Origin of the sequence: Streptomyces sp. NBC_01275, assembly GCF_026340655.1 — a bacterium.
In the GTDB taxonomy this organism is placed as follows: domain Bacteria; phylum Actinomycetota; class Actinomycetes; order Streptomycetales; family Streptomycetaceae; genus Streptomyces.
In genome coordinates this window covers 7,265,918-7,323,588 of record NZ_JAPEOZ010000001.1, presented here as the reverse complement: position 1 = coordinate 7,323,588, position 57,671 = coordinate 7,265,918, and the positions used below count along the sequence as shown (strand labels likewise).

The 57,671-nt window shown below is 70.9% G+C and carries 45 protein-coding genes (2 of these 45 running past the window's edge); 17 read left to right on the top strand and 28 right to left on the bottom strand.

Going from position 1 to position 57,671, the window contains the following annotated elements; translation table 11 throughout:
- The 3 genes in view from OG562_RS32480 to OG562_RS32470 are tightly spaced (at most 29 nt apart) and all read right to left on the bottom strand, a layout consistent with a single transcriptional unit that may run on beyond the window.
- Positions 1-1,242 carry the 5' portion of an extracellular solute-binding protein gene (locus OG562_RS32480; RefSeq protein ID WP_266404338.1) on the bottom strand. Its footprint begins 414 nt before the window's first position, so the window shows 1,242 of its 1,656 coding nt (coding positions 1-1,242); the start codon lies at positions 1,240-1,242; its stop codon lies beyond the left edge, outside the window.
- A 29-nt stretch (positions 1,243-1,271) separates the two neighbouring features.
- Entirely contained in the window at positions 1,272-2,186 is a 915-nt protein-coding gene (locus OG562_RS32475; protein ID WP_266404337.1) for a carbohydrate ABC transporter permease, read from the bottom strand.
- Positions 2,183-3,172: a sugar ABC transporter permease gene (locus tag OG562_RS32470; RefSeq protein ID WP_266404335.1), complete on the bottom strand. Its 990-nt coding sequence runs from the start codon at positions 3,170-3,172 to the stop codon at positions 2,183-2,185. The genes OG562_RS32475 and OG562_RS32470 overlap by 4 nt, the downstream gene beginning before the upstream one ends.
- A 268-nt stretch (positions 3,173-3,440) precedes the next feature.
- Between OG562_RS32470 and OG562_RS32465 the strand changes: the two genes are divergently transcribed.
- Positions 3,441-4,481 carry an acetylxylan esterase gene (locus OG562_RS32465; RefSeq protein ID WP_266404333.1) on the top strand — a complete coding sequence of 347 codons (1,041 nt, stop codon included), beginning with the start codon at positions 3,441-3,443 and terminating at the stop codon, positions 4,479-4,481.
- A gap of 278 nt (positions 4,482-4,759) precedes the next feature.
- Here OG562_RS32465 and OG562_RS32460 read toward each other — a convergent pair whose 3' ends face one another.
- Positions 4,760-5,848 (bottom strand): lytic polysaccharide monooxygenase, encoded by a 1,089-nt coding sequence (locus OG562_RS32460; protein WP_266404331.1) that lies wholly within the window; start codon positions 5,846-5,848, stop codon positions 4,760-4,762.
- Between the two features lie 360 nt (positions 5,849-6,208).
- Here OG562_RS32460 and OG562_RS32455 point away from each other — a divergent pair, with 360 nt between their 5' ends.
- Positions 6,209-6,916, top strand: coding sequence for an SMI1/KNR4 family protein (locus OG562_RS32455; RefSeq protein ID WP_266404330.1), 708 nt, complete (start codon positions 6,209-6,211; stop codon positions 6,914-6,916).
- A 69-nt stretch (positions 6,917-6,985) separates the two neighbouring features.
- On the opposite strand, the gene OG562_RS32450 is transcribed toward OG562_RS32455, so the two are convergent.
- A complete protein-coding gene (locus tag OG562_RS32450) occupies positions 6,986-8,521 on the bottom strand; it encodes an ATP-binding protein (protein ID WP_266404328.1) in 1,536 nt (511 codons plus the stop codon).
- Positions 8,518-9,243, bottom strand: a complete 726-nt coding sequence (locus tag OG562_RS32445; RefSeq protein ID WP_266404326.1) for a response regulator transcription factor — start codon at positions 9,241-9,243, stop codon at positions 8,518-8,520. Before OG562_RS32445 ends, OG562_RS32450 begins: the two co-directional genes overlap by 4 nt.
- Before the next feature lie 254 nt (positions 9,244-9,497).
- Here OG562_RS32445 and OG562_RS32440 point away from each other — a divergent pair, with 254 nt between their 5' ends.
- Positions 9,498-13,193, top strand: coding sequence for a S8 family serine peptidase (locus OG562_RS32440; RefSeq protein WP_266404325.1), 3,696 nt, complete (start codon positions 9,498-9,500; stop codon positions 13,191-13,193).
- A 150-nt stretch (positions 13,194-13,343) separates the two neighbouring features.
- Positions 13,344-14,345: a LuxR C-terminal-related transcriptional regulator gene (locus OG562_RS32435; protein WP_266404324.1), complete on the top strand. Its 1,002-nt coding sequence runs from the start codon at positions 13,344-13,346 to the stop codon at positions 14,343-14,345.
- A gap of 83 nt (positions 14,346-14,428) precedes the next feature.
- On the opposite strand, the gene acnA is transcribed toward OG562_RS32435, so the two are convergent.
- The gene (gene acnA, locus OG562_RS32430) at positions 14,429-17,143 is read right to left on the bottom strand and encodes an aconitate hydratase AcnA (protein WP_323187579.1); all 2,715 of its coding nucleotides are present in this window, start codon (positions 17,141-17,143) and stop codon (positions 14,429-14,431) included.
- A 150-nt stretch (positions 17,144-17,293) separates the two neighbouring features.
- Positions 17,294-17,872, bottom strand: a complete 579-nt coding sequence (locus OG562_RS32425; RefSeq protein WP_266404319.1) for a TetR/AcrR family transcriptional regulator — start codon at positions 17,870-17,872, stop codon at positions 17,294-17,296.
- A gap of 163 nt (positions 17,873-18,035) precedes the next feature.
- Here OG562_RS32425 and OG562_RS32420 point away from each other — a divergent pair, with 163 nt between their 5' ends.
- Positions 18,036-19,565: a UDP-N-acetylglucosamine 1-carboxyvinyltransferase gene (locus tag OG562_RS32420; RefSeq protein WP_266404316.1), complete on the top strand. Its 1,530-nt coding sequence runs from the start codon at positions 18,036-18,038 to the stop codon at positions 19,563-19,565.
- Between the two features lie 146 nt (positions 19,566-19,711).
- Here the strand turns inward: OG562_RS32420 and OG562_RS32415 are convergent, their stop codons facing one another.
- The 5 genes from OG562_RS32415 to OG562_RS32395 all read right to left on the bottom strand — a co-directional run bounded on the left by OG562_RS32415 (position 19,712) and on the right by OG562_RS32395 (position 27,153).
- The gene (locus tag OG562_RS32415; protein WP_266404313.1) at positions 19,712-21,481 is read right to left on the bottom strand and encodes an RICIN domain-containing protein; all 1,770 of its coding nucleotides are present in this window, start codon (positions 21,479-21,481) and stop codon (positions 19,712-19,714) included.
- Positions 21,482-21,750: 269 nt separating this feature from the next.
- Positions 21,751-22,584: a carbohydrate ABC transporter permease gene (locus OG562_RS32410; protein WP_266404312.1), complete on the bottom strand. Its 834-nt coding sequence runs from the start codon at positions 22,582-22,584 to the stop codon at positions 21,751-21,753.
- On the bottom strand, positions 22,581-23,561 hold the full coding sequence (locus tag OG562_RS32405; protein WP_266404310.1) for a carbohydrate ABC transporter permease: 981 nt from the start codon (positions 23,559-23,561) through the stop codon (positions 22,581-22,583). The genes OG562_RS32410 and OG562_RS32405 overlap by 4 nt, the downstream gene beginning before the upstream one ends.
- 211 nt (positions 23,562-23,772) lie before the next feature.
- Complete coding sequence (locus tag OG562_RS32400) at positions 23,773-25,026, bottom strand: extracellular solute-binding protein (protein ID WP_266404308.1); 1,254 nt, start codon at positions 25,024-25,026, stop codon at positions 23,773-23,775.
- Positions 25,027-25,116: 90 nt separating this feature from the next.
- Positions 25,117-27,153 (bottom strand): glycoside hydrolase family 127 protein, encoded by a 2,037-nt coding sequence (locus OG562_RS32395; protein ID WP_266404305.1) that lies wholly within the window; start codon positions 27,151-27,153, stop codon positions 25,117-25,119.
- 260 nt (positions 27,154-27,413) lie between these two features.
- Here OG562_RS32395 and OG562_RS32390 point away from each other — a divergent pair, with 260 nt between their 5' ends.
- Entirely contained in the window at positions 27,414-28,433 is a 1,020-nt protein-coding gene (locus tag OG562_RS32390; RefSeq protein WP_266404304.1) for a LacI family DNA-binding transcriptional regulator, read from the top strand.
- A gap of 66 nt (positions 28,434-28,499) precedes the next feature.
- Here OG562_RS32390 and araD read toward each other — a convergent pair whose 3' ends face one another.
- The 3 genes from araD to araB are packed head-to-tail and all read right to left on the bottom strand — an operon-like array spanning position 28,500 to position 32,520.
- Positions 28,500-29,243, bottom strand: a complete 744-nt coding sequence (gene araD / locus OG562_RS32385) for an L-ribulose-5-phosphate 4-epimerase AraD (RefSeq protein WP_266404303.1) — start codon at positions 29,241-29,243, stop codon at positions 28,500-28,502.
- A 41-nt stretch (positions 29,244-29,284) separates the two neighbouring features.
- Complete coding sequence (araA, locus tag OG562_RS32380; RefSeq protein ID WP_266404301.1) at positions 29,285-30,826, bottom strand: L-arabinose isomerase; 1,542 nt, start codon at positions 30,824-30,826, stop codon at positions 29,285-29,287.
- Between the two features lie 38 nt (positions 30,827-30,864).
- Positions 30,865-32,520: a ribulokinase gene (gene araB, locus OG562_RS32375; protein WP_266404299.1), complete on the bottom strand. Its 1,656-nt coding sequence runs from the start codon at positions 32,518-32,520 to the stop codon at positions 30,865-30,867.
- A 426-nt stretch (positions 32,521-32,946) separates the two neighbouring features.
- On the opposite strand from araB, the gene OG562_RS32370 reads away from it, so the two are divergent.
- Entirely contained in the window at positions 32,947-33,969 is a 1,023-nt protein-coding gene (locus OG562_RS32370) for a sporulation protein (RefSeq protein WP_266404297.1), read from the top strand.
- A 168-nt stretch (positions 33,970-34,137) separates the two neighbouring features.
- Here OG562_RS32370 and OG562_RS32365 read toward each other — a convergent pair whose 3' ends face one another.
- Positions 34,138-34,608 carry a BlaI/MecI/CopY family transcriptional regulator gene (locus OG562_RS32365; protein WP_266404294.1) on the bottom strand — a complete coding sequence of 157 codons (471 nt, stop codon included), beginning with the start codon at positions 34,606-34,608 and terminating at the stop codon, positions 34,138-34,140.
- A 168-nt stretch (positions 34,609-34,776) separates the two neighbouring features.
- Here OG562_RS32365 and OG562_RS32360 point away from each other — a divergent pair, with 168 nt between their 5' ends.
- Positions 34,777-35,352 (top strand): TerD family protein, encoded by a 576-nt coding sequence (locus OG562_RS32360; protein WP_266404292.1) that lies wholly within the window; start codon positions 34,777-34,779, stop codon positions 35,350-35,352.
- 331 nt (positions 35,353-35,683) lie between these two features.
- On the opposite strand, the gene OG562_RS32355 is transcribed toward OG562_RS32360, so the two are convergent.
- Positions 35,684-35,908, bottom strand: a complete 225-nt coding sequence (locus OG562_RS32355) for a twin-arginine translocase TatA/TatE family subunit (RefSeq protein ID WP_266404291.1) — start codon at positions 35,906-35,908, stop codon at positions 35,684-35,686.
- A 387-nt stretch (positions 35,909-36,295) separates the two neighbouring features.
- Positions 36,296-36,733 carry a DUF6299 family protein gene (locus OG562_RS32350; protein WP_266404290.1) on the bottom strand — a complete coding sequence of 146 codons (438 nt, stop codon included), beginning with the start codon at positions 36,731-36,733 and terminating at the stop codon, positions 36,296-36,298.
- 230 nt (positions 36,734-36,963) lie between these two features.
- Between OG562_RS32350 and OG562_RS32345 the strand changes: the two genes are divergently transcribed.
- Positions 36,964-37,155, top strand: coding sequence for a DUF5999 family protein (locus OG562_RS32345; RefSeq protein ID WP_266404289.1), 192 nt, complete (start codon positions 36,964-36,966; stop codon positions 37,153-37,155).
- Between the two features lie 292 nt (positions 37,156-37,447).
- On the opposite strand, the gene OG562_RS32340 is transcribed toward OG562_RS32345, so the two are convergent.
- Both OG562_RS32340 and OG562_RS32335 read right to left on the bottom strand, forming a co-directional pair.
- The gene (locus tag OG562_RS32340) at positions 37,448-37,846 is read right to left on the bottom strand and encodes a RidA family protein (protein WP_266404288.1); all 399 of its coding nucleotides are present in this window, start codon (positions 37,844-37,846) and stop codon (positions 37,448-37,450) included.
- Positions 37,843-39,120, bottom strand: a complete 1,278-nt coding sequence (locus OG562_RS32335) for an acyl-CoA dehydrogenase family protein (protein ID WP_266404287.1) — start codon at positions 39,118-39,120, stop codon at positions 37,843-37,845. Before OG562_RS32335 ends, OG562_RS32340 begins: the two co-directional genes overlap by 4 nt.
- Before the next feature lie 136 nt (positions 39,121-39,256).
- On the opposite strand from OG562_RS32335, the gene OG562_RS32330 reads away from it, so the two are divergent.
- The 5 genes from OG562_RS32330 (at position 39,257) to OG562_RS32310 (ending at position 44,710) form a co-directional block, all read left to right on the top strand.
- Entirely contained in the window at positions 39,257-40,987 is a 1,731-nt protein-coding gene (locus tag OG562_RS32330; RefSeq protein WP_266404285.1) for an AMP-binding protein, read from the top strand.
- Positions 40,988-41,002: 15 nt separating this feature from the next.
- Positions 41,003-41,815, top strand: a complete 813-nt coding sequence (locus OG562_RS32325; protein WP_266404284.1) for a PaaX family transcriptional regulator C-terminal domain-containing protein — start codon at positions 41,003-41,005, stop codon at positions 41,813-41,815.
- Positions 41,816-41,931: 116 nt separating this feature from the next.
- Entirely contained in the window at positions 41,932-42,498 is a 567-nt protein-coding gene (cysC, locus tag OG562_RS32320; protein ID WP_266404282.1) for an adenylyl-sulfate kinase, read from the top strand.
- A complete protein-coding gene (gene cysD, locus OG562_RS32315; RefSeq protein ID WP_266404280.1) occupies positions 42,495-43,397 on the top strand; it encodes a sulfate adenylyltransferase subunit CysD in 903 nt (300 codons plus the stop codon). Before cysC ends, cysD begins: the two co-directional genes overlap by 4 nt.
- A 2-nt stretch (positions 43,398-43,399) precedes the next feature.
- Complete coding sequence (locus tag OG562_RS32310; protein WP_266404277.1) at positions 43,400-44,710, top strand: sulfate adenylyltransferase subunit 1; 1,311 nt, start codon at positions 43,400-43,402, stop codon at positions 44,708-44,710.
- Between the two features lie 52 nt (positions 44,711-44,762).
- On the opposite strand, the gene OG562_RS32305 is transcribed toward OG562_RS32310, so the two are convergent.
- On the bottom strand, positions 44,763-47,084 hold the full coding sequence (locus OG562_RS32305; RefSeq protein ID WP_266404275.1) for a bifunctional salicylyl-CoA 5-hydroxylase/oxidoreductase: 2,322 nt from the start codon (positions 47,082-47,084) through the stop codon (positions 44,763-44,765).
- A 7-nt stretch (positions 47,085-47,091) separates the two neighbouring features.
- A complete protein-coding gene (locus OG562_RS32300) occupies positions 47,092-47,919 on the bottom strand; it encodes an enoyl-CoA hydratase family protein (protein WP_266404273.1) in 828 nt (275 codons plus the stop codon).
- A gap of 312 nt (positions 47,920-48,231) precedes the next feature.
- Between OG562_RS32300 and OG562_RS32295 the strand changes: the two genes are divergently transcribed.
- Entirely contained in the window at positions 48,232-48,702 is a 471-nt protein-coding gene (locus OG562_RS32295) for an ATP-binding protein (protein WP_266404271.1), read from the top strand.
- Positions 48,703-48,706: 4 nt separating this feature from the next.
- Here the strand turns inward: OG562_RS32295 and argF are convergent, their stop codons facing one another.
- Together argF and OG562_RS32285 are read right to left on the bottom strand one after the other, a co-directional pair.
- Complete coding sequence (argF, locus tag OG562_RS32290; RefSeq protein WP_266404268.1) at positions 48,707-49,714, bottom strand: ornithine carbamoyltransferase; 1,008 nt, start codon at positions 49,712-49,714, stop codon at positions 48,707-48,709.
- 61 nt (positions 49,715-49,775) lie between these two features.
- On the bottom strand, positions 49,776-50,999 hold the full coding sequence (locus tag OG562_RS32285) for an arginine deiminase (RefSeq protein WP_266404265.1): 1,224 nt from the start codon (positions 50,997-50,999) through the stop codon (positions 49,776-49,778).
- A 138-nt stretch (positions 51,000-51,137) separates the two neighbouring features.
- Here OG562_RS32285 and OG562_RS32280 point away from each other — a divergent pair, with 138 nt between their 5' ends.
- Both OG562_RS32280 and OG562_RS32275 read left to right on the top strand, forming a co-directional pair.
- Positions 51,138-52,340 carry an SPFH domain-containing protein gene (locus OG562_RS32280; RefSeq protein WP_266409638.1) on the top strand — a complete coding sequence of 401 codons (1,203 nt, stop codon included), beginning with the start codon at positions 51,138-51,140 and terminating at the stop codon, positions 52,338-52,340.
- The gene (locus OG562_RS32275) at positions 52,337-53,236 is read left to right on the top strand and encodes a hypothetical protein (protein WP_266404262.1); all 900 of its coding nucleotides are present in this window, start codon (positions 52,337-52,339) and stop codon (positions 53,234-53,236) included. Before OG562_RS32280 ends, OG562_RS32275 begins: the two co-directional genes overlap by 4 nt.
- A gap of 75 nt (positions 53,237-53,311) precedes the next feature.
- Here OG562_RS32275 and OG562_RS32270 read toward each other — a convergent pair whose 3' ends face one another.
- The 3 genes from OG562_RS32270 to OG562_RS32260 all read right to left on the bottom strand — a co-directional run.
- The gene (locus OG562_RS32270) at positions 53,312-55,864 is read right to left on the bottom strand and encodes a polynucleotide kinase-phosphatase (RefSeq protein ID WP_266404259.1); all 2,553 of its coding nucleotides are present in this window, start codon (positions 55,862-55,864) and stop codon (positions 53,312-53,314) included.
- Positions 55,861-57,330, bottom strand: a complete 1,470-nt coding sequence (locus OG562_RS32265) for a 3' terminal RNA ribose 2'-O-methyltransferase Hen1 (RefSeq protein ID WP_266404256.1) — start codon at positions 57,328-57,330, stop codon at positions 55,861-55,863. Before OG562_RS32265 ends, OG562_RS32270 begins: the two co-directional genes overlap by 4 nt.
- Positions 57,331-57,521: 191 nt before the next feature.
- Positions 57,522-57,671, bottom strand: the 3' portion of a protein-coding gene (locus OG562_RS32260; RefSeq protein ID WP_266404254.1) for a DUF4232 domain-containing protein. It continues 810 nt past the right edge of the window; the window shows 150 of its 960 coding nt (coding positions 811-960); its start codon lies off the right edge, out of view; the stop codon is at positions 57,522-57,524.

The following is a 57,671-nucleotide window of genomic DNA, read 5'->3' as shown; positions in this document are numbered from 1 at the left end:
CCCGCCGGTGTAGGTGTAGGTGACGCCCTGGACACCCCACTTGGAGAAGCGCTGGCCCTCGTCCGAGTACCACAGCCAGTCCACGAACTGCATCAGCGCGACGAAGGTGTCGCTCTTGAGCGCCTTGCTGGAGACCATGACGCCGTTCTCCAGGCGGGCCCCGCCCAGCACCACCGGTCCGGCCGGGCCGAGCGGCACGGGCACCATCTCGATCTTCGACCCCTTGACCTGCTTCTCCAGGTTGTAGCGGTAGTTCTGGACCAGCTCCTGCGGGTTGGCGCTGATCGCGAAGGACTTCTCGCCCAGCAGCTTCTGCACCGCGTCGTCGTCGGTCTGGGTGAAGCTCTCGGGGTCCATCAGCTTCTCGGCGACCAGTTTCCTCAGGTACTCCACCAGTTGCCGGTAGCCGTCCGTGGCGCCGGTGAAGACGAACTTCCCCGCCGTGGAGTCGTAGCTGACGTTGTCGTACGTCCAGCCGGCTCTGACGCCGTACGCCTGGCCGAGGTAGCTCATCAACGCGCCCACGGGATAGGGGGTGTTGGTGCTCCAGCGGTCGGAGAAGGGGTAGCGGTCGGGGTACTCGGCCCGGAGCGCCTTGAGGACGTCGTACACCTCGTCCCAGCTCGTGGGCAGGCTCAGGCCGTGCTTGTCCAGGACGTCGGTGCGCAGGGCCAGCGAGTAGCCGGACTTGACCTTCTCGTGCAGACCGGGGAGGAGGTAGTACTTCCCGTCGGACTGGCGGATGGAGTCGAGCTCCGGCTCCAGCTTCCACTTCCTCACCTTGGCCTGGAAGTTGGGCATCAGGTGCACATAGTCGCTGACCGGGAGGATCGCGCCCGAGGACACGAAGGCGACCTCCGACGGGTGGTACGTCTTGGGGATCAGGAGCGGGGCGTCGCCCGCGCCGATCAGGACGCTGCGCTTCTTCTCGTAGTCGCTCAGGGGGACGGCGATCGGTTTCAGGGTGACGCCGGTGCGCTTGGTCAGCTCCTTCCAGAACAGCCAGCTGTTCTTCATCGGGTAGACGGGGTTGTTGTTGTGCAGGACCGAGAAGGAGAGCGGTGGGGCGGCCTTGAACTGCTGGCCCGACCGGTACTCCTTCATCGCGCCGTTCTGCTTCTTGGAGAGGTCCTTGGAGTCCCCTCCGTCGTCGCCGCTGCCGCAGCCGGTGAGGCCGGCCAGGCCGATGAAGCCTGCGGCGGCGAGTATCTGACGTCGTGACAGCTGGCCTGCGTTCTTCACGGACACTCTCCCTTGTGGGGGTACGGTTCTCAGCCCTTGACCGCGCCGAGCATCACGCCCGAGACGAAGTAGCGCTGGACGAACGGGTACACGCAGAGGATCGGCAGCGCGGTCAGCACGATCGTGACCGCCTGGATGTTCGCCCCGACCTGGCTGAGCTGCTCGGCGCCGGCGCCCGCGTTGCCGCCCGTGGTGGCGCCCGAGATGAGGTTGCGCAGGTAGACGGTCACCGGCATCAGCTCGGTGCGGTCCATGTACAGGTACGCCGAGAACCAGGAGTTCCAGAAGGACACGGAGTAGAAGAGCACCATCGTGGCGATGACCGCCTTGGACAGCGGCAGCACGATCCGCAGCAGGATGCCGTACGTGCTCAGCCCGTCGATCTCCGCGGCCTCCTCCAGCTCGGTCGGCAGGCTCTCGAAGAATGCCTTCATCACCAGCAGGTTGAAGACGCTGATCGCGTTGGGCAGGGCGATCGCCCAGACGGAGTTCTTCAGACCGAGGCTGGTCACCAGGACGTAGTTCGGGATCAGCCCGCCGGTGAAGAACATGGTGAACACGGCGGCCCCGACGAGGACGCCCCGCCCCTTGAGGTTCCGCTTCGACAGCACGTAGGCGTAACAGGTCGTCAGCACCATGGCGACGACGGTGGAGACGACCGTGTAGAAGACGGTGTTGCCGTAGTTGCGCCAGAACATCGAGTCCTGGAAGACGATCTTGTAGGTGGTGAGGTTGAACCCCTTGGGCAGCAGGGTCACCTCACCGGCGCGGATCTGGCGTTCCCCGCTGAAGGACCGGGCGATGATGTTGAGGAAGGGATAGAGGGTCACCGCCACGACCAGGGTGAGGATCACGCCGTTGACGCCCTGGAAGACGCGGTAGCCGCGCGTGGGCTGGTCGACGGAGGTACGCGGACGGCCGGAGCGCGCGGTCGAGAGGCTCACCACAGGCTCGTCCCCACCGTGCGGCGCGACAACTGGTTCGCGCCGGTGATCAGCACCAGGCCGATGACCGCTTCGAACAGCCCGATCGCGGCGGCGTAGCTGAAACTGTTGGACTCGACGCCTGCGCGGTAGAGGTAGGTGGAGACCACGTCGGCGGTCGGGTAGGTCAGCGGGTTGTACAGCAGCAGGACCTTCTCGAAGCCGACCGCCATGAACGTGCCGATGTTCAGGATCAGCAACGTGATCATGGTGGGGCGGATGCCGGGCAGGGTGACGTGCCAGATCTGCCGCCAGCGGTTGGCGCCGTCGATCCGGGCGGCCTCGTAGAGGTCCTCGTCGATCGTGGTGAGCGCGGCGAGGTAGAGGATCGTGCCCCAGCCGGCGGTCTGCCAGATCTCCGAGCCGACGTAGATCGTGCGGAACCACTCGGGCTCCTGGATGAACCGGATCGGGTCGTGGCCGAACCGGTCCAGCATGCGGTTGACCGGGCCGTCGGTGGCGAGCATCTGCATCGTGATGCCGGCGACGATCACGATCGACAGGAAGTGCGGCAGATACGAAACCGATTGCACGAACCGTTTCAGCGCCGTGCGGCGCACCTCGTTGAGCAGCAACGCCAGCACGATCGGGATCGGGAAACAGAAGACCAGCGTCAGCCCGCCGAGCCACAGGGTGTTGCGGAAGACCTGCCAGAAGGTGGGATCGGTCAGGAACATCCGCACATAGCGGAGCCCCACCCACTGCTCGCCCAGGATCGACCCGCCCGGCTCGAACCGGCGGAAGGCGATCACGTTGCCGATCATCGGCAGATAGCGGAAGACCAGGAAGAACAGCAGCGGCAGCACGGCCAGCGAGTACAGCTGCCAGTCCCGGCGCAGCGCCCGCCGCCAGCCGCGGCGCGGGCTCGGGCGCACCGGACCGTGCCGGGTCTTGGGCGGCGGGTCCTGGGTTCCTGGAGGTGGGGCCGACGTGGTGGAGGTGCTCATGCTCGGGCCTCCCGGGGCGTCACTCGAAACGCTCGAATCGCAGCGCGTGCTCGAAACTTTCGTGCCCTTACCGGTAACTCTGCGGCAACGTAAGGGCACACGGAAAGCGCTGTCAATGGTGTTGCACGGCGGACCGGCGGGACGCGCCACGGCGTTGAAGTCGGCCACGGGTGGGGTAGAACCGAAGAGTTGAGGGTTATCGCCCTCCGCAAATTTCTGGATGACGTACGCAACGATCGATCGCCCACGATTCCTGCGAGGTGTCGCCGTGCCCGCGTTCGACCTGCCCCTGCCGGAGCTGGAACGTCACCGTCCCGACCTCGACGAGCCCACCGACTTCGACGCGTTCTGGAGCGACACCCTGAAGGAGGCCGAGCAGCGGGACCCGCTGGCGTCGGTACGCCCGGTCGACACCGGTCTCCGCCTGACGGAGACCTGGGACGTGACCTTCCGGGGCTTCGCCGGCGATCCGGTGCGGGCCTGGTTCAGCCTCCCCCACTCCCGGCTCCGGTCGAGCCACGGCGACTCCACGGCACACGGGCGGAAGCCGCTTCCGGCCATCGTCGAGTACGCGGGCTACGGACGCGGTCGCGGTCTCCCCCACGAACGGCTGACCTGGGTGAACGCCGGTTACGCGCATCTGCTGATGGACAACCGCGGCCAGGGCGACCAGTACGGCAACGGCGGCGCCACCCCCGACCCGCACGCCACCGCCCCCGGCGGTCCCGGTCCGGCCGTCCGCGGTCTCCTCGCCCCCCACGACCATCACCACCGCCGTCTGATCACGGACGCGGTGCGCGCGGTGTCGGCGGTGCGCGCGCTGCCCGGTGTGGACGCCGCCCGCACGGCAGCCGTCGGCAACAGCCAGGGCGGCGGTCTGGCCCTGGCCGTGGCGGGCCTGGTCCCCGACCTGGCCGCCGTCCTGGTCACCGCCCCGCTGCTGTGCGGCATCCGCCGCGCCCTGGACCTCACCGACGCGGGCCCGTACGGCGAGATCGCCGCCTATCTCTCCGTGCACCGCGGCGCCGAGGCGGCTGCCTACCGCACCCTCTCCTACCTGGAGGGCGTCTCCTTCGCCCGCCGCGCCCACGCCCCGGCCCACTTCGGCACCGGACTGCGCGACACGATCTGCCCGCCGAGCGGCGCCTACGCGGCCTTCAACCGGTACGGGGAGCTGAGCGGGGCGGATCCGCGCAAGGAGATCCACGCCTACCCGTTCAACGGGCACGAGGGGGGCGAGGCCGAGCAGGTGCGGCGGCAACTGGCCTGGCTGGGCGAGGTGTTGGGGGACGGCGCATTCCGGCCTTGATCCCCGTCAGGAGTCAGTTTCCTCCCAACTCGTTTGGCGCCATGGTCCGTTGAGGCGGTACAGTCGTGACGCGGGCTAGCAGACAACGTTGTCTCCGTACTGTCTTCCGTACGACGACGACGGCCTCGGCATCGCCCTCAGTCGCGCTCCCCGCGCCCGTGCACCGTCCGGGCCGGGGTCGCCGGACCGCCCCACTCCCCCGTTGGGGCGGTCCGGCTCGCGGACCCGGTGGGCGCACGGCTCGCTGCCCACCGGGTCCGCCCAGAGCGGGAGTGCGCTCACCCCACTCTGCAGGGAAGGCTCGTGGCGCTGTCACCGCCCGAGCCGGAGACGACGTATCCGAAGGTCGCACTCTGGCCCGGACTCAACGAGCCGTTCCAGTCGGCGTTGTGGACCATCACCGCCTGACCGTTGTAGGTGGCGTTGCCGTTCCACAGGCTGACCACCGACTGGCCGCTGGGCAGCGTCCAGTCGACCATCCAGCCGAGCATGGGGACGTCACCGGAGTTGGTGACGGTCACCTCGGACTGGTAGCCGCCGCTCCAGCTGTTGGTGGTCCGGCGCGTGGCGGTGCAGGCGCCCGGCACGGGCTCGTTCGGGTTGCCCGGTTCGTGGATGCCGGTCACCTCGCCGTTTCCGCCGTCGAAGACGACGTCGGAGCAGGAGTAGAAGGTCTCCGCGCTGTCCGAGCGCTGCCAGACCATGTAGATGATGTGGCGGCCCGACTTGTTCGCCGGGAGCTGTCCGGTCCAGGAGTAGTTGGCCTCGACCGTGCCCGGGGAGCCGTTGAGCGGCGGGTGGTCGACGCTGAGGAAGGGCTGGTCCTCCATGTCCGCCCAGGTGAGCGTCTTGGTGGGGTCGAAGCCGTCCTTGGTGACGTAGACGTAGAACCAACCCGGGTGCGCGGCCCAGGCGTTGTAGGAGAAGTCGACGGTCGCGCCCGAGGTGAGGTGGGTCACCGGCCAGTCGCTCCGGGCGGCGTTGAAGCCGGTGAAGTTGGTGTTGCCGCCGCTGCACAGCTGGCCGTCCGGGACGAAGCCGCGGGTGCGACCGGCGCCGTCGGAGCGCAGCACCGAGAACCAGTTGTAGAACGGCGTGGTTCCGCTGACCTGTTGCGCGTTCTTGCAGGCCGGGTTGACCGGCTTGATCTCACCGGTGTCGGTCAGCGCGTCCTGCCAGCACAGGAACGTGCGGCTGCCGGGTTTCATGGGGGTGCCGTGGGCCTCGGCCTTGCCGCCGGTCGTGACGATCAGACCGAGGGCCGGGACGAGGGCCAGGAGGGAGACGAGGACGAGGAGAAGGGCTCTGGGGCGTAACTTCGACCTCGACTTCGACGCCGAGGATGACATGATCACGTCAGATTGCATGGCGGATGAGTCCGTCCTTCCGTGTACGGACCGGGCGGGTTCGGGGGGTGCGGGTGCGTAGATGTGAAGCGGGAGCGGTCCCGGTCGCCGGCGGGTTCCGGTCCGTCGGTGTGGGAGCGCTCCCACCTCACCTGTGGCGGAAGGTAGCGCCGTACGGCGCACTTGTAAACGACTGACGCACGCCCGACCCGCGCGGGCCGCACCCGACGTGCGAGGGCCGCACCCGGCGGGGTGCGGCCCTGGTGATCGGCGACCTTGGTGATCTGCGGCCTTGGGCGCAGGAGTTCCTTGCCGTAGTCGTTGCCGTTGGGCGTGCGGACCACACAGTGCGCTGTCAGTGCCCGCCCGTACGCTGCGGGCATGGCAGAGGTGAGGGCAGAGGTGAAGACGGCGGAGTTCGACCTCGACGGCGGTCTGACCAGGGCGTTGCGCGGACGCGCGGAGGCCTGGGAGTTCGTCCGGGGCTTCGCCGCTTACTGGGGGTGGCCGTTGGAGCCGGGGGACGGGTGGGACGACGTACGCCTTGGGGAGGTCGAGGGGCGGTTGGGGGTGCGGTTGCCGGCTGCGTTGCGGGAGGCGTACGGGCTGTTCGGGCGGCGGGGGGATCTGACGTGCAACCAGGACGAGTTGCTCGCCCCCGAGGCGCTGTACGTGGAGGACGGCGTCCTCGTGTACCAGGTCGAGAACCAGTCGTGTGCCTACTGGGGCGTCCCCTTGGCCGACCTGGGCCAGGACGATCCCGGGACCGTGGCGCGGCCGGACGCCCCGGGCGCGCGGTGGGAGGCCTGGGAGCCGAGTCTGTCCGTCGCCTGCGTGGCGATGATCATGGCGGAGACGCTGTTCCGGCAGGACGGTTTCACGGACTACGTGGAGCTGGACGAGGACGTCGACCTGGAGGTCCTCGGACTGCGGCGGCTGCCGGACGTGGGGCGCGGGTCGCGCTGGTTCGCCGGTCCCGATGTGCTGATACGGGAGCTGGACGGCGGGTTCGTCTTCGTCCGGGCGCGTACGGAGGCCGCCCTCGACGCCGTGCGGGAGGCCGTGCCCGGGGACTGGCTGGAGGGTTGACGGCCGCGGGGCTCCCCTGTTCGCCCGTCCCGCGGCTCACCCGTCCCGCCCATCCGCCCATCCGCCGGCTCACCTGACGGACGCGCTCGGGCTCCAGGTCAGCGAGTCCGCCTCCGCGCTGTCGGCCACCGCCGGCAGTTCGATGGTGAACTCGGTACGGCCCGGTTCGCTCTGTACGTCGATGCGGCCGCCGTGCGCCGTCGTGATCGCCGAGGCGATGGCCAGGCCCAGGCCGGCGCCGCTGCCCGTGGTGGCGCGGGCGCGGGAGGCGTCGGCCCGGGTGAAGCGTTCGAAGACCGTCGGGAGGAGGGCGGGCGGGATGCCGGGGCCGTCGTCGCGGACCCGGATGACGCAGGTTCCGTCCGCCATGCCGTTCGCACCGCCCCTGGTCTCCACCACGGCCACGACCCGCGTGCCCACCGGGGTGTGCACCCGTGCGTTGGCCAGCAGGTTGGCCACCACCTGGTGCAGACGGGCCTGGTCGCCGAGCACCAGCGGCGGGGAGTCCAGGCACAGCTCCAGCTGCCAGTCGTGGCCGCTGCCCGCGGCCCGCGCGTCCCACACCGCCTCGGCGACCAGCGAGGCCAGGTCCACCTCGGCGGAGTGCAACGGCCTGCCCTCGTCGAGCCGCGCGAGCAGCAGCAGATCCTCGACCAGGCCCGTCATCCGCGCCGACTCCGCCGTGACCCGACGCCAGGCCAGGCCCGGTTCGATGCGGTCGGTGCCGCGGTTCATCAGTTCCGCGTATCCGGCGATGGAGGCGAGGGGCGTACGCAGTTCATGGCTGGCGTCGGCCAGGAAGCGGCGCATCCGCTCCTCGCTCCTGCGCACCCGTTCCTCGCTGCGCTGGCGTTCGGCGAGCGAGGACTCGACGTGGTCGATCATCCGGTTGAGGGCCGCGCCGACCTGCCCGGCCTCGCTGCCGGGGTCGGTGTCGCGTTCGGGGACGCGGGTGAGACCGGCGACCTCGCCGTGGCCGAGCGGGGCGTGCGAGACCTCGACGGCGGTGGCGGCGACCCGGCCGAGAGGGCGCAGCTGACGTCGTATGACCACCGCGCAGACGCAGCCTGCGGCCGTCAGGCCCGCGGCCGCGACGGCCGCCTCGACCATGACCAGGCCGCTGATCATGTCCTGGACGTCGTCCATGGGGAGGCCGGTCAGGACGCGGACGCCGTTGTCGTCGAGCGCGGTGACGCGGTAGACGCCCAGGCCGGGGACCGTCCTGGTGTGGAGGGAACCGTCGGCTGCGATGCCGGACAGCGAGGCGGTCTGGGCTGCCGTCAGGTTCTGCTGCGGGGCGTCCTGGCCGACCGTCGCGGCGGCGAGGACCGTGCCGTCGGCGTCGAGGCGGGCGGCGAGCATCCCGGCGGGGTGGCCGCTCTCGTGGAGGAAGGTCAGGTCCGCTGTCAGGTCCGGGTGGAGCGAGGCTCCGCCCAGGCTGCGCTCGGCGGCGTTGGTGACGCGGTCGTCGAGGTTGCCCAGCAGATAGGCGCGCTGGGCGAAGACGGTGGTGAGGGCCATCGCGGCGCATACGGCGACGAGGACGGCGGTGATGAACAGGAGGAGTCGGGTGCGCAGGGAGCCGCCGCGCAGGCGGGCCCTCATCTCCCGTGCTCCGCGGGCCGGATGGCGTACCCGAGACCGCGTACCGTGTGGATCATCGGCGAGCGGCCCCGGTCGATCTTCCGGCGCAGGCCGGAGATGTACACCTCGACGAGGTTTCCGCCGCCGTCGAAGGCGCTGCTCCAGACGCGGTCGAGGATCTGCGCCTTGCTCAGCACCTGGCGCGGATGCTCCATGAGCAGGCCGAGCAGCTCGAACTCCTTGGCGGTGAGGGCGATCCGGTCGCCGTCGCGGTGCACCTCCCGCGACTCTCCGGCCAGCACGAGGTCGCCCAGGACGCGTACGGAGTCGTCGGCGGGGGTGCGTTCGGCGCCGGCGCGGCGCAGCAGTCCGCGCAGCCGCAGGACGACCTCCTCCAGGGAGAACGGCTTCGTGACGTAGTCGTCGGCGCCGTTCTCCAGCCCGTCGATGCGGTACTCCAGGGCGTCTCGGGCGGTGAGCATCAGGACGGGCAGTTTCGGGTTCTCGTAGCGCAGTCGGCGCAGTACCTGGATGCCGTCGAGGTCGGGCAGCATGCCGTCGAGGACGACGGCGTGCGGGGCGCAGCCGCGGGCCATCTTCAGCGCGCTCTGTCCGTCGGCGGCCGGGTAGGGCCGCCAGCCCGCCTCGGTGACGGCCACGGACAGCACTTCGGTGAGCGCGGGCTCGTCGTCGACGATGAGGACGCGAACCCGTGCGCTTCGGGTCCCGGAGATGCCTGCCATGTCCTGATCCTGTCCCGGTTGGCTGAGAGGACCCTGTGTCCCGGCCGAGCCGCAGCCGTGCGAATCGGCGGGTTTCCGCCTGCGGATTCCTCTCCCGGGTTCGCAGGGTGCGCCAACTGCCCTGACCGAAGGGGGCGTTGGCACGCACCGGCCACGGGAATCCCTTGAGCCGCTGTCGGCCCGGCGTTCACCCTGGTCACGGCTTCCACTCGCCGGGTGGAAGCGTTTCCACGTTCAGGGGAGGACGTCCACCCATGCGAAGACTCCACGCCCTCTGGGCCGTGGCCGGAGCGGCCGGACTGCTCGCGGGAGCGGTCGCGCCCGCCAGCGCCGGTTCCCCGGTCACCACACCCACGCCCGCGCCCGGTTCACCGGTCACCACTGCCCTCACGGGCCCGAGCACCGCCTCCACGCCGCAGACCGTCACCCTCATCACCGGCGACACCGTGTCGCTCACCGCCGGACCGGACGGCAGGTCCGCCGTCGACGTCCGGCGCGGCAAGGGCCGTGAGGCCGCCACCTTCCTGTCCAGTGAGAAGGACGGCGAGGTCAGCGTCCTGCCGTCGGACGCCATCCCGCTGATCCAGGCCGGCCGCCTCGACCCGGCCCTGTTCAACGTCACCCAGCTGGTCAAGCAGGGGTACACGGACGCGAAGACCGGCGCCACCCCGGTCATCGCGACCTACCGCAAGGGCGGCGAGATTCCCCAGGGGGCGCGCAGGACGCTGGCGCTGCCCGGGATCGACGGGGCCGCGCTGAGCGCGAAGAAGTCCACCGCCTTCTGGGCGGACATCGCCCCGGCGCTCGGCACCGAGCCCACCGCGAAGGCCGCGAAGCGACTCGGCGACGGCATCGACAAGCTCTGGCTGGACGCCGAGGTGAAGGCGTCCCTCGAGGTGAGCGTGCCGCAGATCGGCGCGCCCGAGGTGTGGCAGGCGGGCTACGACGGCAGCGGCGTGAAGGTCGCGGTCCTGGACACCGGCGTGGACGCCGGGCACCCGGACCTGGCCGGGAAGATCGCCGGGTCGCAGAGCTTCGTACCGGACGAGACCGTGCAGGACGGCTTCGGCCACGGCACCCATGTGGCGTCCACGATCGTCGGCTCGGGCGCGGCCTCGGACGGCCGACGCAAGGGTGTGGCGCCGGGCGCGGAGCTGCTGGTCGGCAAGGTGCTGGGCGACGACGGTCGTGGCCAGACCTCCTGGATCCTCGACGGCATGGAGTGGGCGGCGCACTCCGGCGCGAAGATCGTCTCCATGTCGCTGGGCGGTACGGCGTCCGGCCCGTCCGACGTGCTCAGTGAGACCGTCGACGAGCTGTCCGCGTCCACCGGCGTCCTCTTCGTGATCGCGTCGGGCAACGCGGGCCCGGGCGAGCAGACCGTGGGCACCCCGGGCATCGCCGACTCGGCGCTGACCGTGGGCGCGGTCGACAAGTCGGACCAGCTGGCGTCGTTCTCCAGCCGCGGCCCGCGCCTCGGCGACTTCGCGGTCAAGCCGGAGATCACCGCGCCGGGCGTGAACATCACGGCGGCCCGCGCCGCCGGCACCGCCATGGGTACGCCGGTCGACGACGACTACACGACGGCGAGCGGCACGTCGATGGCGACCCCGCATGTCGCGGGCGCGGCGGCGCTGGTCGTGCAGGCGCATCCGGACTGGACGGGCGAGCAGATCAAGGAAGCCCTGGCCAGTACGGCGAAGACGCATGCCGACGACTCCGTGTTCGAGCAGGGCGACGGCCGGGTCGACGCGGTGCGGGCCGTCGGGCAGAACGTCTTCGCGACCCCGACGCTGAGCTTCGGCAAGTTCGAGAACGGCGACACCGGCGTCGCCACCAAGGACATCACGTACACCAACACCACCGACAAGGCGGTGGAGTTGAAGATCTCGTCCTCCCTCGCCGATGTCACCTTGGGCGACAGCACGCTGACCGTGCCCGCAGGAGGCACCGCGTCGGTCCCGGTCGGCGTCGACCCCGCGCAGGAGGCGGAGGGCCGATACACGGGCCACATCACGGCGATCGCCGACGGCATCCGGATCACCACGGCCGTCGGCTTCGAGAAGGCCCCGAAGACCTACGACCTCAAGGTCTCGCTCCTCGGCCGCGACGGCAAGGCGCCCACCGGGGGGTCGATCTACACCCTCATGGAGCTGAACGGCGCGATCCCCGACGAGTACGGCTTCCTCGGCACCGGCTGGACCTGGCAGGTTCCGGCCGGCACCTACCACATAGCGACCTGGATCCCGGACCGGGACGGGGGCGGCGTGACCGTCGGGACCTCGGTCGTCGCCAACCCCGAGATCAAGGTGAACGCGGACACCGAGGTCGTCCTCGACGCCCGCAAGGCGGTGGAGATCAAGCCGAAGACGAAGCAGGACTCCGAGTTCAAGGGCTTCAGCACCAATGTGCACCGCGAGGGACCGGCCAACGCCTGGGGGCTCACCTACAGCCAGGGCTTCTGGACCGACCACGTCTATGTGGCGCCGACCCCGCAGGTCACCGAGGGATCCCTGGAGTTCTCCGCCAAGTTCCGGCTGTACGAGAAGGAGTTGACGGCGAGCGTCACCAGCCCGGAGAAGACCGAGCTGTCCTCGCTCTACTACTCGCAGACCTACAACGACTTCCCTCTGAAGATCAGCGGTGACCACAAGGTCCAGGCGGTGGACGCGGGCGGCGGTACCGAGGCCGACTTCGCGGGGCTCGACGTCAAGGGCAAGGTGGCGGTGGTCTCGCTCGGCGCCACGGAGCGGGCCCAGAGCGCTCTGGACAACGCGACCAAGGCCGGCGCGGGTTACCTGATCGCCTACCGCCAGAAGCCCGGTTTCTGGATCGAGGCCGTGGACCGCGCGACCACGGTCCCGTTGATGATCGCCACCGGCGAGGAGGGCGCCAAGCTCACCGACCTGCTGAAGACCGGCAAGAAGGTCAAGCTGAAGCTGAGCGGCACACCGGTCAGCCCCTATGTCTACAACGTGCTCGTCGCGCAGAGCGGCGCCATCTCCGCGAACCAGACCTACAGCATGGACAAGTCCAACACGGTGAAGCGGAAGGCCAGTTACTACGGCGCCACGGCCGGCGAGATCGGCGCGGACACCCTGTACACCTTCCGCCCGTGGCAGCTCTTCGGCGTCGAGAGCAGCGTGTACATGCAGCTGGGCACGGAACGCGACGAGTACTACTACGTCGACCCCGACACCCGTACCTGGCACGTCGTCTATCCGAACTGGAACACGTTCAGGGGCCAGTGGAGCCCGCTGCAGACCTTCAGCAAGGCGGGCACGGCGCCCAGTGAGAACTGGCTGCGTCAGGTCATCCGCCCGGGAACCAGTGAGGAGTACGGTCTCTCCGAACGCACCGGCGACAAACTCACCATGTCGGTGGCGGAGTTGACCGACTCCACGCCGGGCCACTACGGGTACATCGACGGCACGGACAGCACAGCGAAGGGCAAGCTCTACGCGGACGGACAGCTGCTCGGCGACTCGACGTTCGGCGGGTACGGCGTCTTCGACGTCCCGGCGACGAAGGCCTCGTACCGCTTCGACCTGGACGTACAGCGCCGGGCGGCCTGGGCCGAGTACTCCACGAGCACGCACACCGAGTGGACCTTCGCCTCGGCGCACACCGACGCCGAGACGGCGTTGCCGCTGCTCACCGTCGGCATCGCCCCGAAGGGCCTCGACCTCCTCAACCGGGCCAGGAGCGGCCGGGAGCTGGAGATCGGGCTGCCGGTCGCGAACCAGCTGGGAAGCGTGCGGGCGAGCAGCCTGAAGGCCTGGGTCTCCTATGACGACGGCACGTCCTGGAAGGAAGTGAAGGTCAAGAACGGGAAGGCGAAGTTCAAGCCCGCGAAGGGCGCCGAGTCGGTGTCGCTGCGCGTGCGGGCCGCCGACCGCGACGGCAACGGGATCGACCAGACCGTGCTGCGGGCGTTCGGCCTGAAGTAGACGGCCCGACGCAGACGGCCCGACGTACGGCCTGACGCAGACGGCCTGACGCAGACGGCCTGACGCAGACGGCCTGAAGAGGCGGTGCCCGCTCCTTGTCCCGCGCACTAGATCCACAGCCTTAACAAAGATCCTCTACCGTGCCGGGACATGGTGAACACGGCATACGACACAGCAAGTCAGACCCCTGCCGCGAGCCCTTGGTCCGCGGTGGGGGTCTCCGCCTTCGACGAGCTGGTGTACCAGTCGATCCTCCATCAGCCCGACGCGGACGCGGCCGGCTGGGCGCTGTTGACCGGCGCCACCGCGACCCAGGTCCGCGATTCCTGCAACCGGCTGCTCGCGCTCGGTCTGCTGCAACCGCCGGACTCCATGGGCGGGTTACGCGCGGTCGACCCGCGGGTGGCGATCCGCGCGCTGATCCGGCAGCGTGAGACGGAGTCCGAGCTGCTCGCCGCCACCGCCGAGGAGATGGCGACCGCGTACGAGGCGGGGCTGCTGCGGGAGGAGCCGTCCCGGCTGGTCGAGGTGGTCTCCGGGGAGGGCGCCAACGCCGCACGACTGGAAGAGCTGTACGCACGCGCCGAGCACGAGGTGTGCGTCTTCGACACTCCCCCGTATCTGGCCCCGCGCACACCGCAGTTGGACCTCCAGTCCGATCTGCTCAGCCGCGGGATCGTCTATCGCACGGTCTACGCGGCGACCGCCCTGGAGGATCCGGACGTCCTGTTCCACGCCTGGAAAATGGTCGAACTGGGCGAACAGGCCCGGGTGTTGCCCTCGGTGCCGGTCAAGATGCTGGTGGTCGACGGACGTCGGGCGATGCTTCCGCTGACCTCGTCCGAGGCGGGCGGCTACTGCGCGGCGGTCGTACGGCACTCTGCGGTGACCGAGGCGCTGCAGAAGCTCTTCGACCTGGCCTGGCAGCAGGCCACGCCGCTCGGCCGGCCGACCGATGACGGTGAACTCTCCGAGGGCGACCGGACGTTGACCCGACTGCTGGCGGCCGGGATGAAGGACGAGGCCGTGGCCCGCCATCTGGGCGTGAGCCTGAGGACTCTGCGGCGGCGGGTGAGCGACCTGCAGGAGCGGCTGGGGGCGGCGAGCCGGTTCCAGCTGGGGATGCGGGCGGCGCAGCGCGGCTGGGTGTAGGGCGTCAGGGGGTCCGGCACGGCGAAGGGCCGCACCCCCGTCACCGGGGATGCGGCCCTCGACTGCCTGCCTCGCCGAACCGCTTACTTGCGGATCAGGCTGCGCAGCACGTACTGCAGGATGCCGCCGTTGCGGTAGTAGTCCGCCTCACCGGGGGTGTCGATGCGGACGACCGCGTCGAACTCCACACCGGTGTCGGTGGTGACCTTGACCGTGGCGGGGGTGGTGCCGTCGTTCAGCTCGGTGATGCCGGCGATGGAGAAGGCCTCCTCGCCGGTGAGGCCGAGGGTCTCGGCGGACTGGCCCGCCGGGTACTGCAGCGGGATGACGCCCATGCCGATGAGGTTGGAGCGGTGGATGCGCTCGTAGGACTCGGCGATGACGGCCTTGACGCCGAGCAGCGCGGTGCCCTTGGCGGCCCAGTCACGGGACGAGCCGGAGCCGTACTCCTTGCCGGCCAGGATGACCAGCGGGACGCCCTGCTCGATGTAGTTGCGCGAGGCGTCGTAGATGAACGACACCGGCGCGTCGGCCTGGGTGAAGTCGCGGGTGTAACCGCCCTCGGTCCCCGGCGCGACCTGGTTGCGCAGGCGGATGTTGGCGAAGGTGCCGCGGATCATGACCTCGTGGTTGCCTCGGCGCGAGCCGTAGGAGTTGAAGTCACGTCGCTCGATGCCGTGCTCGGTGAGGTACTTGCCCGCCGGGGTGTCGGCCTTGATCGCACCGGCCGGGGAGATGTGGTCGGTGGTGACCGAGTCGCCCAGCTTGGCCAGGACGCGCGCGCCGGCGATGTCGGAGACCGGGGTGGTCTCCATCGTCATGCCCTCGAAGTACGGGGGCTTGCGCACGTAGGTGGACTGCGGGTCCCACTCGAAGGTGTTGCCGGTCGGGATCGGCAGCGCCTGCCACTGGGCGTCGCCCGCGAAGACGTCCTGGTAGGACTTGTTGAACATGTCCTCGCCGATGGCGTTCGCCACGACGTCGTTGACCTCGGCCTCGGAGGGCCAGATGTCGGTCAGGAAGACCGGCTTGCCCTCCTGGTCGACGCCGAGGGCGTCGCGCGTGATGTCCACCTTCATGGAGCCCGCGAGGGCGTACGCGACGACCAGCGGCGGGGAGGCCAGGTAGTTCATCTTGACGTCGGGGTTGATCCGGCCCTCGAAGTTGCGGTTGCCGGAGAGCACCGAGGTGACGGCGAGGTCGTGGTCGTTGACCGCCTTGGAGACCTCGTCCGGCAGCGGGCCGGAGTTGCCGATGCAGGTGGTGCAGCCGTAGCCGACCAGGTTGAAGCCGACCTTGTCGAGGTACGGGGTGAGACCCGCCTTGTCGAAGTAGTCGGTGACGACCTTCGAGCCCGGGGCGAGGGTGGTCTTGACCCACGGCTTGCGGGTCAGGCCCTTCTCCACGGCCTTCTTCGCGACGAGCGCGGCGGCGACCATGACGTACGGGTTGGAGGTGTTGGTGCAGGAGGTGATGGCCGCGACCGTCACCGCGCCGTGGTCGATCTCGTACGTCGAGCCGTCGGGGGCGGTCACGGTGACCGGGTTCGACGGGACGCCGTTGGAGGCGGCCGGGGAGTCGGAGGCCGGGAAGGACTCCTTGCCCGCCTCGTCGTCGTCGGCGACGTAGTTGCGGACGTCGCTCTTGAACTGCTCCGCGGCGTTCGCGAGGACGATGCGGTCCTGCGGGCGCTTGGGGCCGGCGATGGAGGGGACGACCGTCGACAGGTCCAGCTCGAGCTTCTCGGAGAAGTCCGGCTCGGCCTTCGGGTCCAGCCAGAGGCCCTGCTGCTTGGCGTACGCCTCGACGAGCGCGACCTGCTGCTCGGAGCGGCCGGTGAGCTTGAGGTACTTCAGCGTCTCGTCGTCGATCGGGAAGATCGCGGCGGTGGAGCCGAACTCCGGCGACATGTTGCCGATGGTGGCGCGGTTCGCCAGGGAGGTGGCGGCGACGCCCTCGCCGTAGAACTCGACGAACTTGCCGACCACGCCGTGCTTGCGGAGCATCTCGGTGATGGTGAGCACGAGGTCCGTGGCGGTGGTGCCGGGCGTGAGCTCGCCGGTGAGCTTGAAGCCGACGACGCGCGGGATCAGCATCGAGACCGGCTGCCCGAGCATCGCGGCCTCGGCCTCGATGCCGCCGACGCCCCAGCCCAGCACACCGAGGCCGTTGACCATCGTGGTGTGCGAGTCGGTGCCGACGAGCGTGTCGGGGTAGGCCTGGCCGTTGCGGACCATGACGGTCCGGGCCAGGTGCTCGATGTTCACCTGGTGGACGATGCCGGTGCCCGGCGGGACGACCTTGAACTCGTCGAACGCGGTCTGGCCCCAGCGCAGGAACTGGTAGCGCTCGCGGTTACGGCCGTACTCCAGCTCGACGTTCTGCGCGAACGCCTCGTTGGTGCCGAACTTGTCGGCGATGACGGAGTGGTCGATGACCAGCTCGGCGGGGGCGAGGGGGTTGATCTTCGCCGCGTCGCCGCCGAGCTCCTTGACGGCCTCGCGCATGGTGGCGAGGTCGACGACACAGGGCACGCCGGTGAAGTCCTGCATGATCACGCGGGCCGGCGTGAACTGGATCTCCTGGCTGGGCTGGGCCTGCGAGTCCCAGCCGCCGAGGGCACGGATGTGGTCGGCGGTGATGTTCGCGCCGTCCTCGGTACGGAGCAGGTTCTCCAGCAGCACCTTCAGGCTGTACGGAAGGCGAGCCGAGCCTTCCACCTTGTCCAGCCGGAAGATCTCGTACGACTCGTCGCCCACCTGCAGCGTGCTGCGGGCGTCGAAGCTGTTCGCCGACACGACAGTCTCCTTCATTGATGTGCGCGTACCACCGCATCCTGCCGTCACGCGGGCTTTGCCGATCCGCTGAGGTCAGGCTAAGTTAGGTAACCCTTACCAGGGTGGGCGGCTGCGGTGCGCCTCGGCAGATATCTCGATGTCGAGATAACTCTAGTACATGGGGGCTGAATGGTCATGCCCAGGCTCGCCCCCGCCTTCGGAAACCACCCCGCCCACCACCGCCCGCACGACCTTCGCCCCCCCTTCCCGCGGCGGCTCGCCCATCCCTCCGCCCGCGAACAGCAGATGGGCCGCGCCGATCAGGGCGGGGGCGAGGGTGTCGGCGTCGGCGTCGGCGTCCGGGGCGATGCGGCCACGGGCGCGCTCGGCGGCCGGATACTCGGCGAGGAGGGCCGCCGCCTCCGCCAGGAGGGGTACGCCCGTCGAGCCGGCGGCGCGCAGACGGGCGCGCAGCCCGTCGCGGGAGACGACCAGGGCGACGATCGCCACGGCGACCGAGCCGAACAGCTCCGTCAGGGCGGCGGTGAGATCGCCTACGACGGCGCCGGTCCCGGCGGACACGTCCGGGTCCGCCGCCCGGAGCCGGAGCCGGCCGATGCGGTTCAGGACCAGCTCCGCGAGGAAGGCGTCGAAGTCGGCGAAGCGCCGGCGCAGCACGCCTTTGGCGCAGCCCGCTTCAGCGGTGACCGCCCTGCTGGTCAGCGCGGTCGCCCCGGCCCGCAGAAGCACGCGTTCGGCGGCGTCGACGGCGAGCCGCCGGGACCCGAACTGAGTAGATTTGATCCGACTTGTAGGTGACGTCGCAGGCGTACCCCCGGACCACATTGACGGGCCATCACCCGAATGGCCCCCTCGAGAGGCACCATCTCATATCTGAGATAACCTCAGCCTCATGGCAGACGACTACCTCGTACGCATCGGCAAGCTCATCCGTGACGCTCGGCAGCACCGGGGCTGGACACAGGCGCAGCTGGCCGAGGCGCTCGGCACCAGCCAGAGCGCTGTCAACCGTATCGAGCGCGGGAACCAGAACATCAGCCTTGAGATGATCGCTCGTATCGGTGAAGCCCTGGAGAGCGAGATCGTCTCGCTGGGCTACGCGGGACCGATGCATCTGCGCGTCGTGGGCGGCCGCCGGCTGTCCGGCGCGATCGACGTGAAGACGAGCAAGAACGCCTGCGTGGCCCTGCTGTGCGCCTCGCTGCTCAACCGGGGGCGCACGGTGCTGCGCCGGGTGGCCCGCATCGAGGAGGTCTACCGCCTGCTCGAGGTGCTCAACTCCATCGGCGTACGCACCCGTTGGATCAACGACGGCCGTGACCTGGAGCTCGTGCCGCCGGCCTCGCTGGACATGGCGGCGATCGACGCGGAGGCGGCCGTACGCACCCGCTCCATCATCATGTTCCTCGGCCCGCTGCTGCACCGGATGGACCACTTCAAGCTGCCGTACGCCGGCGGCTGCGACCTCGGCACGCGGACCATCGAGCCGCACATGATCGCGCTGCGTCGGTTCGGGCTCGAGGTCGCCGCGACGGAGGGGCAGTACCACGCCGTCGTCGACCGCGCGGTCCGCCCGGACCGGCCGATCGTGCTGACGGAACGCGGGGACACGGTCACCGAGAACGCGCTGCTCGCGGCCGCCCGGCACAACGGCGTCACCGTCATCCGCAACGCCTCCTCCAACTACATGGTCCAGGACCTGTGTTTCTTCCTGGAGGCGCTCGGCGTCGCGGTCGAGGGCATCGGCACCACCACGCTCACCGTGCACGGCGTGCCGGAGATCGACGTCGACGTCGACTACTCCCCCTCCGAGGACCCGGTCGAGGCGATGAGCCTGCTGGCCGCCGCCGTCGTCACCGAGTCCGAGCTGACGGTACGCCGGGTGCCGATCGAGTTCCTGGAGATCGAGCTGGCGGTCCTGGAGGAGATGGGGCTCGACCACGACCGTACGCCGGAGTACTTCGCGGACAACGGACGGACCCGTCTGGTCGACCTCACCGTCCGGCCCTCCAAGCTGGAGGCGCCGATCGACAAGATCCACCCGATGCCGTTCCCGGGCCTGAACATCGACAACGTGCCCTTCTTCGCGGCCATCGCCGCCGTCGCCCAGGGCAAGACCCTCATCCACGACTGGGTCTACGACAACCGCGCGATCTATCTGACCGACCTCAACCGCCTCGGCGGCCGCCTCCAACTCCTCGACCCGCACCGCGTGTTGGTCGAGGGCCCGACGCGCTGGCGCGCCGCCGAGATGATGTGCCCGCCCGCCCTGCGCCCCGCCGTGGTCGTCCTGCTGGCGATGATGGCCGCGGAGGGCACGTCCGTGCTGCGCAACGTGTACGTCATCAACCGCGGCTACGAGGACCTCGCCGAGCGGCTGAACTCGATCGGGGCGCAGATCGAGATCTTCCGGGACATCTGAGGGGCGGCGGCGCCGCGGTGAGGAGCCCGGGGGACGGATGTCCGGGGAGCAGGCTTGCGCACCGCGGATGAGGCCGGGTCAGAACGGTCCGCTGTCACTCGGACGAGGCGACAGGCCCCCAGCCCAGGGGGCCTGTCGGCGGTGGTTCAGCGGGCGGTGAGCTTCCACAGGTGGTCGGCGGTGCCGTTGTCGGACCACTGCAGGACCTGGGCGCCCGACGACGTGCTCATGCTGTCGACGCCCAGCAGCAGACCGCTGTTGTAGTTGGCGATCTTGTAGTAGCCGTCACGGGCCGGTATGGCCTGCCAGAGGTGGTCGGCGGTGCCGTTGTCACCCCAGATCAGGGCCGTTCCGCCGTTGCTGGTGCTCATGGTGTTGATGCCCAGCAGCAGTCCGCTCTTCTGGTTGACGATCTTGTAGAGGCCCGAGCCGGCGGCCACCAGGGTCCAGTTCTGGTCGGTGCCGGTGGTGGAGGTCGCCTGGACGACCGAGGTGCCCTGGGCGGTGCCCGCGTTCACGGTGTCGAGGGCGAGGCCGCTGTTCTTGTTGGTGATCTGGTAGCGCCCGGCCAGCGACGTCGAGGTCCCGCTGGGGGTGACGACCAGGTGGTAGCCGTCGGCGGCGTTCATCGTGACCGGCACGGTGATGGATCCGCCGGAGACCGTGTAGTCGGTGTCGGAGATGGTGATCGGGCCCGGAGAGGCGGTGGTGCGGCCGGTGTCGGGCGAGTACTCCAGCTTGACGTGGACCGTGCCGCCGAAGGCCGACAGGGAGTTCAGGCCGTTGACCGTGACGGCGCAGGAGCCGGTGCAGCCGCCGGCGACGACGCTGATCTGGTTGCCCGCGCCGTTGAGCGAGGCGAGGCCGTCGATGCCGGTCTGGGCGGGAGGCGTGGTGGTGAGCATGTTCCCGGACATGTCGCCGTACCACTTGTACGTCCAGTAGGAGCCGTTGGGCGAACCGCCGGTGTCGGTCAGGGTGTCGCCGAGGGTGCCGTAGTGGTTCCAGAAGGCGAGCTCGGCGTCGCGCACGCCGGTCCGTTCGAACTTGGCGGCATAGCCGATGAGGGCACCGGAGTCGCCCATCTCGTCAGGGGTGCCGTACTCCTCGATGTCGATCGGGCGCGGGCTGATGCCGAGGCTCGACTCCAGCGCGCGGTAGGCCGAGACATGGGCGGCGATGTCCTGGCTGCCCTGGAGTTCGTGCCAGGCGATGACGTCGGGGACCGTGCCGCTCGCCTTGGCGTCGGTGAGGAACGAGCTCATCCAGGACTGGTTCCACACCGAGTAACTCGGCCCCTGGATCGGCGTCGTGGTGTCCTTGGTCCGCACCTCCTTGAACGTGCGCGCCCAACCCGCGTTGAACGCCCCGGCGTTGGTGGTGTCCCAGGTCCAGTCGGGCTCGTTCCACAACGCGTAGGCGCTGATGTTCGTGGCGCTGGAGGACTTCACCGAGGCCACCTGCTTGTCGACCGCAGACAGCCAGTCGCTCCAGCTCACCCACTTGTAGGGGAAGTTCGGATACCAGTCCGGCATCCGTACGACGACCTTGGCGCCCGCGCTCGCGGCCTTGGCGGCGACGACCAGGGAGTCGCCCGCGGGAGCGGGCTCGCCGTTGGGGAGCTGGCTGCCGCCCGGGGCCATCTGGACGAACGTGTTGGGCTTCAGAGGCTGCACGAGGCTGTCGGCGGGGGTGCTCGCGCTCGCCAGACCGTAGAGGCTGCCCGTGCCGACGTGGGTGACGGACCGCAGGGTCTGTGCGGCGTTGACGACCAGGGTGGTGGACGAGGTGGGGGTGGCCTGGGCGGATGCGCCCGTCAGGGCGACTGCGGTGGCGGCCAGGGCCGTGGCCACCGCGGCGGCGCCGGCGCGGCCGAGGGGTGCTCTGAGACGGCGGCGGGGGCTCAGGTATGACATCAGCGGCTCTCCTGAGAAGCGGGTGGAGAAGGGGGTGGAGAAGGGGATGGGATGGGTTGGGAAGGGTTGGAGAAGGGTTGAGGAAGCGACGACAGGGACTCGCCGAATGCGGTGCGGGGGCGGAGGGCGTCGGTGCGGCGGCTCGGGAGCGGCCGACCGGTTGGGGACTTGGACCCTGCGACAGGTGACAGTCCCGCGTGGAGTGCACACGGGCATGGCGGAGCTCGGCCCCGCCTGGCCGGTGGGCCCGGGGCGGCTGGCATCGTGGATCAGTCCTTGACCGCGCCCGCGGTGACGCCGGCGGCCACATAGCGCTGGGCCAGCACGAGCAGGACCGCCGCGGGCAGGGACGCGACGACGGCGGTGGCCATGATCGCGTTCCATTCCTGGTTGTTGTTGCCGATGTAGTGGTAGATGCCGAGGGTGATGGGGCGCCAGTCGCCGCCGCCGTCCAGGGTGTTGGCGAAGACGAAGTCGGACCAGGCCCACAGGAAGCTGAAGAGGGAGACGGTGACCAGCGCGTTGCGGCTGACCGGCAGGACGATCGACCAGAAGGTGCGGAAGGTGCCGGCGCCGTCGATGCGCGCGGCCGCGATCAGCTCGCCGGGGATGCCCGACATGAACGCCGTGAAGATCATGACGCCGAACGGCACGGCGATGGTGGAGTCGGCGATGATCAGCCCCCACCAGGAGTTGAGCAGGCCGAGGTCGAGGAAGATGCCGTAGAAGCCCATCGCCATGACGATGCCGGGGATCATCTGGGCGACCAGCAGGACGAGGCCGAGGAGGCCGCCGCCGCGGGGCCGCAGGGTGGCCAGCGCGAAGCCGGCCGGGGCGGCGAGGAGGAGGGTGAGGACGACCGTGCCCAGGCCGATGAGCAAGCTGGTGCCGAGGTAGGGCAGCTGGTCGTGCAGAACGGCGCGGTAGCCCTCGAAGGTGGGGTGCAGGGGCAGCAGGTCGGGCGGGCTCTTGCGCATGTCCTGCTGCGGAGTGAGGGACACGTTGAGCATCCAGTACACCGGGAACAGCATGACGGCGGTGAGCAGGACGCCGATGAGGGTGTTCAGGCGCGAGCGCCGGGCGGAGCTGTGGACGGCGGTCATGCTTGCTGCCTCCTCTGGACGCGGATGTACAGCAGCCCGAAGGCGAGGGCGATGAGGATGAGGATGTTGCCGACGGCGGCCCCGGGACCGAACTTCGGCAGCAGCGTGCCGAACCCGAGTTGGTAGGACCAGGTCGCCAGCGTGGACGAGGCGTCGCCGGGACCGCCCTTGGTCATGATCCAGATCAGGTCGAACACCTTGAGGGTGTAGACGAGGCCGAGGAGAAGGGTGATCGCCGAGACCGGGCGCAGCAGCGGGAAGGTGATCCGGCGGAACTGCTGCCAGGCGCTCGCCCCGTCCAGCGACGCGGCCTCGTACAGCTCGCCGGGGATGTTCTGCAGCCCGCTGTAGAGGATGACCAGGTTGAACGGGATGCCGATCCAGATGTTGGCGATGATGACCGAGGTCAGCGCCCAGTCGGGCGAGTTGAGCCAGTCGACCGGGGCCACGCCGACCAGGTGGAGGGCGTAGTTGAGGACGCCGGACTCGCTGTTGAACATCCACGACCAGGTCGACGCCGACACGATCAGCGGCAGCAGCCAGGGGATCAGGAACAGCGCCCTGAGGGTGCCGGCCAGCCGGAAGTGGCGGTTGAAGAAGACGGCGAGGGCGAGCCCGGCGGCGTACTGGAACGCGATCGACCCGAAGGTGAAGATCATGGTGTGGCGGATCGCCGGGCCGAACGTGGGGTCGTCGAGGACGGTCCGGAAGTTGTCCAGCCCGGAGAACGGCGCGTCGCCCGCCACGAACGACCGGACGGTGTAGTCGCGCAGGCTCAGGTCGAGGTTGCGGTAGAGGGGATAGACGTAGAACGCGGCGAGGTAGACGGCCAGGGGCGCGAGGAACGCCAGTGCGGTCGCTCGGCTCCTGCGACGCCGACGGCGGAGCGCCGGGGCGTCCGTCCGGTCGTCGGCGCCGGTCGCCCCGGACCTGACCGGGGACCGCAGGGAGCGGCGGTCGACGCGGGCGGTGGTCATGCGAACTCCTGGATGCGGGTGGCCTGGAAGCGGGGGCCTGGACGCGGGGGCCTGGACGCGGATGCCTAGATGCAGGCGGCCTGCCTGGGGTGGTGGCGGTGTCCGGGGCTGTCACGGCGTCCGGGGCTGTGGCGGTGTCCGGGCGGTCGCGGGCGCCGTGCGGTCGCCGGAGGCAGGGCCCCGGAGCGTGGCGCCGCGCGCACGTCAGGGGTCAGTTGGTCGCCTTGCCGGCGGCCGTCTGCGCGGCGTCGAGGGCGGCCTGCGGGCTCTGGCCGCCGGACAGAGCGGACTGGACGGCGGTCCACAGGGGCTGGGAGATGGTCGGGTACTTGGTGCCCAGCCCGCCGCTGGTCCGGCCGCGCGCCGCGGCGACCGCGTCGACCCACGGCTTGAGCTCGGGGTTCGCCTTGACCTGCTCGGCCTGGACCGCCGCGGTGGGGGCTACGTAGGCCAGCGTGGTGTCCGTGGCCAGCAGGTTGGCGGAGCTGGTCAGGCAGGTGACGATCTTCTTGCTGACGTCGTAGCGCGCGGTGTCCTTCTGCACGGGGACCGTGACGAACTCGCCGCCGGTCGGCACCGGCGCCGACCCGCCGCTCTGCCCCGGGATGCTGAGGACGCCGTACTCGAATCCGGCCTTCGCCGCGTTGCCGAGCTGCCAGGTGCCGTTCTCGCTGAACGCGTAGTCGCCGGTGGCGAACTCCTGCCAGCTGGTGGTCTGGGTGTTCTGCAGGACGTCCTTGGGCGCGTACCCGGCGTCGACCCACTGCTTCCACAGGGACAGCGCGGCGACGCCCTTCGCCGAGTTCAGCTTGGTGAGGTCGCCGCCTGCGCCCCAGAACCAGGGCAGGAACTGGAAGCTGCCCTCCTCCGTGTTGATCGCGGAGAACGTGATGCCCTTCTTGCCGGCGTCCTTGACCTTCTTCAGGGCCGCCGTGAGCGAGTTCCAGTCCTTGATGGAGGCCGGGTCGACGCCCGCGGCGGACAGGACCTTCTTGTTGTAGTAGAGGGCGAGCGTGTTGGCGCCGATCGGCACACCGTAGGCGGAGCCGTCGATGGTGCCCGCGCCGAGGACGTTCTGCTGGATCGACTTCGTGTCCAGGCCGAGGTCGCTCGTCTTGGTGATGATCCCCGCCTCCACCAGCGTGGAGACGACCGGGTTGTCCACGAGCATCACGTCGGGCGCGTTGCCCTGCTGGGCGGCGAGCAGCGCCTTGTTGCCCAGGTCCGTGGTGTCGTACCCGGTGCGCTTGATCTTGACGCCGGCGTCGGTGCCGCATTTGCTCACGAGCTTGCCCCACGCCGAGGACGCGTCGAACTGGGGGTACGGGTCCCAGAAGGCGTACGTCCCACCGGCGCCGCCGGATCCGGAGGCGGCGGAGTCGGACCCGCCGCCGCACGCGGCGACGGAGGTGAGCGCGCCGACGGCGGCGAGGGCGGTGATCAGGGCGCGGCGGGTGTTTCTCACGGGTGACCTCATTGTCTTGGGCCGGCTCATGGGGAGCGGTAGGAGAGAAGAGAGAGGAAGGAGGAGGGGGAAGGGGAGGGATGCGGGGGCTCAGGAGGTGGGCAGCCAGACGCGCATGCTGCCGTCCTGGCGGTTGGCCCACGCGTAGTAGGGGATCGCGGTCAGTTCGAGGGGCTCGTCGACCGGTGGGGCGTCTGCGGTGGCGGAGTCTGCGATGGCGGAGTCTGCGGTGGCGGAGTCTGCGATGGCGGGGTCGGCGGTCCGGTACGGCCACCAGCCCGCGTCGGCGAGGTGCCGGCGGCGTCCTGCGGCCACCACGGTGGTGACGCCGCCGAGCAGGTCGGGGCGGTGCTTCACGGCGAGCGGGCGGGTGGTGTCGAGCACCATGTCGTCCAGGCCGCCGCCGGGGTGGTCGACCCCTTCCAGGCAGTACACGAGCGGTCCGCGCTCGATCGCCACACAGCCGCGTACGGCGTCCACCCGCGGGTCCGCGGCGGTCAGGCGGGGCTCGACGGCGAGTTCCAGGACGACCCGGTCGCCGGGGGCCCAGGTGCGCTCGAGCCGCAGCCAGCCGTCGGTGACGGGCGTGCCGTTGCTGTCGTACGTCGTGTCCCCGACCCGGAGCCGGTACTCGCGGCACCACTGCGGGATCCGCAGGGAGAGCGTCCAGGGCCGTTCCTGCGCGCTCTCCTCGACGGTCAGGGCGATCGTGCCGTCCCAGGGGTAGTCGGTCTCGGCGCTCACCACGACCGGGGTCCCGTCGACGTCGCCGGTGTAGCGCCCGGTGACGTACTGGTGGATCTGCAGGCCGTCGGCGTCGCTCGAGGCGAGGTAGTGCTCCAGGGAGGCCAGCAGCCGCATGACGTTCGGCGGGCAGCAGGCGCAGCGGAACCATCGGGTGCGGCGGGCCGACTGGTCGCCGCCGGTGTCGGTGTGGCCGTCGCGGACCTGGAGCGGATTGACGTACAGCCAGTGTTCGCCGTCGAGGGAGACGCCGGCGAGGAAGCCGTTGTACAGGGTGCGTTCGATCAGGTCGGAGTAGCGGGCCTCGCCGGTGAGCAGGGCCATGCGCCAGCTCCACTGGATCGAGGCGATGGCCGCGCAGGTCTCGCAGTAGGCGCGCTCGTTCGGCAGCTCGTACGGGTCGCCGAAGTCCTCCTCGTCGTGATGGGCGCCGAGGCCGCCGGTGAGGTGCGTCTTGGTGGCGGTCATCGCCTCCCACAGCCGCTCGGCGGCGGTGCGCAGCGCGGCCTCCCCCGTCTCGGTGGCCAGGTCGGCCACGGCGGCCAGCAGATACAGCTGGCGCACCGCATGACCCTCGACGTTGACCGCCTCGCGCAGCGGGACGCGGTCCTGGCAGTACGCCTCGCCGCCCAGCAGGCCGTGGCCGAAGCGGTCCACGAAGTAGCCGGCGAGGTCCAGGTATCGGCGTTCACCCGTTTCCCGGTACAGCTCGACGAGGGCGGTCTCGACCTCGGGGTGGCCGTCGACGCCGTCGATGGGCTTGCCGCTGCCGGGCAGGCCGAAGACCGAGTCGATGTGGTCGGCGAACCGCACGGCCACGTCGAGGAGCTCGCTGCGCCCGGTGGCCCGGTGGTGGGCCACCGCCGCCTGGATCAGATGGCCGGCGCAGTACAGCTCGTGGCCCCAGCGCAGGTCCCGGTAGCGCTCGCCGCCCTTGAGCAGCTGGAACCAGGTGTTGAGGTAGCCGTCGGGCTGCTGCGCGCCGACGACGAGGGAGACGATGCGCTCCACGTCGGCCGCGAGCGGGCCGTCGTCCTCGGGCGTCCGCTGGGCGAGCTGCCAGGAGGCGGCCTCCAGCCACTTGTAGACGTCCGAGTCCACGAACGGGTACGCGCCCTGGAACTCGCCCTCGTCCGCACCCGCCGCGAGCCGCAGGTTCCGCAGGTTCCCCGCCGACTCCAGCAGTGCGGGGCCCTGCGGGATGGAGGTACGCGCGTTCACCTCGCGTCGGGTGTCCCAGAAGCCGCCGCGCACCTCGACGGCGGCAGGGGCGAGCGCCGCCTGGGCGCCCGGGCCCTGGCGGACCGGGCCCAGGAGGGCGCCTCCCTGCTCGGACGGGGCCGAGGACGTGGAGGAGGGCACGGCGGAACGTGGGCGGGGCATGGCTCTCCGGAGAGTGAGATGGGAAGCGGGTCGGGGATTCAGCGCACGTGGGGTGGTACGGCGTCCCGGGCACGGCAGGCGGTGCTCCGCCTCTCGAACCCGCTTGAGCAAACGTTTTTCTGCCCGAAACGTAGAAAGACGGCGGGCATGCGTCAAGGGGTACGCGCAAGTATCTTCTGGCTTCCCACCAGAGGCTGGCCAGCGGGCGCGAACGATGCCAGGATGTACGTCGCCGACGTCATCTAGGAAAAGGGTTGCGCGTGACCGCCGTTCCAGGTTCTCCCCCGACAGGGCGGGCGAAGCTCGCCGACGTTGCCAAGCTGGCCGGCGTCAGTGTCGGGACGGCCTCGAAAGCGCTGAACGGCAGCGGCAGGATGCGGCCCGAGACCCGGCAGCGGGTCATGGCCGCCGTGGAGGCGCTCGACTTCCGCCCCAACCAGCATGCGCAGAGCCTGCACACCGGCCGCAGCTGGACCGTCGGGCTGATGACGACCGACGGCATCGGCCGCTTCAGCACCCCCGTCCTGCTCGGCGCCGAGGACGCGCTCGGCGCCGGCAAGATCTCCGTGCTGCTCTGCGACACCCGCGGCGACGCCATCCGCGAGCAGCACCATCTGCGCAACCTCACCGACCGCCGGGTGGACGGCATCATCGTGACCGGCCGGCGCACCGACCCACGGCCGCCGTTGAAGGGGATAGACCCGATTCCGACGGTCTACGCGCTCTCGCCGTCCACGGACCCGGAGGACATCTCCGTGGTCTCCGACGACCGGAGCGGAGCGCAGCTGGCCGTCGAGCATCTGCTGGCGACCGGCCGCACACGGATCGCGCACATCACCGGCCCCGCCCACCACGCGGCAGCCCGCGACCGCGCCCGCCACACCGTCGAGTTGCTCGAACGCTCCTCGCTGGAGCTCGCCACCGGCCGGGTCCACTTCGGCGAGTGGAGCGAGGCATGGGGGCGCCGGGCCGCCGAAGCGGTCCTGCGCACCGCACCGGACACGGACGCCTTCTTCTGCGGCAACGACCAGATCGCCAGAGGCGTCGCCGACACCCTGCGCGAGAACGGCCTGGACGTCCCCGGCCGGATCGCGATCGTGGGCTACGACAACTGGGACATCATGGCGCTGGCCTGCCGCCCACCCCTCACCACGATCGACACGGACCTCGCGGAGATCGGCCGCCAGGCCGCCCTGCGACTGTTGGACGCCATCGGCTCCGAGCCGGAGCCGGGTCTGCACACCGTTCCCTGCCGGCTCGTGGTCCGCGAATCGAGCTGAGCGGGCGGCGGTGCGTGGGGGCGGCGGGTCGGCCGACGCTTGTCCCTGGAGCTGCGGACAGGCCGGTCACACGGGGGTCGTCCTGCCCGGGTCGGGGTTGCCGTAGTAGGCGTCGGGGCCGTGTTTGCGGGTGTAGTGGCGGTCGAGGAGGTGTTGGGGTGGTGGGGGGCTTGTGGGGGCGAGGGCGAAGGTGTGCAGAGCGATGTCGGCGACGGCTTCGCAGATGACGGCGTGTTCGAGGGACTTGCGGGCGGTGGGGCCCCAGGTGAAGGGGCCGTGGCCGGCGACGAGTGCGCCGGGGACTTCGGCCGCTCGTGTGTCGTCGCTGTTCAGCAGGTCCACGATGGCCTGGCCGGTGTTGTACTCGTAGTCGGTCGCGCACTGCTGGGGGGTGAGGTCGGGGGTGCAGGGGACGGGTCCGTTGAAGGTGTCGGCGTGGGTGGTGCCGAGGACGGGTATCTCGCGGCGGGCCTGGGCGAAGGCGACGGCGTGGGTGGAGTGGGTGTGGGTGACGCCGCCGACGGAGGGGAAGGCGCGGTAGAGGCTGCGGTGGGTCTCGGTGTCGGTGGAGGGGCGCAGACGGCCGTGGACGATCTCGCCGTCGGACAGGCGGACGGTCACCAGGTCCTCGAGGGTGAGGCTGTCGTAGGGGACGCCGGAGGGCTTGATGACGAAGAGTCCGGCCTCGCGGTCGATTCCGCTGACGTTTCCCCAGGTGAGGGCGGCGAGGCCGGCCCGGGGGATGGCCAGGTTCGCCTCCAGGACCTCTTGGCGCAGGCCGTCGCGGAGGGCGGGGACGGGGGCGGTCATCCGGTGATCTCCTCGGGTGCGGGACGCGGTGTTCATGGGGGTCACAGGGCTTGGGCGAGGCGGTGGTAGGCGGCGTTCCACCGGATTTCCTTGGCGAACTGCCCGGAGGTGGTGTTCTCGTCGATGGTGAGGAGTTCGACGCCGGTCATGGCGGCGAAGTCAGCGAGCGTCTCGATGTCGACGGCGGAGCTGAGGACGGTGTGGTGAGGGGCGCCGGCCAGCAGCCAGCTCTCGGCGGACTCGGCGAGGGAGGGGCGCGGCTCCCATACGGCTGTGGCGACGGGGAGGCGGCGCAGGGGTTCGCTGGGGGGCACGACGTCGACGGTGTTGGCGGTGAGGCGGAAGCGGTCGCCGAGGTCGCAGAGGCCGACGACCAGGGCGGGGCCGGGGGCGGCGTTGAAGACGAGGCGGACGGGGTCCTCGCGGCCGCCGATGGACAGGGGATGGATCTCGCAGGCGGGGCGGTCCGCGGCGACGGTGGGGCAGACCTCCAGCATGTGGGCGCCCAGGACGCGGGGAGCGCCGGGGCCGAGGTGGTAGGTGTAGTCCTCCATGAAGGTGGCGCCGCCGGGCTGTCCGGCGCCCATGACCTTCATCGTGCGCAGGAGGGCGGAGGTCTTCCAGTCGCCCTCGCCGCCGAAGCCGTAGCCGTCGGCCATCAGGCGCTGGACGGCGAGGCCGGGGAGCTGGCGCAGGCCGCCGAGGTCCTCGAAGTTGGTGGTGAAGGCGGTGAAGCCGCCCTCGGTGAGGAAGGTCCGCAGGCCGATCTCCTGGCGGGCCGCGTACAGGAGGGAGTCGTGGCGGATGCCGCCTGGCCGCAGCGCGGGGACCACGTTGTACGACTCGACGTATTCGGCGGCGAGTTCCGCGGCTTCTTTGTCCTGCACGGCGTCGACGACGGCCACCAGATCGTTGACGGCGTAGGTGTTCACCGAGTAGCCGAAGCGGAGCTGAGCCTCGACCTTGTCGCCTTCGGTGACGGCGACGTCGCGCATGTTGTCGCCGAAGCGGGCCAGGCGCAGGGTGCGGGCGGCCTGGCGGCCGGCGGCGGCCCGCGTCCAGGCGGCGACGCGCGCGATGACGCGGGGGTCGGTGGCGTGACCGGCAACGATCTTGCGGGGGACGCCTAGGCGGGCCTCGACGTGGGCGAACTCGCGGTCGCCGTGGGCGGCCTGGTTGAGGTTCATGAAGTCCATGTCGATGCTCGACCAGGGCAGCGACAGGTTGTACTGGGTGTGCAGGTGCAGCAGCGGCCGGTCCAGCGCGCTGAGCCCGGCGATCCACATCTTGGCCGGGGAGAAGGTGTGCATCCACACGACCACGCCCGCGCAGGCGTCGGAGGCGTTGGCCTCCAGGCACAGCCGACGGATCGACTCCGCGTCCGTGAGCACCGGCTTCCACACCACCTTCAGCGGGATCCGGCCGGCGGCGTCGAGGCGCTCGGCGATCTGCCGGGACTGCTGCGCCACCTGACGCAGCGTGTCCTCGCCGTACATGCCCTGGCTGCCGGTGAGAAACCAGACCTCCTGGGCGGCGAGAGTCTGAGCGGGCGAGTGGGCGGGCGACGGGGCGTATGAAGTCATGACGGGGTTCCTTTCAGGATGGGATTCACGTCGTCGTCTCAGGCGGAGGCTTCCGTGCGCAGGGCGCGCAGCCGGTGCATGACCTCGTTGGCCCCGCGGCCGAAGTAGTCGTGCAGCAGCCGGTATTCGGCGTAGAGGCGGTCGTAGGCGGCGGCCCGCCCGGGGTCCGGCTGATAGACGGCCGGGCGGGCCTTGCCCATCGCCTGCGCTGCGGCCCGGATGTCCGCATACGCCCCGGCCGCGACCGCCGCGTGCATCGCCGCGCCCAGCGCGGGACCCTGCGCCGAGTCGATGACGCCGAGGGGACGACGGATGACGTCGGCGTAGATCTGCATCAGCAGCGCGTTCTTCGTCAGCCCGCCCGCGACGATCAGCTCGCCCACCGGCACGCCCGACGCCTCGAACGCCTCGATGATCGTCCGCGTGCCGAAGGCGGTCGCCTCCAGCAGAGCGCGGTAGACGTCCTCCGGCCGGGTCGACAGCGTCAGCCCCACCACCACACCGCTGAGGTCGTGGTCGACGAGCACGGAACGGTTGCCGCTCTGCCAGTCCAGCGCCACCAGCCCGTGCTCCCCCACCCGCTGTTCGGCCGCGAGGGCGGTGAGGTGCTCGTGCGGGTCGCGGCCGAGCGCGGCGGCCTGCTCGGCGTACGCGGCGGGGAACCCGGTGCGCACGAACCAGCCGAAGACGTCCCCGACGCCGCTCTGCCCGGCCTCGTAACCCCACAGCCCCGGCAGGATCCCGCCGTCGACGACCCCGCACATCCCCGGCACCTCGGCCCACCGGTCGCTGCTCATCACATGACAGGTCGAGGTGCCCATGATGGCGACCATCCGCCCCGGCTCCACCGCGGTGGCCGCGGGCGCCGTCACATGCGCGTCCACGTTGCCGACGCAGACGGCGATGCCCTCCGGCAGCCCCGTCCACGCCGCCGCCTCCGCCGTCAACCCGCCCGCCAGATCCCCGAGCTGACCGATCGGCTGCTCCAGCTTGTCGGCCACGAAGCCGGCGAAGCCGGGGTCGAGCGCGGCGAGATAGTCGGAGGAGGGATAGACGCCGTCCTGGAGCTGGCCCTTGTAACCGGCGGTGCAGGCGTTGCGGACGTAGGTCCCGCACAGCCGCCACACGATCCAGTCCGCCGCCTCCACCCAGCGGTCGGTCAGCCCGTAGAGCTCGGGATCTTCTTCGAGCAGCTGCAACGCCTTGGCGAACTCCCACTCCGAGGAGATCTTCCCCCCGTACCGCCGCAGCCACGGCTCCTTGCGCGCCTCGGCCAGGGCGGTGATGCGGTCGGCCTGGGCCTGCGCGGCGTGGTGACGCCAGAGCTTGACGTAAGCATGCGGACGGGACGCGAGATCGGGGAGTTCACACAGGGGCGTGCCGTCGGCGAGGACCGGCAGGACGGTGCACGCGGTGAAGTCCGTGCCGACGCCCACCACCTGCTCCGGCCGCACACCGGAGCGGGCCAGCGCCTCGGGTACGGCGATGCGCAGGACGTCGATGTAGTCCGCGGGCACCTGCAACGCCCAGTCGGGCGGCAGCGGCGTACCGTCGGGCAGCTGCCGGTCGAGGACCGCGTGCGTGTACGGGTGCTCGGCGGCGGCCAGTTCGGCGCCGTCGGCGACACGGACCACCACGGCCCGCCCGGACAGGGTGCCGAAGTCGACCCCGACTACACAGGGGGCGAGGCTCATGGATTCATCGTGCTCTGCATGCACAACCGGCCGTCCTTACTGCTCTGGAAAGGGTCTGGGGCGGTGAGCCGATCATCACCCGTTCGACACATCGATCGATGTTCGCAACACCGAACAAAACTGAACGGCCCCCGAACGGCACCGACGGCAACGAGCAAGCACCGGAAAGCTCATCTGCGACACCACTGAGAAAATGATTGCTCACTTCGCTGCGCCATCTTGACCCGTCTAAGCCCTTGCGTAAACCCCCAACGAGAGAAACCCTTTGCGCATGATAGGTCGAGGGAGGCGCGACGGTGGCGTGAAAAAGATGCCGAGGGCACCGGGGGCTTGGGAACTTCTTTACCGAGTGGGGTAGTTCTGGTGGCATCGGCCGGCGGTAGGCGCATGCGGCCGTGGAGCGAACTGTGAAGGAGCGACACCGGCATGGTGTTCAAACGGCTGCTCGGGGCCCTCGGTGTGGGCGGTCCCTCGGTGGACACGGTCCTGGACGGCGGTGCGGTACCGCCGGGCGGGGTGCTGTCCGGGCAGGTGCATCTGCGGGGCGGCGGTACGGCCGTGGACATCGAGCACATCACCCTGGAGCTCGTCGCACGGGTCGAGGCCGAGCACGAGGACGGCGAGAGCGAGGGCTTCGTCGCCTTCGAGCGGTTCACGGTCGGCGGCGGCTTCCGGCTCGACGAGGAGGAACACCGCAGCGTCCCCTTCAGCGTGACGTTGCCGTGGGAGACGCCGATCACCGAGTTGTACGGCCAGCCGTTGGGCGTCGTCCTCGGCGTGCGCACCGAGTTGGCGGTGGCCGGGACGAAGGACAAGGGCGACCTCGACGCGCTCACCGTCGGCCCGCTGCCGGCGCAGGAGGCGATCCTCGAGGCGCTCGGCCAGCTCGGTTTCGGCTTCAGGTCGGCGGATCTGGAGTACGGGCGCATCGGCGGCACCGGCCAACAGCTGCCCTTCTACCAGGAGATCGAGCTCGCTCCGTCGCCCGAGTACGCGCACCAGGTCAATGAGATCGAGGTGACCTTCCTCGCCGGTCCGGCGGTTCTGGAAGTCGTTCTGGAGGCCGACAAGCGCGGCGGGTTCCTCTCCTCCGGGCACGACGCGCTGACCCGCTTCAGCGTGGGCCACCAGGACGTGCCCGGCCGGGACTGGAACACGGAGGTCGACGGCTGGGTCCGGCAACTGGTCGAGCACCGGTCCGCGTACGACTCGCCCGCGTCGTACGGGCACGGGGACGCGTACGGCGGCGGGCACCACGGGTACGACGAGCACCGCCCGCACGACGAGCACCGTTCCGGGTCGGGCGTCGGCACCGCGGTCGCCGCCGGTGCGGCGGGTCTGGCGGTCGGCGTGGTCGGCGGGATGGTCGCCGCCGAAGTCGTCGACGAGATCGGCGACTTCTTCGAGGGGGACGAGGAAGAGGAAGACGGGGGCGACGGGGAGGACTAGAGCGACTGGGCCGGGGCTGCTGCGCCGCCTGGCGGCCTGTTCTCAGGCGCTGGCCGTCGGTCGGCGCCTGACGCGGCGGCCGACGCTTCCCCTCGGAACGGCAGGGCTTTGGGCGTCCACACGTCCGCCCCGCTCCGGTGCGCTCCGGTCCCGACCGGTCTAGTCCGCCTAGTCCGCCCCGGTCTGGTCCGCCCCGGTCCCCTCCGCCCCGGTGCCGTCGAGCAGGTCCCGCAGGAGACGCTCGTCGTCCGGTTCGAGGGAGGTGAGGAAGCTGGCCAGCACCGCCTCCCGGTCCTTCTCGCCGTCGAGCAGTCTGCGCATCCGGTGTGCGGCGAGACCCGCCTGGTCCGACACCGGCGTCCATGCGAAGGAGCGGCCCGACCGCTCCCGGGCCACCACACCCTTGGCCAGCAGCCGGGTCAGGATCGTGATCACGGTCGTATAGGCGAGGTCGCCTCCCATGCGCTCCTGCACCCAGCCCGCGTTCGCGGGACCGTCCGCCTCCCGCAGGGCGGCCAGGACCAGCGCCTCCAGCTCGCCCTGCCCCCGCCGCCGGGGACGCTGTCGCCGGTCCTGCCGTTGGTCATGCAGTCGGTCATGCGGTCGGTCATGCGGTCGGTCCTGTCGCCGGTCCGTCATGCCCTGGCTCCTTTCCGCCGACTCGCTTTTCACCAGCGGTACATCGTAGAGACGCCCCGTACGGCCGCCCCCGCCCTCACCCCGCCCCGATCTTCTACAGTGTTGTAGTTTTATCGTCCGGGGTCGCGCGACGGCCCGCAACGGATGTTTCCCAAGGAGGAGAGCAGCGTGGGAGTTTCCCTGTCCAAGGGCGGCAATGTCTCGCTCAGCAAGGAGGCGCCGGGTCTGACCGCCGTCCTGGTCGGTCTGGGCTGGGACGTACGCACCACCACGGGCACCGACTACGACCTCGACGCCTCCGCACTGCTGCTGGACGCCTCGGGCAAGGTCCTGTCCGACCGGCACTTCGTGTTCTACAACAACCTCACCAGCCCCGACGGTTCGGTCGAGCACACCGGCGACAACCTCACCGGCGAGGGCGAGGGGGACGACGAGAGCGTCAAGGTGAACCTGGCCGCCGTGCCCGCCGAGGTCGACCGCATCGTCTTCCCGGTCTCGATCCACGACGCCGAGAACCGTGGCCAGAGCTTCGGTCAGGTCCGCAACGCCTTCATCCGCGTCGTCAACCAGGCGGGCGGCCAGGAGATCGCCCGCTACGACCTGTCCGAGGACGCCTCGACGGAGACGGCGATGGTGTTCGGAGAGCTCTACCGGAGCGGCGCCGAGTGGAAGTTCCGCGCCGTCGGACAGGGCTACGCCTCCGGCCTCGCCGGGATCGCCGCCGACTTCGGCGTCAACGTCTGAGGACCCGGTGGCTGGGCCCCGCCGACCCGACCGCCGCACCGCCATACCGCCATACCGCCATACCGCCATACCGCGACCGTCGTATCGCGGCTGGCGGTGCGGCGGTCCGCGGCGGGCAGTGAGCTGGGAACCGCGATCCGGCCGCATTCGCTGCGCAGGCGAACCACCGCAGCAAGGAGTTCCTCGTCGTCCGCCAGACCCACGACGAAGCACGCCGTGGGCGCCGACCCGACCATGACCGTCGCCTCACGCGAGACGGAACTGCGCATCGGGGTCACCGGCACCGGCGGGACCGCGGGTCCGAGCCCTCGCCCTCACCCACGCCCTCGCCTCACGACCGGGCCGACGGCTCATCCCGGTCGACCACGGCGCCCGACACCGTCCGCCCCGAACCGGGCGGCTGCTCCGGAGAGTCCTGCTCCTTGAGCGCTTTGGCCTCGCTCTTGAAGATGCGGGCCGCCTTGCCCGCCGACCGGGACAGCTCGGGCAGCTTCCTGATCCCGAGGACCACGATCAGGACGAGCAGGATCAGGGCCAGTTCACTCAAGCCGAACATCAGGTCTGCTCTCTTCCGTGGCGAACGGCGAACAGCGGCCGTGACCGCTTGCCGGCCGATACGGCGTACCGGCGACACACTGCAATCTACAGCGCTGTAGAAGTCTCTCCCGGAGCGTGATCGCTCAACAAGCCCGCCTTCCGGCCCGGTTGGCCGGAACGACCCCGTCGCGCGAAGGAACAGAGACAAAGGAACAGAGACAGCAGTATGCCGGATCGTCCCGCCCCCGTGTCCGCCACGGCGACGCCGCCCGCCCGTGGTGAACTGGCCCGCCGCTGCCGCGCCGTCACCGAGGACGGCGCAGCACGGCACGAGGCTCTCCTTAGGGCGCGCCCGTAGGCCGCCGCCGACGGAGGGGCGGCCCGGCAGCGGGCGTTCGGCTCGCCGTCAGTGGAAGGCCGTCAGCGTGATGTCCTGCTCCGTCGTCGCGTGGAAGCTCGGCAGGGGCAGGCCGCCCTGGGGCTTGAGCTCCATCAGGGTCGCCTCGACACGGGCCGGGCCGGCCTTGAGCGCGTCGGGGGCGGGCTTGCCCGTGTTCTGCCAGGCGTGCTCGGCGCCGTCGCACAGAGCGCGGGTGCCTCCGATGCCCTGCCGAACGTCCCCGGAGCCCTGGCGGACGGAGGAGCCGACGAAGACGGGACCCGTGCTGCCGAGACAGCGGTAGGTGCCGGAGAGGGTGACGGTGCCGTCGGAGGCGATCCGGCCGGCCGGGTCGACGGTGACGCTCTCCGCGGGGGCGGCGGCGGCCGTGACGGTGAGGGCCGGGGCGGCCAGCAGAAGCAGGGCGGCGCCGACGGCAGCGGTCAGGGCGAGGCGGAACGACATGGAAGGACCTCCTGTTGTGGGGGCTCCCACTGGTACCGGTCGCGCGCGCCCGAGGCCGTGATCGTCACTCCTTCGGTGGCGAGTCCGTACGGCCCGTCGACGAACCGTCCCGGAGTTGTCCTGGTGCTGTCACGCTTCCCGGCGCCCCCTGGCGATGACTCCGCGGCGGGCGCATGGTCTACCCATGCGGGCCGACCGGACGGCCGACCCCACCGACGTGGAGGTGCGCCATGTGTTCCCACCCGTTTCCCAGCGCTTCTGCCGCCCACCCCGTGCACGTCGTCGCCGCCCACCCCGAGCAGGGCTGGAGTCTGCTGTGCGACGGCACGATCGTCTTCGACGACTGCGGCGAACTGCTCCCCGACGGCCGCGTCGTGAGCCCGCACCGGGCGCCCGCACAGCGACTGACCATCGCGGCCTGACCCGGCCGGACCGGATGCCGCTAGCCGGGCCGTTTCATCGGCGGGCACAGGATCCGGGCCGAGCCGCACGGTATGCGTCGGTCGCCCCTCTCACCTCGGGCAGGTTGGGCGCGATCGCCAGGAAAACGGTGGTGATGACCCGGCCCCGGGGGGCACGCTCGGGATACGAGTACGTGTGCACATGTCCGCCGACGCCGATCGTGGCCATCCGACACCAACTCAGACATCGTCCGAGGTGGGAAGGCGAACTCCGGGCAGCGCCGGGAAAGCGTCAGAATGAGCCGAACGGGCGTTACGGCAGCACCGCGAAGCCGTCGAGCTCGACGAGCGCCTGTTCGTCCCAGAGCCGCACGACCTCCACGACCGCCATCGCGGGATAGTCGCGGCCCGCCAAGTCCCGCCAGATGCGGCCGAGTTCGGGCGCGCGGACGCGGTAGTCGGCGACGTCGACGGCGTAGACGGTGACGCGGGCGAGGTCGGCCGGGGCGCCTCCGCAACTCCGCAGGGCGGTGAGGAGGTTGGCGAGGGCCCGCTCGAACTGCGCGGGGAGGTCCGCCCCGACGACCCTGCCCTCGGCGTCGAGCGCGGTCTGACCCGCGAGGAAGACGAGCCGGCCTCCGGTGGCGACGACGGCATGGGAGAAGCCGGTGGGCGGGGAGAGCCCGGGCGGGTTGACGCGCTCGGCGGTCACGGGGCGGCCTCCGGGTCGGCGACGAGGGTGCGTTCGGCGTGGCCCGTCTGACCGACTTGGTCGGCCCGGTCGGATCGGTCGGCCCGGTCGGCGGCCCGGTCGACCCGGTCGGCGTAGGACTCCTGCTCGCCGGGCGACTCGCGTTCCTCCCCCAGCTCCCGTTCCGCGTACAACTCCCTTGCGATGATGCCGCGTTGGACCTCGCTCGCCCCCTCGTAGATCCGTGGGGCGCGTACCTCGCGGTAGAGGTGTTCGAGCAGGTGCCCCCGGTGCAGCGCCCGTGCGCCGTGGAGTTGGACGGCGGCGTCGACGACGTACTGCGCGGTCTCGGTGGCGAACAGCTTCGCCATCGCGGCGCGCTTGCGGACGTCCGGGGCGCCGGTGTCGTACGCCGTGGCCGCCGCGTGGACCATCAGGCGGGCGGCCTCCGTGCGCAGGGCCATCTCGGCGACCTGGTGGGCCACCGTCTGCAGGTCCTTCAGTTTGCCGCCGAAGGCGTCCCGGGCCGCCGTGTGGGCGAGGGTCGCGTCCAGGGCGGCCTGGGACATGCCGACGGCGAAGGCGCCGACGCTGGGGCGGAACAGGTCGAGGGTGCTCATGGCGACGCGGAAGCCGCGGCCGGGCTCGCCGACGACGTCGTCCGCCGTCACCGGGACCGCGTCGAAGCGGAGGGCGCCGATGGGGTGCGGGGAGAGCATGTCGAGGGCGGCGCCGGTGAGGCCCGGGCGGTCGGCGGGGACCAGGAACGCGGTGACGCCGCGAGCGCCGGCGGCTTCGCCGGTGCGGGCGAAAACGGTGTAGAAATCGGCTTCGGGAGCGTTGGAGATCCAGCGTTTCTCACCGGTCAGGCGCCAGCCGGTCGGGCCGTCGGGCTCGGCGGCCAGGGACAGCGCCGCCGCGTCCGAGCCCGCCCCCGGCTCGCTCAGCGCGAACGCGGCCACCGCGCTGCCGTCGGCGACGCGGGGCAGCCAGCGTTCCCGCTGGGCCGGGGTGCCGTGGGCGTGGACCGGGTGCGCGCCGAGGCCCTGGAGGGCGAGTGCGGTCTCCGCCTCCGTGCAGGCGTGGGCGAGGGACTCGCGCATCAGACAGAGGTCGACGGCGCCCGAGGAGAACAGCCGGGACAGCAGTCCGAGTCGGCCGAGTTCGGCGAGGAGCGGGCGGTTGACGCGGCCCGGTTCGGCCTTCTCGGCGAGCGGGCGCAGCCGGTCGGCGGCCAGGGTGCGCAGCTCGGCACACCAGGCGGTCTGTGCCGGTTCGAGCGAGAATGCGGGCATCGACGTTCCTCTCTGGCGCGCGCGGCTCTTCGCTTCCTCCGCCCTTCCCTTCCGACGGTATCGCGCAACATTGACTGCCGTCACCAACGCGATACGCTCGTTGTGCTCGTCCACCCAGTCAAGGGGGCGAACCGCCATGAACGTCTCGGCCCATGTCGACACCTTCGCGCGCGACCACCTCCCGCCGCCCGGCCAGCGGCCCGATCTCAGCTTCGACCTGCCGGAGCTGGACTACCCCGATCGGGTGAACTGCGCCGCCGAGTTGCTCGACCGCGCCGACCCCGCCCGGCCGGTCTTCCACACCCCCTCCGGGCCCGCCTGGACGTACGGCGAGTTGCGCGCCCGCGTCGACCGGATCGCGCACGTCCTCACCGGCGACCTCGGGGTCGTCCCCGGCAACCGGGTGCTGTTGCGCGGGCCCACCACACCGTGGCTGGCGGCCTGCTGGCTGGCGGTGCTGAAAGCGGGCGCGATAGCGGTCACCGTGCTGGCCCAGCAGCGACCGCACGAGTTGCGCACGATGTGCGAGATCGCGCGGGTGGGACACGCCCTGTGCGACATCCGGTCCGTCGACGACCTCGCCAAGGCCGAGACACCCGGGCTGCGGATCACGACGTACGGCGGCGACGCCCCCGACGACCTCCTGCGCAGGCCCGCGCCGAGCACGCCGTACGCCGCCGTCGACACCGCGGCCGACGACGTGGCGCTGATCGCCTTCACCTCCGGCACCACCGGCCGGCCGAAGGGGTGTCTGCACTTCCACCGGGACGTGCTGGCGATCGCCGACACCTTCTCGCGAAACATCCTGAAGCCGCTTCCGGACGATGTCTTCGCCGGCAGTCCCCCGCTCGGTTTCACCTTCGGCCTCGGCGGTCTCGTGGTCTTCCCGATGCGGGCCGGGGCCAGTGCCCTGCTGCTCGAACAGGCGGGCCCCAAGCAGCTGTTGCCGGCGATCGCCGCGCACCGGGTGTCCGTGCTGTTCACCGCCCCCACCGCCTACCGCGCGATGCTCGACGACCTCGACGACCTCGCCCGGCACGGCGGGCACGACGTCTCCTCCCTGCGCCGCTGTGTGTCCGCCGGCGAGAACCTGCCCGCGGCCACCTGGCGGGCCTGGCACGAGCGGACCGGGCTGCGGCTGATCAACGGCATCGGGGCCACCGAGCTGCTGCACATCTTCATCTCCGCCGCCGACGAGCGCATCCGCCCCGGCACGACCGGCGTCCCCGTCCCCGGCTGGCACGCGCGCGTGCAGGATCCGGACGGCAGGCCGGTGCCCGACGGCGAGCCCGGACTGCTCGCCGTGCGCGGCCCGGTCGGCTGCCGCTACCTCGCCGACCCGCGTCAGCGGCAGTACGTGCGCGACGGCTGGAACGTCACCGGCGACACCTACGTCCGCGAGAGCGACGGCTACTTCCGGTACGTCGCCCGCGCCGACGACATGATCATCTCGGCCGGGTACAACATCGCGGGCCCCGAGGTCGAGGAGGCGCTGCTGCGTCACCCGGACGTGCTGGAGGCCGCGGTCGTCGGACGGCCCGACGACCGCCGGGGGCAGGTGGCCGTGGCCTTCGCCGTCCTGCGGGAGGGCGCGCGGCGGGACGCGGAGGCGCTGCGGGCCTTCGTCAAAGGGGAGTTGGCGCCGTACAAGTGCCCGCGCGAGATCGTCTTCCTGGACGCGCTGCCGCGCACCGCGACCGGCAAGCTCCAGCGGTTCAGACTGCGCACCGAGACAGCGGTCCGACCGGCCCCCGAGACAGCCACGGACGCGGTTGCCGAAACGGCCGCCGACTCGGTCACCGACACAGTCACCGGTCCTCACCCCGAAGCTCACATCGAAGCTGACACCAATGGTGACCAGCAGTGATGCCGACGACCTAAGATGATCAACGTGTCCGACCAGCCCGCACCTCGGTCTCTCATCGTCACGCTCTACGGCGCGTACGGCCGCTTCGCGCCCGGCCCGGTGCCCGTCGCCGAGCTGATCCGGCTGCTCGCCGCGGTCGGCGTCGACGCACCCTCCGTACGCTCCTCGGTGTCCCGGCTGAAGCGGCGCGGACTGCTGCTGCCGGCCCGCACCGTGCAGGGTGCGGCCGGGTACGAGCTGTCCGACGAGGCACGGCAGTTGCTCGACGACGGTGACCAGCGCATCTATGTCACGGCGTCGCCCGGGGACGAGGGCTGGGTGCTCGCGGTGTTCTCCGTGCCGGAGTCGGAGCGCCAGAAGCGGCATGTGCTGCGGTCGCGGCTGGCGGGGCTGGGCTTCGGCACGGCCGCGCCCGGCGTGTGGATCGCCCCGGCCCGACTGTACGAGGAGGCCCGGCACACGCTCCGGCGGCTGCGGCTCGACCCCTACGTCGACTTCTTCCGCGGTGAGCACCTCGGTTTCGCGCCGACCGTCGAGGCCGCGTCCCGCTGGTGGGATCTGGCGGCCATCGCCAAGGAGCACGAGACGTTCCTCGACCGCCACGCACCCGTGCTCCACGCCTGGCAGAAGCGCCTGGAGACCCCGCCGGAAGAGGCTTACCGCGACTACCTCCTCGCGCTCGACTCCTGGCGTCACCTCCCCTACGTCGACCCCGGTCTGCCCGCCCGGCTGCTCCCCGAGGGCTGGCCGGGGGCGCGGTCCGCGGCCGTGTTCCGTGGACTGCACGAACGGCTGCGGGACGCGGGTGCGGAGTTCGCGGGGGTGTGACGCCATAAGCACCAGGCGTCACTCAGCTAAACCTCAGGTTCCTTAACCAGTCCTCTCAGACTCCTTACCTACCGTTCGACGGGTTGCACGCCGGGTAGGAAAGAGGACTGTTGCGCATGACCACCACGCCAAGGGCCGTGGCCCCCAGGGCCCAGGGGGCCACGGTCTGGCTCACGGGACTGCCGAGTGCGGGAAAGACGACGATCGCCCGTTTCCTGGGCGACCGGCTGAGGGCCGAGGGACATCGCGTGGAGGTCCTCGACGGCGACGAGATCCGCCGCTTCCTCTCCGCCGGACTCGGTTTCTCCCGGGCGGACCGCAACACCAACGTGCAGCGCATCGGCCTCGTCTCCGAGGTGCTGGCCCGCAACGGCGTCCTGTCCGTCGTCCCCGTCATCGCGCCCTACGCCGACAGCCGCGAGGCGGTGCGGCTGCGGCACGAGAAGAGCGGCACGCCGTACATCGAGGTGCATGTCGCCACTCCGGTCGAGGTGTGCAGCGAGCGGGACGTGAAGGGCCTGTACGCCCGGCAGGCGGCGGGCGAGCTGAGCGGGCTGACCGGCGTGGACGACCCGTACGAGACGCCGGTGGACCCGGCGCTGGTGCTGCGGACGCAGGAGCAGACCCCGCTGGAGTCGGCGGACGCGGTGTACGCGGTGCTGGCGGAACGGGGGCTGGTGTGAGCGCCTTCACGCTGTCCCATCTCGACGCCCTCGAATCGGAGGCGGTGCACATCTTCCGCGAGGTGGCGGGCGAGTTCGAGAACCCGGTGATCCTGTTCTCCGGCGGCAAGGACTCCATCGTCATGCTCCACCTGGCGCTCAAGGCCTTCGCCCCGGCGGCCGTCCCCTTCTCCCTGCTCCACGTGGACACCGGACACAACTTCCCCGAGGTCCTCGAATACCGCGACCGAGCCGTCGCCGCACACGGGCTGCGCCTCCACGTGGCCTCCGTCCAGGACTACATCGACCGCGGAGTCCTGCGCGAACGCCCCGACGGCACCCGCAACCCCCTCCAGACCCTCCCCCTCACCGAGAAGATCCAGGCCGAGAAGTTCGACGCCGTCTTCGGCGGCGGACGCCGCGACGAGGAGAAGGCCCGCGCCAAGGAACGCGTCTTCTCCCTGCGCGACGAGTTCTCCCAGTGGGACCCCCGCCGCCAGCGCCCCGAACTGTGGAACCTCTACAACGGCCGCCACGCACCCGGCGAACACGTCCGCGTCTTCCCCCTCTCCAACTGGACCGAGCTCGACGTCTGGCAGTACATCGCCCGCGAGGGCATCGAACTGCCCGAGATCTACTTCGCACACGACCGCGAGGTGTTCCGGCGCGCCGGGATGTGGCTGACCGCAGGCGAGTGGGGCGGGCCGAAAGACGGGGAGACCGTCGAGAAACGCCAGGTCCGCTACCGGACCGTCGGCGACATGTCCTGCACGGGGGCGGTCGACTCCGACGCCGTGACGCTGGACGACGTCATCGCCGAGATCGCCGCCTCCCGGCTCACCGAGCGCGGCGCGACCCGCGCCGACGACAAGATGTCCGAGGCCGCGATGGAAGACCGCAAGCGCGAAGGGTACTTCTGACCATGAGCACGATGACCGGCACCACCGTCGACGCCACCGTCGGCCTGCGGCTCGCCACCGCCGACACCTCGCGCTTCGCGACCGCCGACACCCCGCGCCTCGCCACCGCCGACACCCTGCGCTTCGCCACCGCCGGCTCCGTCGACGACGGCAAGTCCACCCTCGTCGGACGCCTGCTGCACGACTCCAAGTCGGTGCTCGCCGACCAGTTGGAAGCCGTGGAAACCGCTTCCCGCAACCGCGGCAAGGACACTCCCGACCTGGCCCTGCTCACCGACGGTCTGCGGGCCGAGCGCGAGCAGGGCATCACGATCGACGTGGCGTACCGCTACTTCGCCACCCCCAAGCGCCGGTTCATCCTCGCCGACACCCCCGGCCATGTGCAGTACACCCGCAACATGGTCACCGGCGCCTCCACCGCCGAACTGGCGATCATCCTGGTCGACTCCCGCAGCGGCATCGTGGAGCAGACCCGCCGCCATGCCGCCGTGGCCGCCCTGCTGCGCGTCCCGCAGGTCGTCCTGGCCGTCAACAAGATGGACCTCGTCGGCTACGCGCAGGGCGTCTTCGAGCGGCTCGTCGAGGAATTCGCGGGCTACGCGGCCGAGTTGGGGCTGCCCGGCTTCACCCCGATCCCGGTCTCCGCGCTCGCCGGCGACAACGTCGTGGAGCGCTCGACGCGCATGGACTGGTACGCCGGTCCCGCGCTCCTCGAGTTCCTGGAGAACGTGCCCGTCGCCGCCGACCCGGCCGACGCGCCCGCCCGTTTCCCCGTCCAGTACGTCATCCGCCACGGCGACGTCCGACACTACGCGGGCCAGTTGGTGTCGGGCTCGCTGCGGGTCGGCGACCGGGTGACGGTCCACCCGTCCGGGGAGACCTCCGAGATCACCGCCATCGACGCCCTGGGAACGGCCGTGGAGACCGCGTACGCGCCGCAGTCGGTCGGGGTACGGCTGGCCGACCAGCGGGACGTCTCGCGAGGCGACATGATCACGGCGGGCGGGGAGGCTCCAGTGCTCACACAGGACGTGCGGGCGGCCGTGTGCCATCTGGCCGACCGTCCGCTGCGGGTCGGCGACCGGGTGCTGCTGAAGCACACGACCAGGACCGTCAAGGCGATCGTCAAGGACCTCGCCGGGGCGCAGGCCCTGTCGGTGAACGACCTGGGCCGGATCACCCTGCGCACCGCCGAGCCGCTCGCGCTGGACGACTACGGGGTGTCGCGTCGTACCGGAGCGTTCCTCCTGATCGACCCGGCGGACGGCGCGACGCTCACCGCCGGCATGGTGGACCTGGCCGGACTCGGCTGACTGGACCGACTCGGCCGAGTGGGCTGACTGGGCCGGCCCTGATGGTGCGCCCTCAACTCGTGAGTGTCAGACGGGGTTTGGGGTCGTCGGTGCGGCCGGTGCGCGGCGGGCGGCTGCCGGCCCGGTAGGGGGCGGGCCAGTCGGCCCCCGGTCCGGCGTAGCCCTGCTCGGCCGCCGCGTGCAGGGTCCAGTTCGGGTCGTGGAGATGCGGCCTGGCGAGGGCGCAGAGGTCCGTACGGCCCGCCAGGATCAGGGAGTTGACGTCGTCCCAGGAGGAGATCGCGCCGACCGCGATCACCGGGACGCCCGCCTCGTGCCGGATGCGGTCCGCGAACGGCGTCTGGTACGACCGCCCGAACTCCGGTGTCTCGTCGGCGACGACCTGCCCGGTGGACACGTCGATCGCGTCCGCGCCGTGGGCGGCGAAGGCCCGGGCGATCTCGACGGCGTCATCGGCCGAAGTCCCGCCCTCCGCCCAGTCGGTGGCGGATATCCGCACGGTCATCGGCCGCTCCTGCGGCCACACGCTCCGTACGGCGTCGAAGACCTCCAGCGGGAAGCGCAGCCGCGCCTCGAGCGAGCCGCCGTAGGAGTCCGTGCGCAGGTTGGTCAGCGGGGAGAGGAAGCCGGAGAGCAAGTAGCCGTGCGCGCAGTGCAGTTCGAGCAGATCGAAGCCCGCCCGAGCGGCCCGCCAGGTGGCGGACGCGAACTGCTCGCGCAGATCGGTGAGTTGGGCTCGCGAGAGCTGCCGGGGCGTCTGGCTGCCCGGCTTGTACGGCAGTGCGGACGCGGCGACGAGCGGCCAGTTGCCCTCGGGCAGCGGTTCGTCCATGCCCTCCCACATCAGCTTCGTCGAGCCTTTGCGCCCGGAGTGGCCGAGTTGCACGCCGATCGCGGCGCCCGGCGCCCGCTCGTGCACGAAGTCGGTGATCCGCCGCCAGGCGTCGCCCTGTCGGCCGGTGTAGAGGCCGGTGCAGCCGGGCGTGATGCGCCCCTCGGGGGAGACGCACACCATCTCGGTCATCACCAGTCCGGCCCCGCCGAGGGCGCGGGCGCCGAGGTGGACGAGATGGAAGTCGCCGGGGACGCCGTCGGTGGCCGAGTACACGTCCATGGGCGAGACGACGACCCGGTTGCGCAGGGTCAGGCCGCGCAGCCGGAACGGGGTGAACATCGGGGGCGTGCCGGGCGGGCAGCCGAACTCGCGCTCCACGGCCTCGGTGAACCGGGGGTCGCGCAGGCGCAGGTTGCCGTGGGTGACGCGGCGGCTGCGGGTGAGCAGGTTGAAGGCGAACGTGCGGGACGGCTGACGGAGGTGGCGGGCGAGGTCCTCGAACCATTCCAGGCTGGCGCGGGCGGCACGCTGGGTGGAGGCCACGACGGGCTTGCGCTCCGCTTCGTAGGCCGCCAACGCCTGTGACAGGTCGCCGTGTTCGGTAAGGCAGGCGGCCAACGCGAGTGCGTCCTCGACGGCGAGCTTGGTGCCGGAGCCGATGGAGAAGTGGGCGGTGTGGGCGGCGTCGCCGAGCAGGACGACGTTGCCGTGCGACCAGTGCTCGTTGACGACCGTGCGGAAGGTGGTCCACGCCGACCTGTTGGACTTCAGCGGGCGTCCGCCGAGCGTGTCCGCGAAGATCTTCGCGCAGCGCGCGACGGACTCCGGCTCGTCGAGTTCCTCGAAACCGGCGGCACGCCAGACCTCCTCGCGCATCTCGACGATCACCGTCGAGGAGCCGAGTTGATTCTGCGGCCCGGAGGGCCTCGTTGAGGGGTGGTGGTCGGGCGACGGGCGGGCGTACGGGTAGCCGTGCAGCTGCATCACGCCGTGCTCGGTCTCGGCGATCTCGAAGCGGAAGGCGTCGAAGGCGAAGTCGGCGGCGAGCCAGATGTACCGGCAGCGGTGGCCGGTGATCCGGGGCCGGAAGGCGTCGGCGTACGCCTCGCGGGTGGTGCTGTGCACACCGTCGGCGGCGACGACGAGGTCGTACGTCTGGGCGAGCCAGGCCGGATAGGGCGCCTCGGAGCCGAAGCGCAGCTCCACGCCGAGCGCACGGCAGCGCTTCTGCAGGATCGCCAGCAGGTCGCGCCGGCCGAGCGCGGCGAAACCGTGGCCGCCGGAGGTGTGCCGTACGCCCCGGTGCACGATGTCGATGTCGTCCCAGCGCACGAAGCGTTGCTGGAGAGCCTCGTACACGACCGGGTCGGCGTGTTCTATGCCGCCCAGGGTTTCGTCGGAGAGGACTACTCCGAAGCCGAAGGTGTCGTCGGGGGCGTTGCGCTCCCAGACGGTGATCTCGCGGGCGGGGTCGAGGCGTTTGAGGAGGGCGGCGGTGTACAGGCCGCCGGGGCCGCCGCCGATGATCGCGACACGCATCCCTCCCTCACCTCCCCCGCCACTTCGGCGGGCGTCTCTCGGTGAAGGCGGCGTGGAACTCGGCGTAGTCCTCGCCGTTCATGAGGAGGGCCTGGGTGGCGGCGTCCAGCTCGACGGCGGCGGCCAGGGGCATGTCGAGTTCCGCGGTGAGCAGCGCCTTCGTCTGGGCGTGTGCGAGGGCCGGGCCGTCGGCGAGGCGGCGGGCCAGCGCCTGTGCGGCCGCGTCCGCCCGCCCTTCCTCCGCCAGCTCGCTGATCAGGCCGATCCGCTCGGCCTCGGGGGCGCGCACGGGCTCGCCGAGCATGAGCAGCCGGGTGGCGTGGCCGAGGCCGACGACTCGGGGCAGGAGGTAGGCCGCGCCCATGTCGCCGCCGGAGAGGCCGACGCGGGTGAAGAGGAACACGAAGCGGGCGCTGGGGTCGGCGACCCGGAAGTCCGCGGCGAGGGCGAGGACCGCGCCGGCGCCCGCGGCCACTCCGTGCACCGCCGCGATCACCGGGAACGGACACTCCCGTACGGCTCGCACGACCTGGCCGGTCATCCGGTTGAAGTCCAGGAGCTCGGCGGTGTCCATGTCGAGCGTGGCGCCGATGATCTCGTCGACGTCGCCGCCGGAGCAGAAGCCGCGCCCCTCGCCGGCCAGCACCAGGGCGCGGACCGACCGTTCCCGGGACAGCTCGGCGAGAAGGTCGCGCAGGTCGGCGTAGGCGCCGAAGGTGAGGGCGTTGAGTTTCTCGGGGCGGGTCAGGGTGACGGTGGCGACGCCGTCGGCGCGCTCGACGCGCAGATGCCGCCAGTCGGAGGTGCGGGCGGCGGAGCCGGTGAAGGGACTCATGAGGCGGCCTCCTCAACGAGCGGTCTTCCTCGAAGTTATCACCCATACGTGACTGTCGTCATGAGTCCGCGATAAAGCTGGCTCGGAACGGACCGGCCCAGCCGGCCTCCCCCGTCACACACGTCACCGGACGTCAATAACGCGGTAACAACGGGATCGGAAATGCAAGGCAAGCCGTTGTCCGGGGTATGCGCCCGGTAGCGGGGCCGAGGGTCCCGTCGGGTGCCCGGCGAGCGCCACTGCCGGGGGTCGCCGTACCATTCGTTAAGTTGAAAGCGGGACCGCCTGATGTCGATCATGGGCACCCGCGCCATGAACGGACCAGCCTTGCACGAGCTCCCTTCCGCCTCAGCCGCCTCTTGGCGCATCGCACTGCCGCACTCCGCCGCGGCCGTGCCGGTGGCGCGCGCACTGGTCCGTACGGCGCTGGCCGAACTGGAGCACGGGGCGGACACCGACACCGCGGAGCTGCTCACCGCCGAGCTGGTGGCGAACGCCGTGGAGCACACCGCCGCCGGGGACGCCCCGATAGAGCTGGTGGTGGAGCTGCGGCCGACCGGCTGCCAGGTCGAGGTGCACGACCACGACCCGGTGCCGCCCGGCGACCTCACCCGCCCCTCCGGCCAGGAGCCCGACCCCTGGCAGGAGCACGGGCGCGGTCTGCTGCTGATCCGCGCCCTGAGCTCGTCCTGCGGTCACCGCCCCACGGACAAGGGCAAGGCCGTGTGGTTCAGACTGGCCGCGGTCCCGCAGCAGTGGCGGCCCCGGCCGGCAACCGGCTGACCGGTCACCCCAACGTCGCGACGAGCACGGCCTTGATCGTGTGCAGCCGGTTCTCCGCCTCGTCGAAGACGACCGAGTGGTCCGACTCGAAGACCTCGTCCGTCACTTCCAGCGAGTCGAGACCGTGCCGCTCGTGGATCTCGCGGCCGACCTTGGTGCCGAGGTCGTGGAAGGCCGGCAGGCAGTGCAGGAACCTGACGTCCGGGTTGCCGGTGGCGCGCAGGACGTCCATGGTCACGGCGTACGGGGAGAGCGCCTCGATCCGCTCGTCCCAGACCTCCTTGGGCTCGCCCATGGAGACCCATACGTCGGTGGCCACGAAGTCGGCGCCGCGCACGCCCTCGTCCAGGGACTCGGTGACGGTGACGCGGGCCCCGCTGCTCTTCGCGAGCTCGCGAGCGCGGTCGACGATCTCCGGGGCCGGCCAGTAGGCCTTGGGCGCGACGATCCGCACGTCCATGCCGAGCAGCGCGCCGGTGACCAGGTAGGAGTTGCCCATGTTGAAACGGGCGTCGCCGAGGTAGGCGAAGGCGATCTCGGGCAGGGGCTTGGCGCTGTGCTCGGTCATCGTGAGCACCTCGGCGAGCATCTGGGTGGGGTGCCAGTCGTCGGTGAGGCCGTTGTAGACGGGGACGCCGGCGTGTGCGGCCAGCTCCTCGACCTTCTCCTGGCTGTCCCCGCGGTACTCGATCCCGTCGTACATCCGGCCCAGCACCCGGGCGGTGTCCTTGACGGACTCCTTGTGCCCGATCTGCGAGCCCGACGGGTCGAGGTACGTCGTGGAGGCGCCCTGGTCCGCCGCCGCCACCTCGAACGCGCAGCGGGTGCGCGTCGAGGTCTTCTCGAAGATCAGGGCGATGTTCTTCCCGCGCAGGTGCTGGACCTCGGCCCCGGCCTTCTTGGCGGCCTTCAGCTCGGCGGCCAGCTCGATCAGGCCGCGGAACTCCCCCTCGGTGAAGTCCAGCTCCTTGAGGAAGTGGCGGCCGGCGAGGGCGGTCGGGACTGTCGCCATGGGGGCGCTCCAGAGATACGAGGGTAGGTACCTTTGGAATTCTATACGATCCTCGGCATTTCTATACGGCAGCCCGTTCGACCGGACAGCTCATGCAGCGCGGTCCGCCCCTCCCCCGGCCCAGCTCGCTGCCGGGGATCTCGATCACCTCGACGCCCTGCTTGCGCAGATGGGTGTTGGTGGTGGCGTTGCGTTCATAGGCGATGACGACGCCCGGCTCGACGGCGAGGACGTTGCAGCCGTCGTCCCACTGCTCGCGCTCGGCCGCGTGCACGTCCTGGGTGGCGGTCAGCACCCGGATCTCGCTGAGGCCGAGGGCCGCGGCGATCGCGCGGTGCATGTGCTCCGGAGGATGGTCGGTGACCTTCAGCTCCTTCTCGCCGACGCCCGGCTCGATGGTGTACGACCGCAGCATGCCGAGGCCCGCGTACTGGGTGAAGGTGTCGCCGTCGACCATCGTCATCACGGTGTCGAGGTGCATGAACGCGCGCCGCTTCGGCATGTCGAGGGCCACGATCGTCTCCGCCGAGCCCGCGGCGAACAGCTTGTGGGCGAGCATCTCGACGGCCTGCGGGGTCGTCCGCTCGCTCATGCCGATCAGTACGGCGCCGTTGCCGATGACGAGGACGTCGCCGCCCTCGATGGTGGACGGGTAGTCGGCCTGCCCCTCGGACCAGACGCGGAACGTCTCGCCGCGGAAGAGCGGGTGATGCCGGTAGATCGCCTCGAAGTGCACGGTCTCGCGCTGCCGGGCCGGCCAGCGCATGGCGTTGATGGCGACGCCGTCGTAGATCCAGGCGGAGGTGTCACGGGTGAAGAGGTGGTTGGGGAGGGGGTCGAGGAGGAAGTCGTCGAGGTCCATGACATGGAAGCGGACGGAGGTCGGCTCGGCGTGGGCCTCGAGGAACTCCCGTTTGGTCATGCCGCCGACCAGGCTCTCGGCGAGCGCGGCCGCGGACAGGTTCTCGAAGGCGGCCCGGAGATGGTCGGTGGCGAGGACCCCGTACTCCTTCTCGTCGAAGACGCGGTCCAGGACGAGCGCCCGGGCCGCCGGGACCTCCAGGGCCTCGACGAGCAGGTCGCCGAAGAGGTGGACCTCGACGTCGCGGTCGCGCAGCACGTCGGCGAACCCGTCGTGCTCGGCGCGCGCCCGGCGCACCCACAGCACGTCGTCGAAGAGGAGTGCGTCCTTGTTGCTGGGCGTGAGCCTTTTGAGCTCGAGATCCGGCCGGTGCAGGATGACGCGGCGCAGCCGCCCGGCTTCGGAGTCGACATGGAATCCCATGCCTCCATCCTGACCATCGAGGACCGCCTTCACCCGCTGTCGGACCGATTCCGCACGAGCTTGTTCTCGTCCCCTTGACGACAACTGACCCTCTCGATTATCGTCGACATGACGAGAAAAGATGACGAGGGGGACCCCATGGCCGACATCACCCGGCGTCTGGGCTGGCGCCATCTGCGCGGCGCGCCGACGGCGCATGTACGCCACCACCGCTCCGGCAAGCTGGTGCACGACGGCCCCGGGCTCAGCTTCTGGTTCCGGTCCCTGTCCGCCGCGCTCTCCGAAGTGCCGGTCGACGACCGCGAGTTGGCGATGACCTTCCACGCCCGTACGGTCGACTTCCAGGACGTGACCGTGCAGGCGACGGTGACCTACCGGATCGGCGACCCGGCCCTGGCCGCCGCCCGCCTCGACTTCTCGATCGACCCGGACACCGGGATATGGCGCAGCGCGCCCCTGGAGCAGCTCGGCACCCTTCTGACGGAGACGGCCCAGCAGCACGCACTGGACGTCCTGGCGCGTACGTCGCTGTCGTCGGCGCTGGTCGACGGCGTGACGTCGGTGCGCGAGCGGGTCGCGGCGGGTCTCGCGGCGGAGCCCCGACTGCCCGCCACCGGCCTGGAGATCGTCGCCGTCCGGGTCGTCGCCCTGCGACCGGAGCCCGAGGTGGAGCGGGCGCTGCGCACCCCGGCCCGCGAGCAGATCCAGCAGGAGGCCGACCGGGCCACCTACGAGCGGCGGGCGGTGGCCGTCGAGCGGGAGCGGACCATCGCCGAGAACGAACTGGCCAGCCAGATCGAACTCGCCCGGCGCGAGGAGCAGTTGGTCGAGCAACGCGGTACGAACACCCGGCGCGAGGCGGAGGAGAGCGCGGCCGCGGACAAGGTACGGGCCGAGGCGGAGGCGACGCGCACGGTCCGGCTCGCCGAGGCGGAGGCCGCGCGGTCGGTGAAGCTGACGGAGGCGGAAGCGGCGCGCGCCGTGAAGCTGGCCGAGGCCGAGGCGGCGAAGCAGGTCGGGTTGGCCGACGCCGAGGCGCAGCGCTCGGAGCGGCTGACCCAGGCGGAGGCCGCCCGCACGGTGCGGATGGCGGAGGCGGAGGCCGCCCGCTCGGTCCTGCTCGCCCGGGCGGAGGCCGAGGCGGCGCGCGAGGTCGGCGAGGCGCGGGCCCAGGCGCAGGCGACCTGGCTGCGGGTGCACGGCGACGTCGACGTGGCGACCCTCAATGCGCTCACCGGGACGCGGCTGGCGGAGAACCTGCCGCACATCGACAGCGTGACGATCTCGCCGGACGTCCTGACCGGGCTGCTGTCCAGGCTCGGCGCCGGGGACCGGGAGTGAGTCTCGCCCCGCGGGCCGTGCTGGTCCATCGCACCACGGAGTACGAGGAGTTGGTGGCCCGGCACGGCACGCACGGCCAGGCCGCCTTCTTCCTCTCCTCGCGGGGCCGGGACATCGAGGAGGTCGCCGAACGCCACCGCCGGACGCGACGGGCGCTGGCCGAGGTCTCTTCGGCGGTGCCGTTGACCTGGCGTCAGACCCGGGTCGAGCGGGTCGACTTGGACCGTTTCCTGTTCGCTCCGGAGGACGTCGTGGTCGTCGTCGGTCAGGACGGGCTGGTCGCGAACGTCGCCAAGTACCTGTCCGGGCAGCCGGTGTTGGGATTCGACACGGACCCCGGGCGCAACCCGGGCGTCCTGGTGCGGCACCGCCCGTCGGACGCCGGAGCCCTGCTGCCCTCGGCACGGGCGGCCGGCACCGGCGTGGACGAACTCACGATGGTCGAGGCCGTCGCCGACGACACCCAGCGGCTGGTCGCGCTCAACGAGATCTATATGGGAGCCGTCGGACATCAGACGGCCAGATACCGCCTGGGCCTGGAGGGCGACGGGGGTGTCGTCGAGGCCCAGGCTTCTTCGGGGGTGCTCGTGGGCACGGGGACCGGGGCGACGGGATGGCTCCGGTCGGTGTGGCAGGAGCGGGGCAGCGCCCTGCCTCTGCCCCACCCCTCGCAGGACCGGCTGGTGTGGTTCGTCCGCGAGGCCTGGCCCTCGCCCACCACCGGTACGTCGCTGGTGGCGGGCGAGCTCGCGGCCTCGGCGTCCCTTCGACTCACCGTCGAATCCGAGCAGTTGATCGTGTTCGGGGACGGTATGGAGACGGACGCCCTGGAGCTGACCTGGGGGCAGACGGTGCGGGTCGGGATGTGCGAGCGGCGACTGCGGCTGGTCGGCTGAGCGGTCGGGGCACCCCGCACGCCCCGATCACCCCGCACGCCCCGATCACCCTGCGCACCCTGAACGCCCCGACCGTCACAGCCTCGGGTCCACCGGCTCCGACTCCAGGGCCAGCACCCCGAACACCGCCTCGTGGACCCGCCACAGCGGCTCGCCCTCGGCCAGCCGGTCCAGCGCCTCCAGGCCGAGCGCGTACTCGCGGATCGCCAGCGAGCGCTTGTGGTTCAGGAAGCGTCCGCGCAGCCGGGCGAGGTGGTCGGGGCGCGTGTACTCCGGACCGTAGATGATCCGCAGGTACTCGCGGCCCCGGCACTTGATGCCGGGCTGGACCAACCGCCCCTTCTCGTCGCGCAGCAGCGCGCCGAGCGGCTTGACGACCATGCCCTCGCCGCCGCGGCCGGTCATCTCCAGCCACCAGTCGACGCCGGCCTTGACCGACTCGGGGTCGGCGGTGTCGACGTACAGGCGGCGGGTCGCCTGGAGCAGTCCGCTGCCGTCGTGCTCCACCAGCCGGTCGAGCAGGGCCAGTTGTTCGTCGTGGGGCAGTCCGGCGAGGTTGCGGCCCTGGACGGCCAGTATCTGGAACGGCGCCAGGCGTACGCCGTCCAGGCCCTCCGTCGGCCAGCAGTAGCGGCGGTAGGCGTCCGTGAACGCGGCCGCGTCGGAGGCCCGTTCGCGCTGCCGGGACAGCAGCTCCGAGACGTCGACGCCCCGTGCGGCGGCCCCCTCCAGTGCGGCCAGCGCACCCGGGAAGGCGGCTCCGGACGCGGCGCCGACGGCCGCGTACTGCGACCGCAGCAGCCCGGAGGCCTTCAGCGACCACGGCATCAGCTCGGCGTCCAACAGAAGCCAGTCGGTGTCGAGTTCACTCCACAGACCGGCCTCGTCGACGGCCGTACGCACCCGGCCCAGGATCTCCTCGGTGACGGCCTCGTCGTCGAAGAACGGCCGGCCGGTGCGCGTGTACAGCGAGCCCGTGGGGCCTTCCACGCCGAAACGCCTACGAGCCGTTTCCGCGTCCCGGCACACCAGGGCCACCGCCCGCGAGCCCATGTGCTTCTCCTCGCACACGACCCGCGCGACCCCGTCCTGCGCATACTGCGCGAACGCCTCCACCGGGTGCTCCAGGTAGCCCTCGACGTGGCTGGTCGCCGTCGGAGCCATCGTCGGCGGGAGGTAGGGCAGCAGCCGCGGGTCGACGGCGAACCGGCTCATGACCTCCAGGGCCGCGGCCGCGTTCTCCTCGCGCACGGCGACATGCCCCTGGTGCCGGGTCTCCACGGCCCGCCGCCCCTGCACGTCCGCCAGCGCCAACGGCCGCCCGTCGTGCCCGCCCGGCGCCTCCGCCCGCAACGGCCTCGTCGGCTCGTACCAGACCTGCTCCGCCGGTACGTCGACCAGCTCCCGCTCCGGCCAGCGCAGCGCGGTCAGCTTGCCGCCGAAGACGGCGCCGGTGTCCAGGCAGATGGTGTTGTTGAGCCAGGTGGCCTCCGGGACGGGGGTGTGGCCGTAGACCACGGCCGCCCGGCCCCGGTAGTCCTCCGCCCACGGGTAGCGCACCGGCAGGCCGAACTCGTCGGTCTCGCCGGTGGTGTCGCCGTACAGCGCGTGCGAGCGGACGCGGCCGGAGGTGCGGCCGTGGTACTTCTCGGGCAGACCGGCGTGGCAGACCACGAGCCGGCCGCCGTCCAGGACGTAGTGGCTGACGAGTCCGTCGATGAACTCCCGTACCCGCTTCGTGAACTCCTCGCTCTCGCCCTCCATCTGCTCGATGGTCTCGGCCAGGCCGTGGGTGTGCTGGACCTTGCGGCCGCGCAGGAATCGGCCGTACTTGTTCTCGTGGTTGCCGGGCACGCACAGGGCGTTGCCGGACTCGACCATCGTCATCACCCGGCGCAGCACGGCGGGGCTGTCCGGGCCCCGGTCGACGAGGTCGCCGACGAAGACGGCCTGGCGTCCGGCCGGGTGCACGCCGTCGGCGTAGCCCAACTTGGCCAGCAGCGACTCCAGTTCGGAGGCGCAGCCGTGGATGTCGCCGATGATGTCGAAGGGGCCGGTGAGGTGGGTCAGGTCGTTGAAGCGCTTCTCGGTGACGACGGTGGCGTGCTCGATGTCCTCCACGCCCCGCAGGACGTGCACCTTGCGGAAGCCCTCGCGCTCCAGGTGGCGCAGGGAGCGCCGCAGTTCGCGGACGTGGCGCTGGATGACCCGGCGGGGCATGTCGGCGCGGTCGGTGCGGGCCGCGTTGCGCTCGGCGCACACCTCCTCCGGCACGTCCAGCACGACGGCGATGGGCAGCACGTCGTACTGCTTGGCCAGGTCGATCAGCTGCCTGCGGGCGTCCTGCTGCACGCTGGTGGCGTCGACGACCGTACGGCGGCCGGCCGCGAGCCGCTTGCCCGCGATGTAGTGCAGGACGTCGAAGGCGTCCCGGGTGGCGCTCTGGTCGTTCTCGTCGTCGGAGACCAGACCGCGGCAGAAGTCGGAGGAGATGACCTCGGTGGGCTTGAAGTGCCGTCGGGCGAAGGTGGACTTGCCCGAGCCGGACGCGCCGATCAGCACGACGAGGGAGAGGTCGGTGACGGGCAGCACGCGCCCCTGCTTCTCGGGAACCTGATTGTCCGTCATGCCGCCTTCGCCTCCTTCTCGTTCGCGTTCTTCATGCTGAAACATGCCATCTGGGTGGGCGGTCCCACCTCCGGGTCGTCGGGTCCCACGGGCACGAACTCCACGTCGTACCCATGCCGTTCGGCCACCGTCCCCGCCCAGCCGCGGAACTCCTCGCGTGTCCACTCGAAGCGGTGGTCGCCGTGGCGGACATGGCCGGCCGGGAGGCTCTCCCAGCGGACGTTGTACTCGACGTTCGGGGTGGTGACCAGCACCGTGCGCGGCCGGGCCGAGCCGAACACCGCGTACTCCAGGGCGGGCAGCCGCGGCAGGTCGAGGTGCTCGATCACCTCGCTGAGCACGGCCGCGTCATAGCCCTTGAGACGGGTGTCGGTGTAGGCGAGCGAGCCCTGGAAGAGCTGGACGCGGGAGGCCTGCCGCTCGCCCATGCGGTCCAGCTTCAGCCGCCGGGAGGCGATGGTGAGCGCGCGCATCGACACGTCGACGCCGACGATCTCCGTGAAGCGGGGGTCCTTGAGCAGCGCCTGCACCAACTGGCCCTGGCCGCAGCCGAGGTCGAGGACGCGGGCGGCCCCGGACGCCGTCAGCGCGGTGACGATCGCATCGCGGCGCTGTACGGCCAGCGGGGTCGGGCGCTCCTCGGTCTCGGACTCCGCCGCGACCGCGTTGTCGATGTCCTCGACCTCGCTGTCGTCGGTCTCGGCGAGCCGGACCAGCTCCAGGCGCTCCATCGCCTGCCGGGTGAGCGACCAGCGGCGGGACAGATAGCGGCTGGTGATCAGTTTCTGCTCGGGGTGCTCGGGCAGCCAGCCCTCGCCAGCCCGCAGCAGCTTGTCGACCTCGTCGGGGGCGACCCAGTAGTGCTTGGCGTCGTCGAGGACGGGCAGCAGGACGTACAGATGGCGCAGGGCCTCGGCCAGGGTCAGGCTTTCGGATTCCAGGGTCAGGCTCACGTACCGCGAGTCGCCCCACTCCGGGAACTCGGCGTCGAGGGCCACCGGGTCGGCGGTCACCGTCCAGCCGAGCGGCTCGAAGAGGCGTCGTACGAGCTCGGGGCCGCCCCGGGCGGGCAGTGCGGGCACCTCGACGCGCAACGGGCGCGGCTGTTCGGGCAGTTCGGGCCTGGCGCTGCACACGCCGCGCATCGCGCTGGAGAACACGGCGCTCAGCGCGACGGCGAGGAGCGAGGAGGCCGCGTACGGGCGGTCGTTGACGTACTGGGCGAGCGCCGCGTCGGGAGCGCCGCCGCGTCCCTTGCCCTTGCCGCGCCGGACCAGCGCCACGGCGTCCACCTCCAGCAGCAGCGCCGCCGTGCAGCGCTGGACGTCCGCCTCGGGGTAGAGGACGTGCGCCGTGCCGTAGGAGGTGGAGAACGCCTGCGATTTGTCCGGGTGCTTGTGCAGCAGGAAGCCCAGGTCGGTGGCGGGGCGTTCGGGGGTGCCGGTGGTGCTGATCGTCAGGAACACGGTGGGTGCCTCGGAAGGGTTCGGAAGGAAGCGGGAGGGCTTGTCGTGCGCGCCCGCGTCCCCACAACGTACCGAGAACGCCTCCAGGACACCCGGGATTTTCGTCCCGGGCGACCCGACACGGCGCAGGTCAGACAGGTCGGAGCCGCCAGGTGCGGCAGTCGGAGCCGTCAGGCTGGAGCCGTCGGCGCCTACGGCGCCGCCCGCTTCCACGCGCTGACGCCCAGCTTCCCGGTGGTCCCGAGGTCGAGGTGGGGGGTCACCATGACCGGTGCGGCGCCGGCCTTGGCCCGCACCCGGACGTAGGGGACGTTCACGGCGGTGCCGGACTCGGTGGTGTT

Coding starts and splice junctions, on each gene's coding strand:
- OG562_RS32470 (WP_266404335.1), bottom strand. CDS start 3,172: ATGAGCACCTCCACCACGTCGGCCCCACCTCCAGGAACCCAGGACCCG.
- OG562_RS32460 (WP_266404331.1), bottom strand. CDS start 5,848: ATGCAATCTGACGTGATCATGTCATCCTCGGCGTCGAAGTCGAGGTCG.
- OG562_RS32455 (WP_266404330.1), top strand. CDS start 6,209: ATGGCAGAGGTGAGGGCAGAGGTGAAGACGGCGGAGTTCGACCTCGAC.
- OG562_RS32450 (WP_266404328.1), bottom strand. CDS start 8,521: ATGAGGGCCCGCCTGCGCGGCGGCTCCCTGCGCACCCGACTCCTCCTG.
- OG562_RS32445 (WP_266404326.1), bottom strand. CDS start 9,243: ATGGCAGGCATCTCCGGGACCCGAAGCGCACGGGTTCGCGTCCTCATC.
- OG562_RS32440 (WP_266404325.1), top strand. CDS start 9,498: ATGCGAAGACTCCACGCCCTCTGGGCCGTGGCCGGAGCGGCCGGACTG.
- OG562_RS32435 (WP_266404324.1), top strand. CDS start 13,344: ATGGTGAACACGGCATACGACACAGCAAGTCAGACCCCTGCCGCGAGC.
- OG562_RS32420 (WP_266404316.1), top strand. CDS start 18,036: ATGGCAGACGACTACCTCGTACGCATCGGCAAGCTCATCCGTGACGCT.
- OG562_RS32415 (WP_266404313.1), bottom strand. CDS start 21,481: ATGTCATACCTGAGCCCCCGCCGCCGTCTCAGAGCACCCCTCGGCCGC.
- OG562_RS32410 (WP_266404312.1), bottom strand. CDS start 22,584: ATGACCGCCGTCCACAGCTCCGCCCGGCGCTCGCGCCTGAACACCCTC.
- OG562_RS32405 (WP_266404310.1), bottom strand. CDS start 23,561: ATGACCACCGCCCGCGTCGACCGCCGCTCCCTGCGGTCCCCGGTCAGG.
- OG562_RS32395 (WP_266404305.1), bottom strand. CDS start 27,153: ATGCCCCGCCCACGTTCCGCCGTGCCCTCCTCCACGTCCTCGGCCCCG.
- araD (WP_266404303.1), bottom strand. CDS start 29,243: ATGACCGCCCCCGTCCCCGCCCTCCGCGACGGCCTGCGCCAAGAGGTC.
- araA (WP_266404301.1), bottom strand. CDS start 30,826: ATGACTTCATACGCCCCGTCGCCCGCCCACTCGCCCGCTCAGACTCTC.
- araB (WP_266404299.1), bottom strand. CDS start 32,520: ATGAGCCTCGCCCCCTGTGTAGTCGGGGTCGACTTCGGCACCCTGTCC.
- OG562_RS32370 (WP_266404297.1), top strand. CDS start 32,947: ATGGTGTTCAAACGGCTGCTCGGGGCCCTCGGTGTGGGCGGTCCCTCG.
- OG562_RS32365 (WP_266404294.1), bottom strand. CDS start 34,608: ATGACGGACCGGCGACAGGACCGACCGCATGACCGACCGCATGACCGA.
- OG562_RS32355 (WP_266404291.1), bottom strand. CDS start 35,908: ATGTTCGGCTTGAGTGAACTGGCCCTGATCCTGCTCGTCCTGATCGTG.
- OG562_RS32350 (WP_266404290.1), bottom strand. CDS start 36,733: ATGTCGTTCCGCCTCGCCCTGACCGCTGCCGTCGGCGCCGCCCTGCTT.
- OG562_RS32345 (WP_266404289.1), top strand. CDS start 36,964: ATGTGTTCCCACCCGTTTCCCAGCGCTTCTGCCGCCCACCCCGTGCAC.
- OG562_RS32335 (WP_266404287.1), bottom strand. CDS start 39,120: ATGCCCGCATTCTCGCTCGAACCGGCACAGACCGCCTGGTGTGCCGAG.
- OG562_RS32330 (WP_266404285.1), top strand. CDS start 39,257: ATGAACGTCTCGGCCCATGTCGACACCTTCGCGCGCGACCACCTCCCG.
- OG562_RS32325 (WP_266404284.1), top strand. CDS start 41,003: ATGATCAACGTGTCCGACCAGCCCGCACCTCGGTCTCTCATCGTCACG.
- cysC (WP_266404282.1), top strand. CDS start 41,932: ATGACCACCACGCCAAGGGCCGTGGCCCCCAGGGCCCAGGGGGCCACG.
- OG562_RS32310 (WP_266404277.1), top strand. CDS start 43,400: ATGAGCACGATGACCGGCACCACCGTCGACGCCACCGTCGGCCTGCGG.
- OG562_RS32305 (WP_266404275.1), bottom strand. CDS start 47,084: ATGCGTGTCGCGATCATCGGCGGCGGCCCCGGCGGCCTGTACACCGCC.
- OG562_RS32300 (WP_266404273.1), bottom strand. CDS start 47,919: ATGAGTCCCTTCACCGGCTCCGCCGCCCGCACCTCCGACTGGCGGCAT.
- OG562_RS32295 (WP_266404271.1), top strand. CDS start 48,232: ATGAACGGACCAGCCTTGCACGAGCTCCCTTCCGCCTCAGCCGCCTCT.
- argF (WP_266404268.1), bottom strand. CDS start 49,714: ATGGCGACAGTCCCGACCGCCCTCGCCGGCCGCCACTTCCTCAAGGAG.
- OG562_RS32285 (WP_266404265.1), bottom strand. CDS start 50,999: ATGGGATTCCATGTCGACTCCGAAGCCGGGCGGCTGCGCCGCGTCATC.
- OG562_RS32280 (WP_266409638.1), top strand. CDS start 51,138: ATGGCCGACATCACCCGGCGTCTGGGCTGGCGCCATCTGCGCGGCGCG.
- OG562_RS32270 (WP_266404259.1), bottom strand. CDS start 55,864: ATGACGGACAATCAGGTTCCCGAGAAGCAGGGGCGCGTGCTGCCCGTC.